Raw genomic sequence first — 56,457 nt, forward strand, 5'->3', positions numbered from 1 at the left:
GTGCGCTTGGAAAACGGAAAATATCCTACGCTAAGGCTATTTTATGTACAAATTGATATTGTCTAAATTCTTTTACCTATTTAACCACTTCTCTTTCACCTCATCATTGTAAACTCAAAACCTAACCACGCATGACATTTGAGTACACCCCATTGTCACAAGCTAATGGGTTGACATTTTTCTATTAGATCATTACTTATCTGTCATATACATTATGATCACCACTTAAACGTCATCAATGGGTGAAAATGTACATTCATGGTTATCTCCGCGCATCAACAAAGAACAGGACGCTCTCCGAGCTAAAAAATAGGATGAAAGCTTTCGTTGAAGAAAAAGGGTTTCGCATGGCCAGTTGGTACACTGAAAATGTATCTGGGGCCTCACTCCAACGACCAGAACTTTTACGTTTGCTTGATGATGCAGCATCTGGTGACATTATTCTCATTGAACAGGTTGATCGTCTTTCACGCCTAGATGAAAAGGGTTGGGAAAAATTAAAACGTCTTATCCAGGAAAAAGACCTTATTGTTGTTAGTTTGGATCTTCCAACAAGCCATATAGCTCTGACGTCAAATGTTGGCGATGAGTTTACCTTTGTTATGCTTAAAGCTATTAACGGGATGATGTTAGACATGCTGGCTGCTATCGCTAGAAAAGATTATCTGGATCGTCGCCGCCGACAACAGGAAGGTATAGCAAAAGCTAAGGCGGTAGGTAAATTCAGGGGGCGTCAGGCTGACCATCAATTGCATGAAAAAATCATTGAACTTCGAGTAAATAATAGGCAGAGCATCCGAGATACTGCGAGGTTATGTGGTGTTTCTGAACGAACGGTTATACGCATTGTTAAACAGAAAACATTTTCTTAATAGGCTTATATTTTGAAAATCAGAGCGAGCTATGTCCGTATTCTGGGAGAGCATTGATGCCACGACGACAAATACTGAGCAGTGATGAAAAAGAACGTTTACTGGTTGTACCTGATGATGACATCCTGCTCGCACGAATATGTTTTTTAAATGAGCAAGATCTGATTCTCATTAAAAAACATCGAAGACCCTAACCGTTTAGGCTTTGCAATTTTACTCTGTTATCTACGAGGGCTGGGTTTTACCCCAGATAAAAATGCGCTTCCCCACGATGGTATTCTATCCAGAGTGGCAGAGAGATTGAAACTCAATCCTGATTTATGGCAAAAGTACGCTGCTAGAGAGGAAACCCGTTGGGAGCACCTTGCCGAGCTCTATCGCTATTTACAATTAGTGCCATTCAGTAAGCCTTTGCAAAAAATGTGCATTAGTCATTTATATCCTCATGCTATGCGAACCGACAAAGGTTTGATCCTTGCTGAAGAGATGCTCATCTGGCTACATAATAATAATGTTATCTTCCCTTCCATTGATGTGGTTGAGAGGACCCTTGCTGAAGCCACGACAATTGCGGATAGAGCAGTGTTTACAGCACTGACAACGCAACTGGAACCACAACATAAAACAGCCTTAGATAATCTGTTGATCTCAGGGATGAACAACTAAGCCGTCTTGCTTGGCTGCTTCAACCTCCGGGGAAAATTAATGGTAAAATGTGTTGCAGCATATTGATAGATTAAATGCTATTGAGGGATTGGCTTTACCTGAAGGTATTTCGCTTTCCGTTCACCAAAACCGACTGCTCAAATTGGCTCGAGAAGGTAGAAAAATGAATAGCAGGGATCTGGCTAAATTCTCCGAGACACGTCGTTACGCCATGTTGGTTTGTGTTATCTCAGAAGCAAGGGCCACACTGACTGATGAAATTATCGAATTACATGAACGTATCTTGGGCAGTTTATTCAGTAGAGCAAAGCGTACACAGGCCGAACGACTTCAAAAAACAGGAAAACTCATTCAGAGTAAGTTAAAGCAATATCTTACCGTTGGGCAGGCTCTGCTAAATGCACGAGAATCAGGGGATGATCCTTGGACTGCAATAGAAGGCGTACTTCCTTGGCCAGAATTTGTCGCCAGTCTGGAAGAAACACAGTTTTAGCCCGAAAGGATAATTTTGAGCCTCTTAATCTGATCACCGAAAAATACAGTACGTTGCGTAAATATGCCCCCGTATGTTATCAGCATTGCAATTCAAGGCAACTCCTACAGCGCTGTCACTTAGTGAAGCGCTTGAGACCCTTAAAGAAATATACCGAAAACAACTCCGAAAGGTGCCGCCATCCGCGCCCATAAATTTTATCCCTGAAAACTGGAAAAATTGGTCATAACCCCTCGGGGATTGACCGAAAATACTATGAGTTTTGTGTCCTTAATGAGCTAAAAGGCGCATTAAGATCGGGTGATATCTGGGTAAAGGGTCGCGACGCTACCAGAATTTTGACGATTATCTTATTCCTTCCGCTGATTTTGAAAAATTACTCAAAGAGACTCAGTTACCACTCGCCATTCCAACAGATTGCCAAAAATACCTTAGCTCACGTATGGCGCTGTTATCATCACGTCTGGAAGAAGTGAATGCGATGGCGATTGCGGGAGATTTGCATGATGTTGATATATCAGAAAATGGTGTAAAAGTAACGCCACTTGATGACAGCGTTCCTTCAGACGTTTCTCCTTTTGCTGACCTCGTTTATGCCATGTTACCTCGCCCAAAAATCACTGAAATATTAGATGAAGTGGACGGTTGGAGTGGATTTACCCACCACTTTACTCACCTCAAAAATAATCACGTCAGACCCAAAACAAAAAAGTTGTTACTGACGACTATCCTTGCAGATGGTATCAATTTGGGGATAACGAAAATGGCTCAGTCCTGCCCAGGAACAACAAAATCATCACTCGAAGGTATTCAAGCTTGGTACATCAGAGATGAAACTTATTCAGCTGCACTTGCTGAGCTGGTGAATACCAAAAAAAGAGCCCGCTGGCAGCCGTGTGGGGAAATGGTACAACGTCATCATCTGACGGGCAAAATTTTCGGGTTGGAAGTCATGGTCGATATGCAGGACATGTAAATCTAAAATACGGCCCAGAGCCTGGTGTGCAGATTTATACTCATATCTCAGATCAATACAGCCCATTTTATACTCAAGTCATTAGCAGAGTAAGAGATTCTACCCATGTACTTGATGGCTTGTTGTATCACGAAAGTGAATTGGAAATTACAGAGCATTATACCGATACAGCTGGTTTCACTGAGCATGTCTTCGCACTTATGCATTTATTGGGATTTGCATTCTGCCCTCGGATCAGGGATCTTCCTGAAAAGAAACTATTTATCAAAGGGAAAGCAAAACAATACCCGGGGCTACAGTCGCTGATATCCTCGACGAGTCTGGATATCCGGGAAATTGAAAACATTGGCATGAGGTACTTCGGCTGGCAACCTCGATTAAACAGGGAACAGTCACTGCGTCGCTAATGTTAAAAAAATTGGCGAGTTATCCCAAACAAAATGGTCTGGCAAAAGCATTACGGGAAATCGGTCGTATCGAACGAACGCTGTTTATGCTGGATTGGTTTTGCGATCCTGAGCTACGTCGTCGAGTGCAAGCAGGTTTAAATAAGGGTGAAGCTCGCAATGCCCTAGCACGAGCCATTTTATGCACCGGTTAGGCGAAATCAGAGATCGAGGTCTGGAAAATCAAAGCTATCGTGCCTGTGGGTTAACATTGTTAACAGCGGCGATTACGTTGTGGAATACCGTATATATAGAAAGAGCTATCGAATCTTTAAAACGAAAAGGAATTCAGATTCATGAGGCATTAATTTCTCATTTATCCCCTCTAGGTTGGGAGCATATCAATCTAAGTGGTGATTATATCTGGCGGAATAATCTAAAGTTGGGCTCAGGTAAATACCGTCCGTTGCGTGCAGTTAATATAGGTCGGTACAAAAAATAAGCTTAGCGTAGGATATTTTCCGTTTTCCAAGCTGACCCCTATATTCTCTAACATGAAAAATTATCCCTAAAAAAATTATTTAACTATAAATTAGTAATTAAATAATTCATAAAAAAACTCAACTTAAATCTCAACTTAAATTGGTAAAATTTTGATATTTTTTTAAATTGACTATAATTAGATAATAAATAATTTTCAAATGAGTGTTTAAATAAAAGCACTATTAAGGAATTTTTTATATAACATTTAAATAAATTATAAACTACAGGTGCAAATTATGGGTAAAAGTTACATACATATCAAAACAAATGATAGTGAAGTAATTTCTGATATTTACTCTTGTAAGGTTGAAGACAAGCCATCAAATGCAAATAGTAGTAAAAGTATTCAGAATACAAATATCCAACATAATAACTCTCATGTAAGATTCAAAATGCCAAGTGCTAATTTAGATATAGAGTACAAATTGCCTATAGATGAAATTATACCTCCTAATGTTAAAAATTTGGAAAATAAAATCTTTCCTAGAACTCAAGCAACTAGAGAATTATTAAATTATATAAATGAAAACATCCGTATCAACCATGATCAATATTATAATACTAAAAAATCTTTAGACAATATAAAAGCTGCTGAACAGATTTCAAGAGAAAATACCACTTGGAATGGAAGAAATATTCTTGGTTCATCAAGTGAAATAACATATTCTTTTAACAATTGGGATATTGCTAACTCAGAAGGAATTGTTCAATCAATCAGCTTAACAGATTGGCAAAAAGAAGAAATTGTTCAATCTCTAGCCGCATGGGAAGATGTGGCTAACATAAAGTTTAAATTTGTCCCATCTGATAATATAAATACTAATCTGCAATTCGGAAATATAAATAACAACAAAGATCAAGCATTTGCGTTTTTACCAAATACAAGTTATTCTGAAGGTCAAAGTTGGTTTAATATTCAAAATCATTCTGAAATCTTATATCCCCAATTAGGTAATTACGGTAGACACACTTTTGTACATGAAATAGGTCATGCATTAGGGCTGTCTCATCCAAGTAATTATGATGCCTCACAGAATGTTAAAATAAGTTATTCAAAAGATGCAAGCTATTTACAAGACTCCAGACAATACACAGTAATGAGTTATTGGTCAGAAACATTTACAGGAGCTCAATTCAAAGGGCTATATGCGTCATCTCCATTAATTGACGATATTGGCGCTTTACAACGACTTTATGGAAAAAGTAACAGCAGAATTGAAGATTCTACATATGGCTTTAATTCAAATACAGGTAAAGATTATTACTCTTGTAACGATCCATTAGTACCAACAATTTGCAGTATTGTCGATTCTGGTGGGATCGACACTTTAGATTATTCCAAATATTTTTTTGATCAAAGAATTGACATAAATCCAGGAGCATTCTCAGATGTTGGTGGATTGATAAAGAATGTTTCAATCTCATACAGTACAGATATCGAAAATGTAATTGGAGGATATGGAAATGATCTTATTATTGGTAACACCCTTGATAATATTATAAAAGGTGGAGCTGGGGTTGACATAATTTATGGAGGTATAGGAGCAGACTATCTTTGGGGGGATGGAATTAATAAACAAACCTTAAATTTTAATTCTGCCTATGAAAAAATAAAGGCTAAAAATTATGATATATCAAGTTTGAACAAAGAAGAAATACAATTAATTGAAAGTCAAATCAATCAGCAGCAAAATATTTCAGCAAATATAGATAATCTTATAACCAATAACTCATCTAGTAATTTAACAAATCAAATAGCAACTAAATATGAAATAATTGAACAGGACTATTTTGTTTATTTATCAACTGAAGAGTCAACACCAATAAAACACGATATCATCGTAGGGTTCCAATCTAGTATCGACAAGATAGATATTTCATCAATAAAAATGGTTAATAGATCACAGAACGAAACTAAAAATTATTTGATAGAAAATTTTTCATACACCGTGGGTAAAATAGAAGTTAAGGAATATTCAGATCATCTTTATAGATTATATATAAAAGGGGATCATGTAATCAGCGATTTTCTAGTTGATATAATAGGTACTTTTGATCCTAACGTTGATTTAGTAATTTAAATTGTATTAGTTGTGTCACTCAAAACCTCGGCTGACATTTGATCTTATAGACCTAGTTTATTTTTTTAACACTTCATAAGGCGTTTTACCAGCATGAGCTGAATGGGGACCGATGACAGTTATAAAAGGCTTCCCGTTCTGGTAATTTTTCATGTAAATTGACATCATCTTTATAATCAATTAACTAATAAAAATCCTGCTTATCGGTGAGATGAGAGCGCTCTACTTTCCCATTTAATCTGGGTGTAGCTGGCTTGATATAAACATGCTCCATACCTAAATCATGCACATGCCAATTGAATTTTGATTGAAATTCGTGACCATTATCAGTTCTAATAGTTCTGATTCTAAAAGGAAATTTATAAACGATATAATTAATAAAATTAATTGCTTTCGCCTTATTATGTCGTTCATAAATTTTAAGTGCTCTTATGCGCGTTGCATCATCTATTGCTGTATATTGAAAACGTTTGATTCTTTGCCCATCTGGCGCATAAAAAAATAAAAATCTCACATCAACCTGAACATGGTGACCGGGTACTTGTTTTTGATAGCGTTAAAATAAAGGCTTAAAGCGGCTTCGCTGATTTTTGAGGGAGTTGATTTAGCTTATTTCTTAGAAGGACATAGTAGCAGCCTGAGCGTGATATTTTTATGTTGTGAAACCGGAGAAGATACCAAGCTATCCGTTGGGGACCAAAATGATAAGTTGTACGCAAGTAAATAACGAGCCCCTCAATATGTTTTGCAACTCTTGTCGTCGGATTTTTCAGGGCAAGGTTTATTGTTGATTGAGCCTTTCTCGCCTTTTCGTTCGTAAGCTCTTTTCCATGTGTAATAGGTTTCTCTACTTATCCCAAAATGGCGACAAGTTTTAGCAACGTTTTTGCTCTCACGAGTATGATTTAAGATCTTTGTTTTGTGCGCAATATCTCGTTTAGCTTTAATATTCATAATATCTGACCTCAGACTACAATTAGAAAAAAATAATTGTCAACCGAAGTCCAGACTTTAATACATAAAATGCCTTAACGTAGTTCCCTGCACTTTACCGCAAACTACCCGACTTACCTCGACGATAAAAACAAACGGCGAAGAACATTGCAACAACTCAACCGTGGAGAGGGTCGCCACGCAGTGGCCAGAATGTCTTTCATGGTGAACGGGGAGAACTGACACAGGCTTACCGTAAAGGCCAGGAAGATCAGTTAGGATCGTCAGGTCTGGTGCTAAATATTATTGTTTTGTGGAACACGATTTACATGGATGCCGCAATTCAGCAGCTCAGGCATGAAGGTTATCCGGTTCACGATGAAGATGTTGAAAAACTGTCCCTATTGCTGTGCGGCCATATCAATATGCAAGGGCGTTATTCCATTACGGTGCCGTAATCCGTCAGTGAGGGTGAACTGAGAGCTTTCAATGAAGAACTGTAAATTTTTAACTCATCCGATTTGTTCACTTATTAAAATTTAAAAGTTGAATTATGGCAAAAACAGATTAAATTTGAAGGTGGAAATGTTTTTAAGCAAGATATCAAACATGAGTTAATAGAGCTTCGTAAGTCACCCCTATCAGGTCTCTGGTAGAGGTGTTTTTTTGTCCCCTACCTTCTCTTCAATTCCTTCAAAAAACAGCTCAGTATTGTATACAAGCGATTTTCAACTCTGTTTGGAAATATCTAAACCTGATCCACTAGATATTATTCGAACATTTTGTACTGCTAATTTATATTAACCAAGTAGATATTTGTGGATATTCGTGTTCGCTTTGAAAATTGGATGGTTTGACGAGCTCAAGGTATTGCAGATGCCGTTATTTAAGTTGCGAAAGATCATCGAAAAAACCTATTTCGAAAATTTAGGCGGTTCCGGCGTAGAACGCTCTAGTTGATCATCGATTGCCCAAAATTATCTCCTATCTATCAGATGAAAATTTTAATCTTAAACAATTGTATAACGTTTTGGCTTTGATCTCAAAGTTAGATAGCCCTCCAAAAATAAATTCTTTCAGAAGAAAAAATAGTTTTAGATAAAATCAAAAATAACTTATTGCTTGGGTGATATCAGTTATGTGATAGTGATATTGTTTTTTGAAAATACATAATCACCATTAAGAAGGGATAGATATGAGGATTTCATTAGCAGCTATGATGTTATCAACTCTTATTTTTGGTTGTACCAATAAGTGGGAAAAAAATACCGTTAATGCTGAAGACTTTTCTTTTGCGAAAAATCTTTGTAAAACACAATCAGAAAAAGAATTCCCCGTAAAAAATGAAAGGGTACAAGAAACAAAATTTGGATACCCCGATTTTTCAATATCAAGTGAGTCTTTTGGGAGAAAAGATAAGAAAGATGAAAATCAAAAACCTATGTTTTTAACAGAAACAAAGATTAAGGATGTTAATGAATATCAGCGTAATGATTTTTTTTATCGTTGTATGAATAAATATGGCTGGGAATTAAAGTTTAAATTGTTTTTACTTTAATATTTCTGGGCGTGTTGTTAACGTCGTTGATGGTGATACCGTTTTCGTCCTCACGGAAGGCAAACGGGTCAAAGTGCGCCTCATTGGTATTGATGCGCCTGAATTAGGTCAACCCTTTGGAAGACGCTAAAAACAAAACCTGCTTCACCTGAGCGCGAAAAAGCAGGTAGAAGTGATGACAGACAAAAAGGATAGGTTTGGACGTTGGTTGGGTACCTTAATCATTGAAGAAAAAAACATCAATGCCGAACAGATTAAATCCGGCTTGGCGTGGGTATATCGGTACCATGGGAAGGCGACTAATTTTGGGTTTTTGGCTCTCGAGAAAAAGGCACGATAAGCAAATATTGGACTGTGGTCATCTAAAAATCCCATTGAGCCATGGATGTGGCTCAAGCAGAAATATGGTAAAAAATCAGATTAAGGGATTGTGGAAATGGGTTTGTTTAACATTTAACAATAGCAGTCTGATTGATATCAGTCGTCCACTTCTGTGATAGGTATTGCCTTTTCATTTTCCAGGGATATTTTTTCTCTGCATTACCTTTACCTGCAAATCCAATTTGTGCCAGTGAAGAGCGATTAATCTCATCAATAAGTTGCATCAATATATCGCTATTTTTATAGGGTTTTTCTGTTTCAAAAAGGGAAAGCTGCTTCACACCAGAATCGTAAAAATCACTCAACATAACACCACTTTTACTGTATTCAATATCTGCTACCCAAATGTTATCTAATATATTGGTAGCAGCTTTTATGATATCTCGACTATCTTGAGTTGGGTAAGTGAGTTTTTGTGAGCCATAGCGATAAAAACCGCCGGTTTTTTTTGAGAATCGACTGCTTTGAATAGACACATTGATTAATTTGCAAAACTGCTTTTCTTCTCTTAATTTTTCGGCGGCGCGCTCTGCGCGGGCGCAGACACTTTGCCTAACAAAATCGAAATTAGTAATTTTATTACCAAATGAACGAGAACAGATTATCTGTTTTTTTGGGTTTTGTTGCTCTTCTAATGTTAAGCATGAAATACCGTTTAACTCTCTGACCGTTCTTTCTAAAACAACAGAGTGAAATTTTCTAGCCTCATCTGGCGGCAAGCGACTCAAATCTAACGCGGTATTAATATTAAGCAACTGGAGTTTTTTTGATAATTTTCGACCAATTCCCCAGACTTCAGCGACAGGAACAAGAGACATCAATTTTTGTTGTCTGTCCTTTAAACTTAAATCAACAACCCCCCCGGTTTTTTGCCATTGTTTTGCTGCAAAATTAGCTAGTTTAGCTAACGTCTTTGTTGTGGATATCCCTACCCCAACGGGAAGATGACAACGTTTCATTATTTCCTTTTGAAGGTAAAACCCAAATTCGGTCAAATCGTATGTAGAACTTACTCCAGATAAATCACAAAACGCTTCGTCAATTGAATAAATTTCCAGTTTAGGCACCAAAAAAGCCAATACTTCCATAACTCGCATACTCATGTCAGCGTAATATGTATAATTTGATGAAAAAACCGCAACGTTATTCTCTTTTACAAAAGATTCTATTTCAAACCAGGGTGCGCCCATTCGAATATGTTTTCTGGCATTTCTGGAGCGTGCGATGACACAACCATCATTATTTGATAGCACAACAACCGGCTTACCTTTTAATTCCGGCCTAAATACTTGCTCACAGGAGGCATAAAACTATTCACATCGACTAACGCAAACATAAAATTTTTTACACTTATTGGCAATAAATAGCATATTCAGTGGGTGCAAGAAGCCATTCTAAACAACAGCTCTTCCACTGTATATTAAAGCAGTATAATATAACATGATTAGCAATCATTACCACTTTTTATTTCAAAAAAACATCTTTAAAGGCGTAAGTTGAAGGCTTTAAAACTAAATGATATAAACTAACGTTCTAAAAATTAAGGGAAAAATTTGATGGAAATCAGTAAAACCAATCCACTAAACTAGAAGGTGATGAAGAAAAAAACTAAAGACGATAAACTCCCGCATTCCCAATTTACTGGGTGTCTATTTTTTTTCGGTGAAAATGAGTTTTGCCAATCTATATTGGGAAAAGTATAAATCTTAAAAAAAGAGTCCTATCCCACTTTTATACAAGGAATATCAGATTAATAAATCAACTTAAATATATTCACTGGCAAACCACGGCAGGTGAAATAGGCGCCCTGTTACTCGAGGCTAGATTAATTAAACAATATCACCCCATCTTTAATAAGCGCTTAAGGAAACACCGGGAACTTTGTGCTTTTCAGGTTACAAACAAAAAAATTAATATTGTGTATGCGAAAGAAATTGACTTTTCGAAAGCAGAAAATCTATACGGTTTGTATAAAAATCGGTTTACAGCTTTAGAAAAGCTTAAATCCATTGCAGATGAAAATCATCTCTGTTATTGCAAACTAGGTCTCGAGAAGACGAGAGCATCTGGCTGCTTTCGCCTTCAGCTCGGCTTATGTCACGGAGTTTGTATTAACAAAGAAAGTCAAGAACATCATCACAGTAGGGTTTTACGCGCGTTTAAACAACATAAGTTAGCAGTTTGGCCTTACAAGGGCGCCATTGGTATTACGGAAAAAGGGGTTCAACAAACGCAAATTCATATCGTGAATAATTGGGTTTATTTGGGTTCGGTTGAAAATCTCAATGAAACATTAACATTTAATCATGCAATGGATAAATTTGACCGTGATATGTATAAGATTTTGTGTCGCTATTTATCAAAGAAGAATATCACTATCATTCCTTTGTGATAAATCTTTATTTTTTATCCAAACGTTGTCTTAATTTAAGATAAAGTACCTCTGCCATTTCATGCAACTCTTCGCACTCATCTGCACAGTCATCCAGATTAAGCTGATTGAGCTTATCCAAGAGGATTAAGGTTTGACTTTTGATAAAGCCCGCCATATTTAAGGTAGAGAGTTCTTGTTTTGTCATCGTTTGTTAAAGTGTTCAATAAAGGATTTGATATATGGTTATTCTATACGATGATAAGGGTTTTTTCTTTTCCTTCGTTGTCTATCAATAGCATGGAGTTTAGCAATACCGGTAAATATTTCAGGAACGATTTCGGTTTTTTGGCCATGAAGATGATTTCCTAATCCTCCCCAACGTTGAATAAGCAATAAATCACCAAATAAATCATAACAGAGTTCCGCTTCATACCAGCGAGCATCATTTTCCCAACGCCAGACTAACATAACCATCAGTAGGTTGTTGAAGCGATTTATTAAGCCTGACCAGACGCTTTAAATTATCCTCAACATCCGCCTGGGTAACCTCGCCTGCCACCTGTCCGTCTTTGTCATAACGACTAGCGCTTAAGTGGATAAGGGCGCGATAATTAGCGTGGTGTCCAATACTGCCTAAACAGGCTCTTAAGCGCTTTTTAGTGAGCGGTAACCCCTTCTCATTCACTTCCTGCCACATAGCTTGCCGGATGCCAATTTTCATCGGTTTAAGCTGTTGTTCAGGAAACAGGTCTGGCCAAAAGGCGCTGATTTGGGAAATCGCCTCCGCTAACGGCAATCGTTTTTTTGGTTGCCTGGGCGGTTTTGGGATTTTAACCTTAACAACAGGTTGAGGCTTTTCAACCCGCTTTTGGGTCACTGGCTTAACAGGCTTTTGGGGTTTTGGTTTTTTCACCTGTTTTTTGGGCGTAGGATTCACCCAGACCTTTTTTCGGTAAACCGGTGAGGATTTGGGTGTCGTTTCTTCAGAAGCCCGTCTAGGGCGATTGAGGGTTAATTTCTGCCGCTCGGTCATTTTAGTCTTTGAACAGGTTTCTTAATTCAGCATCAGTGAGACCCGTTGATAGTTTGACTATGTCTCGCTCTACGCCCTTTTCAAGAAGTTGACGTGCAATCTTTAGGGAGGCTTGTTTTTCACCTTCCAGCTTGCCTTTCTGGATACCTTCTTGCATACCTTCAAGTTTGCCTTTTTGTATTCCTTCTTGAATACCCTCTTGTCTTAACCCTTGAGCGATGTTCATCAGTGCCCCCTCATGCTTCTCTGACTGTTTAGCTATCTCTTTGATTAACTTTGCTGGCTGTTCGGCATTACCTTCCTGTATGAGGTAATTAAACAACGTTATCACCTGATTATCGGAGTAATAATTATACGATAATAATTTGACAATTTCACTCAAAAGCTCGGTCATATCCCGTCTGCGAATGTGCTTCTGGACTAACTCAAGCAAAGCCATTCGTTTGTGCTGCATGATTTCACCATCATTAAGTGTGGTGACATCCACTAACTTAAACGGTTTGGTATAAATCTTTTCGGCAATATCCCGCCCACTAAAGCAGTCGAACCAATCTGTACTATAGGGATAAGGACTCTTTTCACCTGTGTAAAACAGGATAGGAAATACCAAAGGTAATTTTTTGTGGCCCGCCTCTAAATGTTTTTGCATTGCGCCCATACAATAACGCATCAGTCGCCAAGCCATCAGCTTATCGGGTGTAGACTGGTGTTCAATCAGGAGATAGAAATAACCTTTTCCTTTTGTGGTTTTAACGGAGTACAAAATATCACTCTGGTAATTTTTCATCTCACTATCGATAAATGAGCCGGATTCCAATTTAAGGCTATTTAAATCACAAAGTGATTTAATCTCATCCGGTAGCCAGATAGTAAAGAAATCTTTTGCCGTCTCTTTTTCACTTAAAAACTGCTTAAATAGACTATCGTGGGGCGTTGGGGTGAATTTTTTACTCATCCGATTTGTTCACTTATTACAATTTAAAAGTTGAATTATGGCAAAAACAGATTAAATTTGAAGGTGGAAATGTGATGAAGATTTTATCAAACATTAGTTAATCTAGCTTTGTAAGTCACCCCTATCAGGTCTCCGGTAGGGGTGTTTTTTTGTCCCTACCTTTTCTTCAATTCCTTCAAAAAACGGCTCAGCGTTGCTTACAGTGCGATTTATAGGGTATTTTGACTCTTCTTTCTGTCTTCCTTTAGCACTTCAATGAAGACTTGCTCGAATTCGTCATTTTTGGGAAGGTCTTGTTTGTGTATATACTTGTTGACAAAAAAATCCGGCTCAAGACCTAAACGTCTTGAGGCTTCAAATCCGCGCTTAATCCAATCTAGAGGCAAAATGTGTTCGTGGGCTAATTCCTCAGCCCAATGCCAGTCAAACTGTTTGATTTCGTCTTCATTTAGAATACGAATTGACTTTGTGTTGTAGGTCATGAATTACTTAACCGCATCTTTTAGCTTTTGACCTGCTTTAAAACTCGGTACGTTGGTAGCCGCAATTTTAATTGCCTTGCCTGTTTGTGGATTGCGCCCTTCCCTTGCCGCTCGAGCCTTAACCTGAAAACTGCCAAAACCAACGAGCTGTACGCTGTTACCCGATTTTAAAGACTCGGTGATGGTATCTGTGAAGGCGTTAACCGCCTTCTCTGCATCTTTCTTGCCTAATCCTGATTTTTCACTCACTTTGTTGATGAGCTCTGTTTTATTCATGTTGCACCTGAATGAATAGATTACGTTAATCCTATTGATGCTAGCGGTAGTGGCACTGTTGTGCAATGACTAACTGTTAATTAATTTAAAAATCCATTTAAAAATATTGATCCCAAACGCTCGCCGCAGCTTAGTGACCGAGCAACGCGAGTGAACGGGCGAGGAAGCGGAATATCACTTAAGGTCACAAAGGAATCAGGTCACTTATTGGTTAAAGAATAACCAAATGAAAATATCTAAAGCCAATGAATATTTTGAAGTGGTTATACCACTTTTGTCAGAAAAGTTATCCACAGAGAATGGGGAAAAATTTCCGGTTAAATATAGTTATGTATAAGTTAAATAAGTTAAAGGGAGAAATTTATTATATAATAAATTGATTTTTATTAATTTTTTTAATTTTAAAGTTTTTAAATCCCAGTATTAAGTTTTTAAATCCCAGTATTAAGTTTTTAAATCCCAGTATTAAGTTTTTAAATCCCAGTATAAATTTTGGATTATTCACATAAAAAATGGAAGTTTTTACTATTTTATAGTTGCGTTTATTGACTAAGTTTTTAAATCCCACTATATTTGTTTTTAAATCCCAGTATTAAGTTTTTTTGTATGGGTTTTTAAATCCCAAAAGAACGAATCAGTATTGAGCGGTAACTCAAGTACTGACTCTTACCACAACCCTAATCAAGATAAGATTGAGGGTATGATAAATAATACTATCAAAAAGAGATTAAACAATTTGAAAACATTGCGCCCGCGTAAACATGAGATACTTTTTTTTATTGCTGATGAAGTTGAACTTTCTAGTTTTAGAGATGAAATGGTAAGCATGGAACATCCATTTTTTGCTTTAAAAGGTGGGGATATAAAACCTAGAATTTATAGAAATGGAAATGTTTCTATTTCTATAGAATCTACTTCATTAGGATTGGCAACGATTTTTGATAAAGATATTTGGATTTATGCTATTTCTAAATTACAAGAATCTATTAACAATAATCGGCCAATAAGTCGTACAATTGCTTTCACTCCATACGATTTTTTTATAACAACAAATAGGGAAATTGGAGGTAGAACTTATAAAGAATTAGTAAAATCCCTAAAAAGATTATCAGGGACACGAGTAACAACAAATATTATATTTTCCAAAGAAAAACAAGAGACTATAGGTTTTGGATTAATAGATAGCTGGCGAATAATAGAAGAACAAAAAGGTAAACTCGATATTGGCATGGTCGAAGTTACGTTACCTGATTGGCTTTATCAAGCAATCACTAAAACTAAAGTTTTGCAAATTAGCCCAGATTATTTTCGCATTCGCAAAGCTATAGATCGAAGAATCTATGAGATTGCCCGTAAACATTGTGGTAATCAGCATGAGTTTGTTATTTCACTTGAGAAGTTACATTTAAAAACAGGAAGTACGGCTCTATTGAAAATGTTTAGGCATAATTTAAAGCAATTAGCTCAAACAAATGACCTACCCGACTATGAAGTTCTCTATGATTCATCCTCAGACAAAGTAACGTTTAAAAATCGAAATCAAAATACCCCTAAAGCTGAAGTGTCGCGTATGAGAGAGAAAGGAAAGAAAGAGATTTTTAAGTTAAAAAATGCACTGGTAGCCAAATAATCTGACAGGTACTGATTATTTATAAGTTGATATTGTGGTTATATTGCAACATATTTTTATATAGTAAAATTGATTTAGAATTCCAAATGGAATTCTAAATAGAATTCTATTATAGTATCATTAAAGAATTCATAAAGGATATCTAGTTTTATAAAAAAATCGAATTCATGGTAATTATAAAAAAAACTTTTAGTATATACATGATTTTAAACGTTTTTTATACGTTATAAAGCTTTATAGCAAAGCTAAATTACTTCTATTTAGTTATTTGATGATATTAATTAAAATCAGTAACTCTTTTTTTTAGTTAACAGCCTAACTCTCGTTGTAAAGCTGCTAATGCTCTTTTAAGAGTTTCGCCTAATGGTTGATCGATATAATCAGCGATTCGATACAATTCGTTTTTAGTATCTAGATCGCCTTTAATGTTGATCTGAATATTGCGTCCCGTCTTGAAACGTCGTTTTGATCGTTCAATGGGATGAGGTAAAGGTGTTGATTTCCGATTCACAAAACCATGTTGGTTAGCTAGCTTCTCGATTTCTGCATTACTTTGCTTTGTTTTTTGTTTAGTGACAGCTTTAGGTTCAAAATTTCTTAAACTATCTAGAGGATCTACGCGGCTCATGATATAACCTTATTCTGTTGTTGTCGGTGACTGAGTATGTATGTTTATTTTAGCTATGACTTCTCGGGTGAAAGACTCTGCGTTATAAATGGCTTTTTCAACATTAGAGACCTCATCATGTGGAAGGTTTTCAAGCGTCTGTCGATATGAAAACATGGCTTTGAATGCTGCTCTTTCGTTCAACTCTGTCTCAAAAAAAGGAATCCCTCCAGCTTCAAAACTTTTTCGTATATGTCTGGTATCCCTGCTTTGAATTGCAGCAGATGTGCGTGTAAACAAGACAGCATAAGGTAATTTGTAATCATGCTTATGTTTTTGAATAGCACGCTCATGTGCTTTTATTAAGCCAAACGCTCTACTGGCCTGTTCTGCATCAAGTTGCGACCCCTGTGTTGGCACAATCACAAAGTCGGACTCCGCAATTGCATACGCAACAATGGTTGCTGCTGTACCTTCTAGATCAACAATCACGAATGGTGCCTTTGTTGCTACTTCTGCGATCGTTTCCCCAATCGTCTTATCTGTTACATCCGAGATAATAGTCATATTTTCAGGCGTATCTCCCCCTTCTGCCCATGATTTTATAGGGTGATTTGGGTCTGCATCAATAACGGTAACCTTGACTCGACGTGCAATTTGCATAGCTAATATTAGGGCGGATGTGGTCTTACCTACACCCCCTTTTGGGGAGACGAAAGAAATAACTGGCATGTACAGGTCCTCTATTAAATAGGTTAGTAAAACTAGATATCCTTTATGAATTCTTTAATGATACTATAATAGAATTCTATTTAGAATTCCATTTGGAATTCTAAATCAATTTTACTATATAAAAATATGTTGCAATATAACCACAATATCAACTTTTAACATTACGGAGTTATCGACGAAGTTAAAGCCTACATAGGGGTTCAAGGGCTGGATGATCCGGCCTGTCATGCCACGAGAGGCTGCCTACCACGAACAGTGGTCATATTTGTTGCTGTCGAAATTTTTCCTATTTTTATCTTGTTTACGCTCGCCACAGTCTTTGTCTGAGGCGTACCGCAGGAGCGTAGCGACGAACAGACAAAACAAGGAAGCGGAAGTTAGGTTGTTGTTGTTGAGATTGTCTGGTAGTTCCTAAGGAAGAGGAAGAATAGAGTGAAACTTTGTCTGTAATAAGGTTATTTTTCATATTTATTAATATATTGCGTTAATTTTTACTTAAATTTTTGTGTTCATTTTTGATAACAATACATGTTTATATAGGAATTTTTGTTATCAAATTTGATAACATAGCATTTTTTAATATCATTTTATTGAAACATATGATTGATTTTTGTGAAACGAATGTTAGAGTTAACCGAACAAACGTTATCATGGGTATTGAACATGAATGTTAAGGAATTGAATTTAGAAGAATGGCATTTAGTGCACAAAACAACAGGTGAGTGCATGAGTATAGACATCCTAAAAACTCAGGACGGTGCCTTTTTTAATAAAGTCTTCCTCAATGATTTAGGGTTCAGTTTGGATATCGAAAATTATTGTACGTTAAGGCTATTTTTTGACCCTTTCGACTTTAGCTGATCTCAGCCGACGAAACTTGCCTGAAGCCGGTATTCGGTTGCTTTTCCAGATATAATCGCCTGTCAGATTGATATGCTCCCAGCCTAACGGCGACAAATGCGACAGCAGTTGCTCTTTGATCTTCAGCCCCTTACGCTTGAGGGCATCTACCGCTCTTTCCATATATACGGTATTCCAAAGTGAGATGGCAGTTGTCAGCAGCGTCAGCCCGCTGGCGCGATAGCTCTGATTTTCTGGTTTTCTGTCCCTAATTTCTCCCAGCCGGTGCATAAATACTGCACGCGCCAACGCATTACGGGCTTCGCCTTTATTCAGCCCCGCCTGGACCCGTCGACGCAGAGCCGGATCGCGGAACCAGTCGAGTATAAACAGGGTTCGCTCAATGCGGCCAATTTCTCTCAGCGCTTTGGCCATCCCGTTTTGTTTTGGATAGCTGGCAAGCTTTTTCAGCATCAGGGATGCCGTCACCGTTCCCTGCTTTATTGACGTGGCCAGACGCAGCACTTCACGCCAGTGAATTTCGATATCTTTCAAATTCAGGCTGGTCGTTGATATCAGTGACTGAAGTGCCGGATACTGATCCGCTTTCCCACTAATAAACAGCTTCTTGTCGTGGAGATCCCTGATTCGCGGACAGAACGCAAATCCCAGCAGGTGCATCAGAGCAAAGACATGATCGGTAAAACCCGCGGTATCGGTGTAATGCTCTCTGATTTCCAGGTCGCTTTCGTGGTACAGCAAGCCATCGAGTACATGGGTTGAATCCCTGACCCGACTGATTATGCAGGTATAAAACGGGCTGTATTGATCCGAAATATGGGTATAAAATTGACGTCCTGGCTCCTGTCCGTATTTCGGGTTAACCTGCCCTGCGTAGCGGCCTGAGCTGCCTGTTTTGAAATTCTGTCCATCTGATGATGACGTTGTCCCGTCTCCCCAGAATGCCGCCAACGGCCTTTTCCCCTGCGCGTTTACCAGCTCTGCAAGGGCAGCTGAATAGGTTTCGTCGCGGATGTACCATGCCTGGATATCTTCCAGTGATGATTTGGTGCTTCCGGGGCAGGACTCCGCCATTTTGGTCAGACCAAGATTGATGCCATCTGCAAGGATGGCGGTGAGCAGTAGGCGGGTATCGGGACGGGAAATGTCATTTTTTATATGCGAAAAATGGCGGGTAAATGTCGTCCAGCTGTTTACCTCGTCCAGAATTTCCGTGATTTTAGGAAGAGGCAGCATGCTGTAAATCAGCTCTGCAAGTGGTGAAACCTGCACCGGCACGCTGTTATCCAGCGGCGAGACTTTTACGCCCCTGTCTGATATTTCCACATCAGGCAGCTCACCGTGTGCGGCCATGGCATTGACGTCTTCAAGTTTAGACTGAAGCAGGGTCATACGGCTGGTAATGTACTCATGATAATCAGCAGATACTGGCAGTGGCAGCGCCGGTGTAAGTTTGTCAAAGTCCTTTTCGGGAATGAGATAATCATCAAAGTTTTTGTAGCGGCGTGAGCCTTTAACCCAGATGTCCCCAGAGCGCAATGCTCCTTTAAGCTCGCTGAGCGCACAGAACTCATAGTACTGCCGGTCAATACCCACAGGTGTAATCACCACCTTCCTCCATATTTCAGGGACAAACTCAAGCGGTGCTGTCGCCGGAACTTTACGTGACTGCTTCAGATACATATCTTTGATCACAACCAGCGCATCGGCCAGAGGCTGCGCAGCCGGGGTTGCTACTAACTGTAAAGCGGACAATATGCGCGGGGCATATTTCCGTAAGTGCTGTATTTCTCAGTAATAATATGCAACGGGTCAAAATTATTTTTCCTGGCGAGATGGCGTGTTTCCTCCAGACTGGCGACAAATTCAGACCATGGTAGTATGTTTTCTATTGCGATCCATGGGTCGCCACCGGAATCACGGGCTTCAGACAGAGCATGGCCGACATCGATGTATTGCCTCAGTTTGGACTGGATCAGCTTTCCGGTCTGCTGAAGGCGCTCAGCCTGTGTTCTTTTGGCTTTACTGAACAGGCTGTTTAGCATTCGTTCATGCAGCTCAATCACTTCGTCTGTCAGTGTGGCTCTGGCTTCTTCCAGCACGCACACCAGGATCGCATGACGCCGGTCTGCTGAAAATCGGGTCAAATCCCGGCTACTCATCTTTCGGCCTTCACGCGCCAGTTTCAGCAACCGGTTCTGGTGAATGGTACGATCTATACCTTCCGGTAATCCCAGCGATTCAATGCTATTGAGCCGATCAAGATGTTGCAGCACGTTCTTACCATTGATTTTACCCGGCGGTTGCAGAAGCCATGTCAGCCTGGAAGGCTGATTATCTGATGACTCAAGTAAACGATCAAGGGCATCCCTGTGAGCCGGAGTTAATGGGGCATTCAGGGTATGAAATACGATTTTATCGCCGCTTACCATGGCCTCGGCACAGGTACGTTCCACTACATCAATCGAGGGGATTATCACGTTGTTCTGCCGGAGATAGACCAGTAACTCTTCGGTCAGGAGAATACCTTTATCGGTGCGCGTCGCCATCGACAGCAGGTATTTAACACAGTCCTGTTGTATTTTGCCGGTGAAAGCTTTTACGCCAAGATATCGGTAGAGTTCGGTTAAATGTTCACGCCGGGTTGTATCCCTGCCGGAAAGGTAAGCTGGCCAGAGATCCTTGGTGAGTTTTAACCTGCTGGCGATATGCTTCAGCAGCGCATCAGATGGTGGGATTTTTTATCCGGGGCAAAGCCGAGATTTTTCAGATAGCAAAGAAGAACGGCAAAACCAAAACGGCTGGCAGGTTTACGGTGAGCACCGATAAGCACCAGATCATGTTCACTAAAATACGCCATCCGAGTCAGCGTTAACTCATCGTCCGGTAATGCCAGTAATGATTCTCTTTCAGACAGCGAAAGAATCTGCCTCCGTGCCATATAGTTTTCCTTGTAAATTAATTAGTATGTTATTTTTAACAAAATTAGTTATCGCGTAAGGGTACACCCTGATGCCATAGACAAAACGTGACGGCACTCCACTAATGAAATAACCTAAATGCGATAAAATAAATGGAATAATCTAAATGCGATAATGTGGTAAAAAAATGTTTATCAGAGCTTATTTGAGGGCATCGACGGAAGATCAGTTCGCCGATCGGGCAAAAGAGATGTTGGAGCAGTTCGTCCAGGAACGGGGACATAAAATCGCCAGCTACTACCGGGAGAATATCAGCGGCACAAAACTTGACCGCCCGGAGCTGGGACGTTTACTGATGGACAGTCACCACAATGATATCTTGCTGGTCGAACAGATAGACCGTCTGACCCGTCTGAGCAACAGCGACTGGATGACGCTGAAAAAGCAGATAGAACAACACGAGCTGCGGATTGTTAGTCTTGATGTGCCCACATCATGGCAGTCGCTGTCAGATAAAGATCCTTCGCAGGCGGATCCGATCACCCACGCAGTAATAACCGCTATCAATAACATGCTAATCGACCTGATGGCTGCAATGTCACATAAGGACTGGCTGAGTCGCTTCCAGCGACAAAAACAGGGAATTGAACGGGCACATACGTTGGGTAGATACCGGGGAAAGCAGGCAGATCGGGAACGGCATCAGAAAGTGATGTACTACCGGCAGGTAAAAAAACTCAGCATCCGCGAAACGGCAGACGCGACAGGCTACAGTACTTCCCAGGTTTGTCGCATTCAGGCATTCTATAAAGGCGTTGAGTCTGATTAAAAAGTAGCCTTAACGTACAATAATTTTCGATATCCAAATTGACCCCAAAAAGACACGTTTTCTCATCGGAAAAATACAATTTTTGAATATAACATTTTGTTAACAATTAACCGTTATTCAAGTTCACGCGATTTTGGGGCCAAAAGGGTTATTTTTTTACTATTCTCAAACCGTCCCTAAAATGGATAAAATCTTTAAAGAGTGGCTTTGTGTTTTTATAAGGTATGCCTAAGATTATTTATAATGACGCAAATAAATCGGATGAATAAAATGAAAAGTATAATCTTCTTACTGACCCTGACTCTTACATCATTTGTAGGCGCTGATAATTCATGCCCACAAGGTTTTGTTTACGACCAAGATAAACAACTATGTATCGACCCTAAAGATCCGAACGTTACAGCGAGAATTCCTATACAATGTGTCACCGATCATGCAAAACTGATCCACTAACGATCATCTAAAACTGATCCACTTGGTATTATTCGCACATTTTTGTACGGGTAATTTATGTTAACCAAGGAGATATTTGTGGATATTCATGTTCGCTTTGCTCAAGGACAAAGCCTTCGAAAAATTGCCAGTGAATTGGGCATTTCGCGTAACACCGTAAAACATCATTTACAACAACAGACAATGCCAACTTACGCTAAAAGAAGTCAACCACCGACTAAATTAGCACCGTTTAAAACTTACTTGCTTCAGCGAATTGAACTGGCTAAACCTGATTGGATCCCTGCAACAGTCTTATTTGATGAGATAGTTGAAAGCGGCTATCAAGGTGGTATTGCTCAATTACGCCGATTTGTTTGTCAATTTAAACCAAACATTATTCCTGAAGCTGTCGTCCGTTTTGAAACACAGCCAGGTCAACAAATGCAAATAGACTTCACCAGCATACGGCGAGGTAAAAAATCTCTGAAAGCGTTTGTTGCAACGCTAGGCTATTCGCGTGCGAGTTATGTAAAGTTCTTTGATAATGAACGAGCAGAATCGTGGCAACAAGGTTTACGAGAAGCTTTCGACTACTTTGGTGGTGTACCACAGGAAGTATTGTGTGATAACGCAAAATCCCTCATCATCGAACGGGATGCTTATGCAGAAGGTGAACATAAATTACATGTTGAAATGCTTCAAATGTCGAAAGATTACGGCTTTAAATTGAAGGCTTGCAAACCCTACAGGGCAAAAAACGAAAGGGAAAGTAGAGCGCTTTAACCACTATTTAAAAAACAGCTTTATCGTGCCATTAAATACCAACCTTCGTGCTCATAATCTTGAACTGGATATTGAGATAGCTAATGCAAAAGTAGGTCCATGGTTACAACGCGTTGCCCATCAGCGGATTCATGGAACAACGTTAGAGAAGCCAGCAGACAGACTAGCTAAGGAGGTTAAGTATCTTCTACCCTTACCAGCAAGGGTTTGCCAATCTATCCCGCAGACTAATACGCTTAATATCCGTATCGTACCGCCCCTTGAATCTGTCAGTTTGCAGCACTCAATCAGCGTATACGAAGCATTGCTGGGAGGTGAACATGTTATTGCATGAACAAATTGAACACCTGTGTGAGTCATTGAAATTAAATTCTATTCCGACTCATTGGTCATCACTTGCCGAACAATGCATTGCCCAAGACAAAAGCTACGGAGAGTTTTACTGTCCCTATTAAAATGTGAGCAACAACAACGAGATGAACGAACTCGTAATCTTTTGAGTCGGATGGCAGGATTCCCAGCACATAAAGAACTTAATACGTTCGATTTTAAGTTTGCAACGGGGATCCCCAAACAACACATACAGGAATTAAGCGCATTAACTTTTATTGAACGTAATGAAAATATCGTGTTGCTTGGCCCAAGCGGTGTAGGCAAAACCCATTTAGCTATTGGGTTAGGATTAAAAGCAGTACAGGCCAAGAAGAAAACCCGTTTTACCACGGCAGCTGAACTGATGTTGCAACTCTCAACTGCCAAACGACAAAATAAGCTCAAACAATATCTATCACGTTCGGTGACGGCACCAAAATTGTTGATTATCGATGAGATTGGATACCTGCCGTTTGGGCGAGAAGAAGCAAACCTGTTTTTCAATGTGATTGCCAAGCGTTATGAGCATGGCAGTGTCATATTGACGAGTAACCTATCATTTGGGCAATGGCCAAGTGCTTTTGCTGATGACGCAACATTAACTGCCGCTATGCTTGATCGTTTACTTCATCATTCGCATGTACTGCAATTAAGCGGTGAAAGCTACCGATTGAAAGATAAGCGGCGCTCAGGAGCAATAACTGAGTAAAACAGTGGATCAATTTTGATTGATCGGATTTAGCTAAAAAGTGGATCAGTTTTCGGTGATCGTTGACACAATGCAAAGAGTTGATGTATAAAGATATCTGTTATTATCCTTGAAGCCCTCTAGAAACCTCCTCCTTTAGTGCAAGGAGGAGTCAGAGTACAAATATATCAATGCCGCCACTGAACACAAAAAGGGGCAAGGGCAAATGGCGGAAATCGCCATCGGGGTTATAATCCCAATCATATTCGTAAAGGCCAGATAAGATTAGCGCATTGTAATAAATAATCATTATGGAGAACTAATTATGAAATTATTATTTAAGGCTTTAACTATTTTAATATTTTGTTGGGGTAGTTCTTTCTCATTTGCAACGGAAGAACCATTTGAAAGCACGATTAAAATACTTTGTGGGATTGATGAAAAAGGTAAAGATATTTGTTTAGATCAAAATGGGAATTTTGTCCCGGTTCCAGAATCAAAACCTAAGTTTGAGGACTCCATTTAGGAATCGTAATCTATTGTTAGCTATAACAATCTGTTAATCTGATACTTAAATTTTGTAAAGATAAAGTGTCAGATTAACCTTCTGTTTTTGTTTTATATCCGAATGGGTACTCGAGTTAATACTTTAACAAAAGCGATAGCGTAAACAGTGCAATAATGCAATGGTACAAAAATAAAGCCTATAACAATTAACGCAACCCCTATTGATAACAATAAAGCCACCGTACTATCTGGTGAAGTAACATTCATGAATCCTTTAGCTAAACCCACTAAAAACGCTTTTTCCTGGAGTCTGGCATAAAGCCACGAGGCGCCAATTAATATTGACCCTATCCAAAAAGAAAGCCAACAAATAGCCGAGGTAAACGGCATTGTAATATAACGCATCAAATAAATACTCCCTTAATACAACTTGAAGCCGCTGTCCTGATTTATCAGCGGTTCACACTTTCTAGATAAGGCAAGATATTAAATCTTTTTGCATTATTATTAAACAATAAAACTACGTTTGTTAATTATTATCTGGCCAGTCATCAGCGTAATCGAAAGAAACAAAATAGTCATAATAGTCGTATTTTATTTTATGTTTGAAATATGGCTGAAGAATATCAACCCATTCTGGTTTGATACGAAATTCGCCATTATTTACTGTGCCTTTGATTGGTAGCCCTAATAGTTCAATAACAGCTCCATCTTCTCCTAAATCAGTTGAGTATTCTTTCCCTATAATATTATCGCCAATTTTTTCAAACCATGATAAACGTAACTTTAATCCCATAATATCACCTTATAGATATTTCTTGATGTTTCGCCCAGGTACAGGGGGTTTTGTTTGTATTCCGGTTTTGTAATCAAAACTACCAATATGCTGCCCATCACTGGCTCTGTAACCTTCTAGCTCACCGTGTTGATAGTCCCATTCATATATTCTTCGGCCCTTTGAGTCCATCCAACGTCGCCTTTCTCCTGAACCGCCTTGCCTTGGAGTTTTAGGTTTTTCATCATTAAGCCCAGAAAAACCTGTAATTTCATCTGTACTAGGCGGTTTATGGTAATCGTGTCCTGCGGACTTGACACCCTCTCTTATTTTACTAAACATCACATAAAGGGGTTGATAACCGTTTTCAAGGGGAGGCACGGTGACCGGTGTTTCGACATCAGGCGGAATGAGATTAGGATAAACCCTGACAATGGGGGTTTTGACAGGTTGGTTGTTACCGGTGTTAAGTATTACCACCTGTTGTTTTCAGGGTGCAGTAATGGTCCCAGTCCTTGAGTACCTGGGGCGTTAATGGGGCTGATTAATATTGTTCTTCCCTGGTTGCCCTGTTCATCAGGTAAGGTAATACCATACAGTCCGGTGGCGGGGTTAATAACGCTTTCTACTACCCAGACCCGCGCCTCCTTGCCACCCTTGCCTATTTCTGTTTCCCAATGACCCGGCTTATAGGTTTCCAGGCTGCCGTTAAGGGAGTTCCACTCATAAATCGTATCCCCTGTGGTATTTGTCCAGCGGGGTTTTTGACTCACGCCATCATCAAGTGGGGTTTTAGCAGGGCTTGCCTGTAAACCTAAATAATCGGTCAGTAATTGTGTGGCCGGCGGCGGATAATACGGGTTATTGGGGGACTTTATGCCTTGATTCGTGGTTAAAAGTTGGTTTAATTCATTTTTAAGTTTAGCTTCAGCAGCCCTTATGCGTGCTTGCGCCTGCTGTCTGGAGGATGCGAACGTTTGCAGTCTTGTTGTCTGTTGGCTTATTTTTTTATTAGTATCCAATAAACGTCGTCCGAGATTTTCATAAGCATCTTTGGTAATAACAATCCCCGGCACGTTGTTAAATGAAGCTTTACTGTTTTCTCTTTTCATTACCTCAGTGGAGTAGGCGCTTATTCCTTTTCCAAGCAAAATATCAACGAGAGATTTATCTTTAATGGCAATTATTCGCTGTGTCTTTGAAAGCTGTTGGGATGATTGTTGATAGGTTAATGGGTATTTTGCGGGATTAGATAACGTCCTACCTTCTGGTGTTGCTTTAAGTTTGTTTAGCGCCGCAAGTTCAGTTTGATATTGTCTGTTAAGGGTCGCGAGCGACTGATTGGCAATTGCTAATCCTTTTTGCGCCTGCTCGATAGTGTTTTGACTGCGCGCGCCATACATAACATACACCGGCTCCATGTTTGCTGCTTCTGGATAAACTAAAATAGCATCCTGAAAAGGGATGGCGCCTGATGCAGAAATTTGGGTGGCGTCTGAAAACGGTGAGCGAACAGAAACGGGCGTGCGAGGTAAGGAAGATACTAAAGGTGGCTGCCCCTCCAATGAAGATGTTATTGAGGGCGCGGTCACAACCTGAATGCTTGCGGATTGGGCATTCGTCTTTGGCAGAGAATGAACATATAATCCGCTGGCAGCATCTTTTACCGCTGAGATGACTTTAACCGGGGTAGCATTCTGCGGTCTCACTGCCATCACCTCAACCTTATCATTGGACATAACAAGACGACCCCTTACCGGTAAGGCGATTTCACCGGTGGTGGTGGCCTGGTGAAGTTGTTGTTTATCGTTAAGGCCAATTGTTTTTGCAGGGATAGAAAGAGAGAGGAACTGGTCAAGGGTTTTGCCTTGTGCTAAATCACTGCCTTCTCCCGCTTTAGGTGGATAAAGAATAGAGGCCACCACAAATCCTCTTGATACCGCCATCGCGGCTGTGTCCGCTGCCGCACTTAATGGCGCAAGGTTAGCTGCTGCACTTGATAACAGACGAGAAGCCGATGCGTTAAGCGTATTTATCGCATTAGTAAATTGGTTGAGTAACGAAACGCCTGAAGGGTTGGCTAATACCAAACTGCCGGCACCAGCAGAAGACAAAACCGGTGCTATTTGAGCTGAGTTACCGATGATGGCTAATGAATTAGGCTTTTTAAGTAAAGTGCGGGCATGATTTTCTTCTTCATTTAACTTCCCCTTCATGAAAGCTTCTTGTTTTATAGCATAATCAAACGCGGGATTACCAAATGTTGGATATAAATTTTCCAGACTGGAAAAACCGCTTAACGGATTTAAGGGGGTTACCGGCGATGCCCTTACCACGATAACGTCATCCGCCCCCCGTTTTACTCTTTTTTTCTGATTATCGACTGTACTGAGTATTCTTTCTTTTTGCCGCTGCTGATGCAATAAATAATCAGGCTGAAACCCGGTATTCCCTCTGCTTTCTTCATCGGATTTTTCTGGGGCTACTTCATAAGATGAGGGGGTGTTAGCAGGATTATTCTCATCCTTTTCTGTTTTGTTTTTGTCTTCATTTAAATAGGATGGATAACTAATCGGCGTGTGGGTTATTTTCATTATTATTTAATCTGTTACTGCTTTGAGAAACATAATAAAAATCTTATAACACAAGTTTTACAGGAAGAACCAGTAATTTAAAGTAACATCTCTATTTAGCGCATAAAACGCGACCACTGAACACAAAAACGGAGCAAAGGGAAGGTAGCGAAAGTCGTCATCCTGCTGCCACCGTTTTGGATACCCTAATCTTCTTGCTAGCAAAACAAACCCCGCCAAAAAGACAGCACCTATAATGACCCAGAGCACAATAGGTAAAACAGCAAACAACTGCTGTTTAAAAATAGCCTTGGGGTAGGATATTTTCCCTTTTGCAGGCAGACCCAAGAAGAGCGTTGTTTAGCTACATGAAAGAGCATAGAATGCCTTAACGTAGTTCCCTGTACTTTACCGCAAACTATCCGCTCTTCATCTTAAGAAGAGGTGTATTTAGTTGGAATTGAGTTAGTGTGTATCCTTGTAAGGAACAGTAATTAATCCTTCACTTGTTTCATTTATACAATAAGCATTTTTGTTCGGATGGTTCCAACACACTCTTGTTTTTCCATTAATTTTATCTGTAAAAAAATCTATTTTTGAAGCGGGTATATATTTATCATTGTCATTATCAATAGCTAAGGAAGGAGAGCTGAATCCAGGCAATGCTAATATAATAAGTACTTTGAATAATGATTTCATAATTGATCCTTCGGAAATAAATAATAATCATTATCAGTATTTCATGCTTATCATTAACAACTCAACAATATAAATGTAAATACAATAAAATATCATAAATAGAGTTTTTTTTAATTTTTTATATGAGTTCATAACAATGAAACCACCGTACTATCTGGTGAAGTGACATTCAAGAATCCTTTAGATAAACCCACTAAAAAAGCTTTCTCCTGGAGTCTGGCATAAAGCCACGATGCGCCAATTAATATTGATCCTATCCAAAAAGAAAGCCAACAAATAGCCGAGGTAAACGGCATTGTATTATAACGCATAAAATAAATATTCCCTCAATTCAACTTGAAAACGTTGATCTGATTTATCAACGGATTTTCCTTTCGAGACAAGGCAAGATATTAAATCTTTCTGCATTATTATTAAACAATAAAACTACGTTTGTTTATTATTATCTGGCCATTCATCAGCGTAATCGAAAGAAATAAAATAATTATATTTTTTTATTTCAATAAGTTCAGTAAAATAGGGTTGTAGAAACCTAACCCATTGATTTTGAACATCAAACACTCCATTATTAATATTATCTTTTATTGTTAGACCTAGTAATTCAATAATAGAACCATTCTCCCCTAAATCTTCGGAGTATTTTTCACCAACGAACTCTTTTGTTGATTTATCAAACCATGATAAATTTAATTTTAATCCCATGATATCACCTTATAGATATTTCTTAATGTTTCGTCCTGGCACCGAGGGTTTTGTTTGCATTCCAGTTTTGTAATCAAAACTACCAATATGTTGCCCATCACTAGCTCTGTAACCTTCTAGCTCACCATGCTGTGAATCCCATTCATATATTCTTCGGCCTTTAGAGTCTATCCAACGATTTCTTTTACCACTCCCACCTTGTTTAGGTGTTTGTGGTTGTTGTCTTTTAAGATCAGAAAACCCTGTAATTTCATCTGTACTAGGCGGTTTATGGTAATCGTGTCCTGCGGCTTTGACACCCTCTCTTATTTTACTAAACATCACATAAAGGGGTTGATAACCGTTTTCAAGGGGAGGCACGGTGACCGGTGTTTCGACATCAGGCGGAATGAGATTAGGATAAACCCTGACAATGGGGGTTTTGACAGGTTGGTTGTTACCGGTGTTAAGTATTACCACCTGTTGTTTTTCAGGGTGCAGTAATGGTCCCAGTCCTTGAGTACCTGGGGCGTTAATGGGGCTGATTAATATTGTTCTTCCCTGGTTGCCCTGTTCATCAGGTAAGGTAATACCATACAGTCCGGTGGCAGGGTTAATAACGCTTTCTACTACCCAGGCTCGCGCCCCTTGCCGCCTTTACCTGTTTCTGTCTCCCAGTGATTGGGTTATTTTATACCGTATTTTTTTTCAGTAACAAACTTTGGCTCTTTCCAATTAGGGCCTTTTTCGGCGAGATACTTTTCACCTTCTACTAATTTTTTTTCGCGTATTAATCGTAAATATGTCCTTAATAAGATGCCATTTGAAATAACATCAAACTTATAATTAGTATACATCCTATCAATAGTTGGATATGGTGTGCGTAGGGCAAAATATAATAGCACATCTTCAACGCTTTCATTTTTGTAAATACTTTCAATATCTAACATCACTTATACTCCTCAGCTTCACGAGACGCCTCGATAGCGTCTGGGGTATACAATGGTTGCATTTTCTCATTAATTCTATAGTCTTCTAGCGTTGCTGTATGGGTGTTATTCCAAACCTCAAATTTATTTTGGGGGATCTCTCCATCCTTAATTCCAAGATTCCTGTAGCGCTCCAATTCTCTAATTTCATGAGTATAGAATCGTTTATCGATATCAGTCGCCTGCATTTTCCCTTGTGAAATTTTTTCTAATCTATCTATCATTACTCTATTTTCAGGGGCATCACCAAAGCGACTAGTGTGCAGCTTAACCTTATTTATGCCAGCCTGGTCAATAATTGCAGTACGCCAGTCCAAATTAAGAATAGGCCCTCCCGCTCTATCTGTGTGGAAGTATCGACCACTATATTTTCCTTTGGCGTTAGTTTCTCCATAATGATTATTAAACATCACATAAAGGGGTTGATAACCGTTTTCAAGGGGAGGCACGGTGACCGGTGTTTCGACATCAGGCGGAATGAGATTAGGATAAACCCTGACAATGGGGGTTTTGACAGGTTGGTTGTTACCGGTGTTAAGTATTACCACCTGTTGTTTTCAGGGTGCAGTAATGGTCCCAGTCCTTGAGTACCTGGGGCGTTAATGGGGCTGATTAATATTGTTCTTCCCTGGTTGCCCTGTTCATCAGGTAAGGTAATACCATACAGTCCGGTGGCGGGGTTAATAACGCTTTCTACTACCCAGACCCGCGCCTCCTTGCCACCCTTGCCTATTTCTGTTTCCCAATGACCCGGCTTATAGGTTTCCAGGCTGCCGTTAAGGGAGTTCCACTCATAAATCGTATCCCTGTGGTATTTGTCCAGCGGGGTTTTGACTCACGCCATCATCAAGTGGGGTTTTAGCAGGGCTTGCCTGTAAACCTAAATAATCGGTCAGTAATTGTGTGGCCGGCGGCGGATAATACGGGTTATTGGGGACTTTATGCCTTGATTCGCGGTTAAAAGTTGGTTTAACTCATTTTAAGTTTAGCTTCAGCAGCCGTTATACGTGCTTGCGCCTGCTGTCTGGAGGTTGTGAACGTTTGCAGTCTTGTTGTCTGTTGGCTTATTTTTTTATTAGTATCCAATAAACGTCGTCCGAGATTTTCATAAGCATCTTTGGTAATAACAATCGCCGGCACGTTGTTAAATGAAGCTTTACTGTTTTCTCTTTTCATTACCTCAGTGGAGTAGGCGCTTATTCCTTTTCCAAGCAAAATATCAACGAGAGATTTATCTTTAATGGCAATTATTCGCTGTGTCTTTGAAAGCTGTTGGGATGATTGTTGATAGGTTAATGGGTATTTTGCGGGATTAGATAACGTCCTACCTTCTGGTGTTGCTTTAAGTCGGTTTAGTGCTGCAAGTTCAGTTTGATATTGTCTGTTAATCGTATCTAGCGACTGATTGGCAATTGCTAACCCTTTTTGCGCCTGCTCGATGGTGTTTTGACTGCGCGCGCCATACATAACATACACCGGCTCCATGTTTGCTGCTTCTGGATAAACTAAAATAGCATCCTGAAAGGGATGGCGCCTGATGCAGAAATTTGGGTGGCGTCTGAAAACGGTGAGCGAACAGAAACGGGCGTCCGAGGTAAGGAAGATACTAAAGGTGGCTGCCCCTCCAGTGAAGATGTTATAGAGGGCGCGGTCACAACCTGAATGCTTGCGGATTGGGCATTCGTCTTTGGCAGAGAATGAACATATAATCCGCTGGCAGCATCTTTTACCGCTGAGATGACTTTAACCGGGGTAGCATTCTGCGGTCTCACTGCCATCACCTCAACCTTATCATTGGACATCACAAGACGACCCCTTACCGGTAAGGCGATTTCACCGGTGGTGGTGGCCTGGTGAAGTTGTTGTTTATCGTTAAGGCCAATTGTTTTGCAGGGATAGAAAGAGAGGAACTGGTCAAGGGTTTTGCCTTGTGCTAAATCACTGCCTTCTCCCGCTTTAGGTGGATAAAGAATAGAGGCTACCACAAACCCTCTTGATACCGCCATCGCGGCAGTGTCCGCTGCCGCACTTAATGGCGCAAGGTTAGCTGCTGCACTTGATAACAGACGAGAAGCCGATGCGTTAAGCGTATTTATCGCATTAGTAAATTGGTTGAGTAACGAAACGCCTGAAGGGTTGGTCAATACCAAACTGCCGGCACCAGCAGAAGACAAAACCGGTGCTATTTGAGCTGAGTTACCGATGATGGCTAATGAATTAGGCTTTTTAAGTAAAGTGCGGGCATGATTTTCTTCTTCATTTAACTTCCCCTTCATGAAAGCTTCTTGTTTTATAGCATAATCAAACGCGGGATTACCAAATGTTGGATATAAATTTTCCAGACTGGAAAAACCGCTTAACGGATTTAAGAGGGTTACCGGCGATGCCCTTACCACGATAACGTCATCCGCCCCCCGTTTTACTCTTTTTTTCTGATTATCGACTGTACTGAGTATTCTTTCTTTTTGCCGCTGCTGATGCAATAAATAATCAGGCTGAAACCCGGTATTCCCTCTGCTTTCTTCATCGGATTTTTCTGGGGCTACTTCATAAGATGAGGGGGTGTTAGCAGGATTATTCTCATCCTTTTCTGTTTTGTTTTTGTCTTCATTTAAATAGGATGGATAACTAATCGGCGTGTGGGTTATTTTCATTATTATTTAATCTGTTACTGCTTTGAGAAACATAATAAAAATCTTATAACACAAGTTTTACAGGAAGAACCAGTAATTTAAAGTAACATCGCTATTTAGCGCATAAAACGCGACCACTGAACACAAAAACGGAGCAAAGGGAAGGTAGCGAAAGTCGTCATCCTGCTGCCACCGTTTTGGATACCTTAATCTTCTAACCAGTAAAACAAACCCTGCCAAAAAGACGGCGCCTATAATGACCCAAAGGACAATAGTCAAGGAAAGCCACACCCCCAATCCCGCCATCAGGTAGATATCACCCAAGCCAAACTTTGCGTGGCCATCTTGACGAAAAGTAAGGGTTCGCAGTCCCCACAGCATACCAAAAACACTTAACGCCGACAGTAGGGCGAGTAATACAGTCTCTTGGTATAACAGAAAACGAAAGCTGATGCCGATTAACCCAAACGCCAGCGTGAAACAGCGAGGTAGACAACGACTCGCCGCATCCAGATAGAAAAATAAGGCCAAAAACGCGTAAAATATTAACGAAAACAGGGTATGCGTTATAGTGGGACAACCGAGTGCAGACATAAAAGACAGTAGCGTAAAAACACCCCCTATCACCGGAAGGAAATTACCGAGGGTTGAAAGGGGTTGCTCCTGATATTTGTCGAGAAAGTGTTTTGCGGTGACAACGGCGGCGCCCTGCAGGAAAATACTTAAAAGAAGGAGTGACATCACTGAAAATACCTTAGTAAATCAAAATTGATTAAACGAATTCACGCGGAGTTGACGCCTTGAAAAGGTTGACATTAGCAACTTATTTAAGTTTGTTCCTTTCAGGAAATGTTATTGCTTGTAATGACGGATTTACCTATGAGGAAGAAAAAAATATTTGTATTAGTAATACCCTTCCAAATATAACATATAAACCAACCGACCAATGGGTCTTCGAGAAAATAGGATTGGTGATTTGCAACTGAATTAATAGAAAAATACATAATTTTCAGTGCTGAACATACCTTTGGTAAATCAATTTGGCATAGCGTAGACGTTTGTGTTGGCTTCGTGGGTGAAAGCCGGCATTGTATGAGCCAAGACAGTTCCAGTTAACCCCACATCGTTGAAGATGTTGTGCCAGTATCCACGCGCCAATTTTCACGTTAAGACAAGGTTTGCTGAGCAAATCCTGATAGTCTGTGATGATGCCCAGCTTTTTAAGCTTTGGGATATGCACCGAATTCACCTGCATTAGCCCGTAATCCACGCTCAATACACGTCCCTGCTTGTCGCGATTGTGATTGACAGCTTTCGCAGACAGACTGCTTTCCTGCTGGGCAATCACCTTGAGCAGTTTTGGGTCAATTTGATATAACGCGCCTGCTTCATTAAAACAAAATGCCTGTGCCGTCCTGCTTAAACATATTGCAAGCCAAAAGGTCATCATTTTCACGATATCTACTCCCTGAATGCAGAAAAAGTAACCCCACCCCTTCTGCATTAAAAGGCGTTAAAAATGTCAACGATCACCGAAAACTGATCCACTTTTTAGCTAAATCCGATCAATCAAAATTGATCCACTGTTTTACTCAGTTATTGCTCCTGAGCGCCGCTTATCTTTCAATCGGTAGCTTTCACCGCTTAATTGCAGTACATGCGAATGATGAAGTAAACGATCAAGCATAGCGGCAGTTAATGTTGCGTCATCAGCAAAAGCACTTGGCCATTGCCCAAATGATAGGTTACTCGTCAATATGACACTGCCATGCTCATAACGCTTGGCAATCACATTGAAAAACAGGTTTGCTTCTTCTCGCCCAAACGGCAGGTATCCAATCTCATCGATAATCAACAATTTTGGTGCCGTCACCGAACGTGATAGATATTGTTTGAGCTTATTTTGTCGTTTGGCAGTTGAGAGTTGCAACATCAGTTCAGCTGCCGTGGTAAAACGGGTTTTCTTCTTGGCCTGTACTGCTTTTAATCCTAACCCAATAGCTAAATGGGTTTTGCCTACACCGCTTGGGCCAAGCAACACGATATTTTCATTACGTTCAATAAAAGTTAATGCGCTTAATTCCTGTATGTGTTGTTTGGGGATCCCCGTTGCAAACTTAAAATCGAACGTATTAAGTTCTTTATGTGCTGGGAATCCTGCCATCCGACTCAAAAGATTACGAGTTCGTTCATCTCGTTGTTGTTGCTCACATTTTAATAGGGACAGTAAAAACTCTCCGTAGCTTTTGTCTTGGGCAATGCATTGTTCGGCAAGTGATGACCAATGAGTCGGAATAGAATTTAATTTCAATGACTCACACAGGTGTTCAATTTGTTCATGCAATAACATGTTCACCTCCCAGCAATGCTTCGTATACGCTGATTGAGTGCTGCAAACTGACAGATTCAAGGGGCGGTACGATACGGATATTAAGCGTATTAGTCTGCGGGATAGATTGGCAAACCCTTGCTGGTAAGGGTAGAAGATACTTAACCTCCTTAGCTAGTCTGTCTGCTGGCTTCTCTAACGTTGTTCCATGAATCCGCTGATGGGCAACGCGTTGTAACCATGGACCTACTTTTGCATTAGCTATCTCAATATCCAGTTCAAGATTATGAGCACGAAGGTTGGTATTTAATGGCACGATAAAGCTGTTTTTTAAATAGTGGTTAAAGCGCTCTACTTTCCCTTTCGTTTTTGCCCTGTAGGGTTTGCAAGCCTTCAATTTAAAGCCGTAATCTTTCGACATTTGAAGCATTTCAACATGTAATTTATGTTCACCTTCTGCATAAGCATCCCGTTCGATGATGAGGGATTTTGCGTTATCACACAATACTTCCTGTGGTACACCACCAAAGTAGTCGAAAGCTTCTCGTAAACCTTGTTGCCACGATTCTGCTCGTTCATTATCAAAGAACTTTACATAACTCGCACGCGAATAGCCTAGCGTTGCAACAAACGCTTTCAGAGATTTTTTACCTCGCCGTATGCTGGTGAAGTCTATTTGCATTTGTTGACCTGGCTGTGTTTCAAAACGGACGACAGCTTCAGGAATAATGTTTGGTTTAAATTGACAAACAAATCGGCGTAATTGAGCAATACCACCTTGATAGCCGCTTTCAACTATCTCATCAAATAAGACTGTTGCAGGGATCCAATCAGGTTTAGCCAGTTCAATTCGCTGAAGCAAGTAAGTTTTAAACGGTGCTAATTTAGTCGGTGGTTGACTTCTTTTAGCGTAAGTTGGCATTGTCTGTTGTTGTAAATGATGTTTTACGGTGTTACGCGAAATGCCCAATTCACTGGCAATTTTTCGAAGGCTTTGTCCTTGAGCAAAGCGAACATGAATATCCACAAATATCTCCTTGGTTAACATAAATTACCCGTACAAAAATGTGCGAATAATACCAAGTGGATCAGTTTTAGATGATCGTTAGTGGATCAGTTTTGCATGATCGGTGACAAAAAGTTTAAAAGAGGAAGATTGCGTTAATTATTCGATTTAAAAATGAGGGTATTGACGCCGTTTGAGCCATTATCGGGTTTGCACTGGGTGGCGGCTTTCTCTGCGGTCACCACGCCAACATTGTTGCTGCCAGAGATAGAGACCTCGTTTAACAGTGTGCTGCTACTGAGTTTTGTTGCCATCACGCTACACGCTTCTTGTGGCACATTCTTGTAGGTGATGGAGAATCCTTTATTGTTCTGTGAACCTTGCACCTTTTCAGGCGCAACAATCACCTCACCGCCCCAGCCGTTCGTCATTTTGGCATCCCCTTTTGATTTCTCCCCGTTTATCGTCATCCCAGAAGGGACGCCACCAAACTGAATCAATGTTCCTGTCATTTTAACCCCACTGGTAAAGGCATACTCCCCTTTGGTTTTTAACATCCCGCGCGTTTGGGTCGCTAATGACTGCACATTGGCAATTTCGTCATTCAACGTGCTTTTGTTAAACATCTTGGATACCGCGCCAACTGCAAGGACAATAATCACCGCGAGTACCGCCAGTCCACCTAAAATCTCCAACGTCACAAAGCCGCGATGAATATTTCTTTTATTGTTCATAATTACCTCAAAATAGTAAAATAGAATTGATATTGTTAATGCATCTGGTTAACCAGCGTGCTCAGGTCATTGCTGGCAAAAACCATCAGCGCCATAAACCCAAACACCATTAAAAAACAGAAGGCGGTGAGCAAAAGGGCGATTTTCTTCACTTGCGCTATCGTCTGAACAAGCCACCTTTTCGCATAATGCTCAAGGTTATCCTCAGCACCCACGCCTTCGGTCAGTAGCAGCATCTGGTTAACACAGTCACGAGAGGGGAAGTTATAGTCGGTGTTTTTTAATGCTAGTCCAAGGTGGTCACCTTGGCGCATTCGATTAATGGTTTCCTGAATGCGTCTTTCCAGCCAGGGACTTGCGGTTTCAGCGAGCATACTGACCGCTTGTATCACCGGAATATTCACCTTTAACAGCGCGGCGATGTTCAGCAAAAAGTAAACCCCATGAATTGCGCGGTAAATTGACCAGGGGGGAATGTTCTCGGCCACCTTCCGGTTAACCCAATTCCCCATTGACCAGACAACAAGCCATAGCACCGCAAGTCCCCCCCATAAGCAGCAGCCACTTAAAATCCACGACAAACTCAGAAAGCAGTGCTAAATAATTTAACGCACCTGTCCACTTTTCTCTGGGTACGAGACCGGCCAGCTTCGGGATGAACTTTTCACAGACCATGTTCATCATCAGCCCAATTAGCCCCAGCAAAAAAAGCGGATAGGTTAACGCGCCAAGCAAGGCGGTAACCATCCTTTTTTTCCCCGCGACTATCTCACCCGCACGCCGCAACGCCGCAGACAGGTTGCCCGATAACATGCCCGAGTTAATCAAGGTCGCCTCCGAAACAGGTAGCCAATCCAGTAACACCAGTTCAAATGCCCCCTGCCCCTCATCCAGCGCCGATAGGCAATCGGTCAACAGCACTGCAAAGGGATGATGCTTGCGACCAAAATCGGTGACCACGCTTCGCATATCAAGAAAGGCTTGCTGCAACGATTTGTTGTTATCCAGCAAAAACGCCAGCTGGTCATAAAAAGCGATACGGTCTTTGGCTGTGAAGGTTTTTTGGTAAATCCTGCGAAGCATCGTTTTGAGGTGAGGTTGGATGCCTGTAAAAGGTAAAGAAGAAAACATGCTGACCCCATAAAAAAGACTTGTTAATAAGTTTTTTAATGTTAAAATAAAACCTATAAATAGGTTTCTTAGTGAGGTTTTTATGCCAACAACCATTCTTAGTACAACAACGGCTAGCATTACTGAATTGAAAACAAACCCAATGGCAACAGTTAATTCAGGAGATGGGTATCCGGTTGCAATTTTGAATCGTAATCAACCTGCGTTTTACTGCATTCCTGCCGAGTTATATGAACAAATGTTAGAGTTTATTGATGACCAGGAATTAGCAAACCTGGTCAAAGAGCGTGCAGAGCAAACATTGCATGATGTCAATCTGGATCGTTATTTATGATCCATAAAGTTAAGTTCAGAACTGATGCACTTAAAGAATGGAACAGTCTTGATCGTTCCATTCAACAGCAATTCGCCAGGAAGTTGAAGAAATGCGCTGAGAATCCGCATATTCCAGCAGCCAGGCTGAAAGGAATGCAAAATTGCTATAAAATTAAACTCAGATCATCTGGCTTCAGACTTGTTTACCAAATCATCAAGGATGAGTTAATCATTGCAGTTGTTGCCGTTGGAAAACGTGAGCATAGTGAAGTTTATAAACTTGCTAGCAAACGACTGCGTTGACATCCTCCTCTTTATTCGGGCAGCAACGTATAACTATCTTCATCAATCGGACAGATAAAATGCGCCGCCAGTGGGTCAACTTCTCCCGCATGAATGTAGTGCAACAGGTGCTGATTGCGGGTGATACCGCCTAATGTTCGATGCCAGTAGGTTTTTGCAGCCAGCTTTCCCTTTGTCCGATACAGCTCAAAAAATTGCGCATCCGGGGATAATACTTCCGCTACCACAATGCGCCCGACAATCCCGGATTGACAATACTCGCATCCTTCATATTTTCGCATAAACACCTTTTCAGGCTGGCATTGGTGTTCAATCAGCAAGCGATCGTCCTCCTCAAGCTGCCCGGCTACCTGCTGATAGGGCACTTTGCAGTGCGGACATAAGCGTTGTACCAGGCGTTGACTAATGAGTCCAACAAACAGTTGCGGGTCTGCAATCAGTCGGGCGGATACCCCTTCTATTTCCAGTCTTTCCAGGATACTTAACGCATCATTGGCGTGTAGGGTCGTCATCAATAGATGCCCTGTCATCGCTGCTTTTAATGCGGTGATGGCCGATTCCAAATCGCGGATTTCGCCGTTTAAGATGGCGTCTGGGTCGCAGCGCAGTGCGTAAGCCATCGAGAGCAGCCAAGCGCGCTTGATTTCTTCGGTATTTTTCTTGTCCGCAATAATCGGCGTCTGGATTGCGCCGTAGATACGCCCTTCGGGTGGGTCTTCAATGGTTAACAACCGTCTTGTCGGCAACTTGTTGACACAACGCCACATTGAAAGATACGTTGATGCCGCGGTGCGTAACGTCGTCGATTTTCCTGAGCCGGTTGGCCCCGATAAAATCATTACGCCTTCAGGGCGCCGCAAAATCCGTTTCAAAACCTTGACTTGCTCTGGCAGAAAGCCTAAGGTTTCAAAGTCCGGTACGTTGTCGCCGTCATCTTTAATCAAACGCATCACCACATACAGCCCACAGACCGAGGGCATATGCGCATAGCGGGCGCCAAATATCCCCAGTGGCTTTAAAAAGCGCTCGGCAATCCGGCCATCCTGATGAAGATTGGGGTAAAACTGCTTCTCGGTGACGTCACACATCGACAGAATAATAGTGGACGCCAGCGCCATCCCCTCTTCCTTGTTGATACAATCCAGCCGTTGTAATTCACCGTGGACTCTGGCCTCAACAAAACAGAATTCACTGCCATCTCGGCCAATGGTAAAATGCAGGTCAGAGGCGGATAGCGCGATTGCCTTTCGAAAGTAATTTAATACCCGTTGCTGATTAACGCTGTGACTAGTTACGTCACTTGGTAGCGTAATAGCAACTTGATTCATCTCGTCGAGGGAAACAATCGCCAGACGAATTAAACCCGGATACTGTTTTTCCAGTTGACCGACATAGCGTTGAACGTCAAAATTCCCGCCAAAGTTTTCTGCCACAAAAACATCAATCAGCCCGTCTTCTCCAGATTTCACCCGCACAAAACGGGCAATCTCTGCATCGGGCGGTGGAAGGGTACTTAACATAAGGGGTTACTCCTTTAATAAAATCCCAGCAGGCGTTTTTCGTTTCCATCCCCGACGATGACCGCGTGTGGGGTAATGGATTCAATCCAAAAAGACGTATCGAGAACCCGCTCACCGTGATGAAGTTCAGTGGTTTTTCCATTAGCAAAAATCAGTCTGGCGGTCAGTTGCTTGCCACTGCCGTATATTTCTTCTACTTTTGGCAACAGTGTGTTGGGGGAGGCCTTCACGCCTTCAATTGCGCGTGATTTCGATATTTGCACATTCACCCCACTGTCTTGAAGCTCCCGTTGTATTTTTGCCCGCGCGGCTTTCGCTTCTAGCAAAATGGTTTCTGCCTGCAGCTGCTCCAGATGCTTCACGGTGTATTCTTCGATATCGAACATCGGTAATTTTTGGGGTGAGGTGAGCGTAGAGGGTGTTTGCGCAAAGAGTGCACCACTTAACCCCCATATCGCAAAAAACTGCACATATTTAATCATTGGCATACAATGCTCCTTCAATTCGGTAAAGCAGACGCCCCTGACTGAGGCGGATGGTCAGAGACTGCAATCGCAATCCCACATCGTCGAGTGCGTCAAATAACAAAATGGGGGTGATAGGGGTTTCCAACGTAAAGGGAAAACGTTGCCACGATGAAGTCAGCGCTTCATTTGACGCTTCCGGCTCCTGAAGATTGAGATTAAGACGCATGCGTTGGGCAAAGGTCGTTAAGCGCTGGATTTGACTATCCCTATCCGGCAACGCCCGTGTATCTTTCACCATCTGAAATTTGACCGGTTGCGAAAAGCCCCCAATGTCCCCTTCCTGCGGTAAGTTAAAATACGGCTGGGATTTCGGAAAATGCTGTTTGACGCGCTCGGCAAAATCACCGACCGTAGTCCCTGGCACACGGGTGTAAGCAAAACGAATTGTTCCGTCCTGGCTACATTGGGCCTCAGTAAATCGCCAACCGGCCAGCGATAATGGCAGCGCTTGCCACTGCGCTCCACAGCGTTGGATGAACGCTTTTACCCGGGGCATTTCTTGCCAAGGGGTGGTTGAAGTTGATTGCGCTTGCTGTTGGGCAAGCAATGTCTTTCTGATTTCTGCCTGGTGCAAGGCTGCTTTTTGCGCCTGATAGCTGCGGAAGCCCCAATGTCCGGTGGCGAGTAAAATCAAAAGCGCCGTAATACCCAAAAAAACACCTCGGCGAGAGGTGGTTTTAAACCGCGCGCTAGCTGGGAACCCCCCTTTGCAAATGAATGCGTCCAAATCAAAAGGGGTGCTATTGGGGATTTGCCAGTCTTCTGGTGCAAAAATCTGCCAGCCTGTCTCTGGCTCACTATTAAGTTGCAGAAAGTTTTTCTGCATCTTTTCGATAGTATGCCTGTCGCCCACCACATCATTGGTCAAAACACCCTCAAGAAAACTGACAAAAAGGTAGTTTTTTTCCTCAATAGCTATGATGACAAAGCCGCTCGTTTTCAGTTTTTGCACAATCAACAATGACAGTGCAAATCCTTCTTTTACTGATTTTGGTAAGTGCAGTGGACGCCAGTTCATCATACCCAGCAACACTTTCAGGTTTTTTTCACGGTCACGGTAGCGATAACTGACAACATGCGTCGCACCCCGCCGGCGGGCTTGTGCTTTTGGCTTTTTAAAGGCGCGCAATGGGGCAGGGACCCAGTCAATACCTGCAACAAAAACGGTGTTCCCTCGCAAAATTGGCGTGATAGCGAATTGCGTTTTTTTCTGCATGGTCGACCTCACAGTAAAACCGGGGTGATTAACACCACTAACAACTTATCACGCTCATCGGCTGTTTTGCCGCCGCCTAAGCCAAAGAACCACGGTTGGCCAACACCTTGTTGGCTGCCTTTGCGGCCGGTTTGCTGAAAGCCGGACAAGATAAGCGTCTGCCCGGTTTTCATCTTCACGCGCTGATTAAAAGTTTTTAGCTGGGTATTTAAAAGTTCAACGGAACTCTCACCAGAGGTGAAGGTGCGCCTTGTCGGTGGCTCAGAAAGGTTGATTGCAAATTGCAGGAGCAAATGCTGATTGTCGCTCATGATATTCGGCAGCATGTTAATATTGAAGCCGGTGGTGATTGTGGCCGGTTGTATTGATGTCGCATTGCCCACATTGGCGGTCGATTGCGTTGTGACCTGTGCCACATAGTCTTCCTGCTCAGCCACCTGCATCGCCACGGGAGACAGGTTGGTGGTCGTTGAAGACTGTTGGGTCACGACACTCACTTTCGCCTGCTCTGACAACGCTTTGATAAAGGCTTTGGAGCCGGCAAGCTGACCATCAACCAGCGAAATACCGCCGGTCATGATATTTCCGGCTACTGAACCAAACGATTGGGTTAGGGTTAACCCAAGTTTGCCGGTATTAAAAACCGCTGCCCAATCAAGTCCTAGCTGGTCTTTTTGATGCTTTTCAACACTTAATACTTCCACATTCAAAATGACCTGCCTGTCGAGCGTTTGATTGCGCTCGGCAACAAACTGCTCAACGGTATCCAAAACGCGCGGGACATCGGTGACGGTCAGGTTGCCCGCAGAAAGAAACATCCGCCCTAGTCCGGGCGTGAGCATCGATTTCACTGCCCCTTGTAAATCCGCATAGAGCGACGATTTAATCAAGGTAGAGGTGGATTGTGAGGTATTTGTATCGCCGGCAATCGAATTGCCGCCCTGTCCACCACTATTACCGGATTTTGAGGTGGTGCCACTGACGACTTTCGACTGATATTCAGTCTGCGAGTCCATGAAGTTCAGAGTAAATGACCGCGTTTCCAACGCGTAGATAACAATCTTTCCTGAGTCATAGCGCCACGATACGCCCAGACGACTGACTATCGTATCCAAAAGACCGGCCAACGTCCCCTGCCAGTGAATCTCCTTCAAGGTGGCACCGCCGGTCATCGGTGGCGACGCTGCGGGTGAGCCTATTGCAGAAAGCGGGAGCATGCCATTAGCATCCGGCAGCGGAATATCCCCTTTGATTTGCTGGGTCTGGCCACCCCCAACGCCCCCGATTAATGTTAACGCATCGGGGGTGATAGAAACCGGAATACGACAAACGCGGGTGATGCGCTCAGAAACCTCATGCAAACTGATTGCGCCCTGACGATGAAGGGTGATATTGCAAGGCGGTGTCGTTCTTTTGGTCACCGCACGCACGTTAATAGGAGTAGTATCCACCCATTGCCGAGGTGTTTCGCGCATCACCGACTGTGGACTGGTCAGTTGCTTAATGTGCTGTTTTGCCTGCGCGCTGATATCATCACTGCGCTGGAGATTTTGATTAATGCGGTCAACACTGGCGCAGCCAGATAATGCCAGCGCCAAGAAAAATGGCGCAGCGGGAAAAATCGCTCGCATGGTATATCCTTTTGTTTTAACTTTTAAAGGCGTGAAAGATGAAATTGAAAGTATTGTTTGCTTACTGTCAGGAGTTAGGACGCATTGTGTCCATCTTAACCTCCAAAGGGTACTCCCACCGACATAAGGTGGGAGGGGAATTTGGAGGTTAAGATGGAAAGAGGAAGATTTAGCCACTATATTGATGAAGTGCTCAAAACACCTAATGTGAGATATTTCAAAATATTTTTGCTTAATCCTGAAATTTCGGAAAACCCCAAATTTAACGAGATCAATCTTAAGATATCCTCACTGAGACAATTAGCTATCTATTTTGAATTAAAAACTAAAAAATCCGATGAATCAGGTTCAGACACCAAGGAAGGTGCTAACTTAAACTGCTGAGCAAGTTTAGTGATAAATATAAGTACATCAGCAGCGTTCGGTAATGATACTTGCTTGTGATTCGCCTTAATGTCCTCGTCAGAAACTGGCGAGAAATTTAAATCATCTGAAAAAATTGTTACAAGTAATATTTTTTCGTCGCTGTAATGAATAATAACCTCAGTAATAGCCGTGCACCCACGGTAACATTTAACAAAAATTTTAGTGATTTTTGGCATTCGCTGTTTAACGCTTAGCAAGAAATTATCCCATTCCTGGCTTTGCTCAATTTCTTCGGTGAAGGTAATATCAAATAGGTCATCCGAAAAATATCCCATTCTTTTCTCCTAATCAAACGTCAATAGGGAAGATGAATCTGCATTGGTAGGGGTCAGCTTGGAAAACGGAAAATATCCTACGCTAAGCTTATTTTTTGTACCGACCTATATTAACTGCACGCAACGGACGGTATTTACCTGAGCCCAACTTTAGATTATTCCGCCAGATATAATCACCACTTAGATTGATATGCTCCCAACCTAGAGGGGATAAATGAGAAATTAATGCCTCATGAATCTGAATTCCTTTTCGTTTTAAAGATTCGATAGCTCTTTCTATATATACGGTATTCCACAACGTAATCGCCGCTGTTAACAATGTTAACCCACAGGCACGATAGCTTTGATTTTCCAGACCTCGATCTCTGATTTCGCCTAACCGGTGCATAAAAATGGCTCGTGCTAGGGCATTGCGAGCTTCACCCTTATTTAAACCTGCTTGCACTCGACGACGTAGCTCAGGATCGCAAAACCAATCCAGCATAAACAGCGTTCGTTCGATACGACCGATTTCCCGTAATGCTTTTGCCAGACCATTTTGTTTGGGATAACTCGCCAATTTTTTTAACATTAGCGACGCAGTGACTGTTCCCTGTTTAATCGAGGTTGCCAGCCGAAGTACCTCATGCCAATGTTTTTCAATTTCCCGGATATCCAGACTCGTCGAGGATATCAGCGACTGTAGCCCGGGTATTGTTTTGCTTTCCCTTTGATAAATAGTTTCTTTTCAGGAAGATCCCTGATCCGAGGGCAGAATGCAAATCCCAATAAATGCATAAGTGCGAAGACATGCTCAGTGAAACCAGCTGTATCGGTATAATGCTCTGTAATTTCCAATTCACTTTCGTGATACAACAAGCCATCAAGTACATGGGTAGAATCTCTTACTCTGCTAATGACTTGAGTATAAAATGGGCTGTATTGATCTGAGATATGAGTATAAATCTGCACACCAGGCTCTGGGCCGTATTTTAGATTTACATGTCCTGCATATCGACCATGACTTCCAACCCGAAAATTTTGCCCGTCAGATGATGACGTTGTACCATTTCCCCACACGGCTGCCAGCGGGCTCTTTTTTTGGGTATTCACCAGCTCAGCAAGTGCAGCTGAATAAGTTTCATCTCTGATGTACCAAGCTTGAATACCTTCGAGTGATGATTTTGTTGTTCCTGGGCAGGACTGAGCCATTTTCGTTATCCCCAAATTGATACCATCTGCAAGGATAGTCGTCAGTAACAACTTTTTTGTTTTGGGTCTGACGTGATTATTTTTGAGGTGAGTAAAGTGGTGGGTAAATCCACTCCAACCGTCCACTTCATCTAATATTTCAGTGATTTTTGGGCGAGGTAACATGGCATAAACGAGGTCAGCAAAGGAGAAACGTCTGAAGGAACGCTGTCATCAAGTGGCGTTACTTTTACACCATTTTCTGATATATCAACATCATGCAAATCTCCCGCAATCGCCATCGCATTCACTTCTTCCAGACGTGATGATAACAGCGCCATACGTGAGCTAAGGTATTTTTGGCAATCTGTTGGAATGGCGAGTGGTAACTGAGTCTCTTTGAGTAATTTTTCAAAATCAGCGGAAGGAATAAGATAATCGTCAAAATTCTGGTAGCGTCGCGACCCCTTTACCCAGATATCACCCGATCTTAATGCGCCTTTTAGCTCATTAAGGACACAAAACTCATAGTATTTTCGGTCAATCCCCGAGGGGTTATGACCAATTTTTCCAGTTTTCAGGGATAAAATTTATGGGCGCGGATGGCGGCACCTTTCGGAGTTGTTTTCGGTATATTTCTTTATAGGGTCTCAAGCGCTTCACTAAGTGACAGCGCTGTAGGAGTTGCCTTGAATTGCAATGCTGATAACATACGGGGGGCATATTTACGCAACGTACTGTATTTTTCGGTGATCAGATTAAGAGGCTCAAAATTATCCTTTCGGGCTAAAAACTGTGTTTCTTCCAGACTGGCGACAAATTCTGGCCAAGGAAGTACGCCTTCTATTGCAGTCCAAGGATCATCCCCTGATTCTCGTGCATTTAGCAGAGCCTGCCCAACGGTAAGATATTGCTTTAACTTACTCTGAATGAGTTTTCCTGTTTTTTGAAGTCGTTCGGCCTGTGTACGCTTTGCTCTACTGAATAAACTGCCCAAGATACGTTCATGTAATTCGATAATTTCATCAGTCAGTGTGGCCCTTGCTTCTGAGATAACACAAACCAACATGGCGTAACGACGTGTCTCGGAGAATTTAGCCAGATCCCTGCTATTCATTTTTCTACCTTCTCGAGCCAATTTGAGCAGTCGGTTTTGGTGAACGGAAAGCGAAATACCTTCAGGTAAAGCCAATCCCTCAATAGCATTTAATCTATCAATATGCTGCAACACATTTTTACCATTAATTTTCCCCGGAGGTTGAAGCAGCCAAGCAAGACGGCTTAGTTGTTCATCCCCTGAGATCAACAGATTATCTAAGGCTGTTTTATGTTGTGGTTCCAGTTGCGTTGTCAGTGCTGTAAACACTGCTCTATCCGCAATTGTCGTGGCTTCAGCAAGGGTCCTCTCAACCACATCAATGGAAGGGAAGATAACATTATTATTATGTAGCCAGATGAGCATCTCTTCAGCAAGGATCAAACCTTTGTCGGTTCGCATAGCATGAGGATATAAATGACTAATGCACATTTTTTGCAAAGGCTTACTGAATGGCACTAATTGTAAATAGCGATAGAGCTCGGCAAGGTGCTCCCAACGGGTTTCCTCTCTAGCAGCGTACTTTTGCCATAAATCAGGATTGAGTTTCAATCTCTCTGCCACTCTGGATAGAATACCATCGTGGGGAAGCGCATTTTTATCTGGGGTAAAACCCAGCCCTCGTAGATAACAGAGTAAAATTGCAAAGCCTAAACGGTTAGGGGGTCTTCGATGTTTTTTAATGAGAATCAGATCTTGCTCATTTAAAAAACATATTCGTGCTGAAGCAGGATGTCATCATCAGGTACAACCAGTAAACGTTCTTTTCATCACTGCTCAGTATTTGTCGTCGTGGCATCAATGCTCTCCCAGAATACGGACATAGCTCGCTCTGATTTTCAAAATATAAGCCTATTAAGAAAATGTTTTCTGTTTAACAATGCGTATAACCGTTCGTTCAGAAACACCACATAACCTCGCAGTATCTCGGATGCTCTGCCTATTATTTACTCGAAGTTCAATGATTTTTTCATGCAATTGATGGTCAGCCTGACGCCCCCTGAATTTACCTACCGCCTTAGCTTTTGCTATACCTTCCTGTTGTCGGCGGCGACGATCCAGATAATCTTTTCTAGCGATAGCAGCCAGCATGTCTAACATCATCCCGTTAATAGCTTTAAGCATAACAAAGGTAAACTCATCGCCAACATTTGACGTCAGAGCTATATGGCTTGTTGGAAGATCCAAACTAACAACAATAAGGTCTTTTTCCTGGATAAGACGTTTTAATTTTTCCCAACCCTTTTCATCTAGGCGTGAAAGACGATCAACCTGTTCAATGAGAATAATGTCACCAGATGCTGCATCATCAAGCAAACGTAAAAGTTCTGGTCGTTGGAGTGAGGCCCCAGATACATTTTCAGTGTACCAACTGGCCATGCGAAACCCTTTTTCTTCAACGAAAGCTTTCATCCTATTTTTAGCTCGGAGAGCGTCCTGTTCTTTTGTTGATGCGCGGAGATAACCATGAATGTACATTTTTCACCCATTGATGACGTTTAAGTGGTGATCATAATGTATATGACAGATAAGTAATGATCTAATAGAAAAATGTCAACCCATTAGCTTGTGACAATGGGGTGTACTCAAATGTCATGCGTGGTTAGGTTTTGAGTTTACAATGATGAGGTGAAAGAGAAGTGGTTAAATAGGTAAAAGAATTTAGACAATATCAATTTGTACATAAAATAGCCTTAGCGTAGGATATTTTCCGTTTTCCAAGCGCACCCCTTCCTCTGCTCCCCACCCACATAATACGTACATCTATTTCGTACAAAAATCACTGCCGTGAATTTTTACTTATAAACTAATATTAATATCGACTTTAATTTTTATTTGGGGTTCTACGCCGGAACCTCATAAAACAAAAAAAAGGATTCTCAGATGAATTTTTTAAAGAAAACATTAGGTGGATTAGATAATAGTTACTATTTCCGTCATTTCTTCTTTGGTGCATTGATATCAGTCATAATTTTTTGGCTAGTTAACTATAACTCTAGTGGAATTCCTGCTTCTATAATCATTATGACTATAATCAATACATTACTTTATCCATACTCAAGATTTGTATATGAACAGATCATTTCATTTATAATAGGCGATCACATTTTTTATTTTGAAATAAAATGGATGCTGACAGCAAAATTTATGACAATGATTATCTGTTGGGCATTCTCAATATTTATCGCACCTTTTGGTTTATTTTACTTATATTATTACCATTCAAAGCAAGAAAAAGAACAAGCCTAATCAACACCCAACTCCTATTAAGTTTTTAAAATTAAAACCGACTATAAATCGTTATAGTTTTATAATCGGTTATTTTTCATTTACTCTTAAAATAATAACTTAACTTATACTCCAGTTCCTCTAGGTATTTTTGATGATTTTCATCTGACATATATACCAAGGCTTTTTCTTGATTTTTTTTCGTTGCATAAAATAAAAGATTTTCCATATACTCAATCTTTAAAACAGATTGTGCAATTAAAGCAAGTTTATCATCTAGCGTAATTTGAGGTTCTTCATTATTTTTATTCTCTTTTCTTTTTTGCATAACAAGGCAACCAATTTTTAACATTTCCATCGCAATAACAGTACGATTTGAAGTAGAATTAGGTTCACCATCGGCGCGTTTATCTTCAACGAATTCGTCTATTTTTTTCAAAATAGAATCAGGTATAGGTAAAGATAAGCGATATTTATTTTTAGAATTTCCCATGCAAAACCTTAATGATTAAATTACACAATGACTATTATTTTACATTAAAATACATTTTTATAAAGAATCTTTATAGATTCTAATCAGAGTCTATATAGAATCTATTTTTTAATATAGATTATTTATACAATAAAATCAGCATTTTAATAAAAAACAAAAGAATCCCTTAAGAATCTCAATGGAATCTCATAAGATTCTTTTAAGGTAAAATATATATAAAACATAGAGATGCTATAAAGATGCTTAATGGAATCTTATAAGAATCTAAATTTAGTAAATAAAAATATATAATTAACTAAAAAATTACACTATTTCATACATTTAAAACAAAATAAACATTTTGCGTGTGGTGTGTAAGTTAGTGGTGGAAAAAGCGGATTTGGTGAGGTAACATTGGGAGTCTTTATTGGAATATCTTTTAAAAATCCTTTTGCCTCATAGGGGCGACAATATGCCGAATTGTCTTGTTTTTAATTAAAAGAGATGGGTGATGAAAATTAAAAAATTAATGTTATTATTTTTTCTTGTTATCTCAAAATTAGCTTTTGCCGATTGTTTTGATAAAGCGGGAAGTTATTATCATCTCGACCCCGATTATTTAAGAGCCATTGCATGGCAGGAATCTAATTTCAATCCAAACGCAAAAAACAAAAATAAAGATAGCTCCCTTGATTTAGGAATCATGCAAATTAACACCAAAACATTTAAATCAATTAAAAAAGAATATCCGGCTTTAACAGAAAATAAATTAGTAAATAATCCATGTCTGAATATTCATATTGGTGCCATGATTTTAAATCGAAATTTTGTCAGGTTTGGTAAAAACTGGCAATCCGTAGGAATGTATAATGCCGGCATGCGAAATAATAACACATCGATTAAAAATCGTTATCGATATGCAAATTTGATTTATCAAAAATATAAAAAATTAAAATTAGAAAAAATAAGAGGGATTAAAATCTAAATCCACTCGGTGGAATAAATGAAATTTGAATCTTACAATTCACTAATGAATTTAACAGAATTAAAAAGGAAATAACTATGTTGAAATCTTTATTAAGATTAGATGAAATGATAACCCCTAAGATTATAATTGTTTTTTATTGGCTTGGGATTATCGCTGTTTTATTTTCTGGCATTGCGGCTATTATTGCCGGGAGTTATTCGGAGTTTTTCTCCAGTCTCATTGGTGGCTTAGCCATAATCGTTATCGGCATTATTAGCGTTCGGGTTTCTTGTGAATTAATTATTTTATTATTTAACATTTATGCCAAACTTAAAGAAATCGCTGAAAACACAAAATCATGATTCAATTAAACATTAATCACTCCAAAAAGGTCAATTTTTTCGTTGGGGTGATTAATTTTCCAATCTTCGCTGCAAATGCAGATAAAGCGCCTCTGCCATTTCATGTAATTCTTCGCACTCATCTGCACAGTCATCCAGATTAAGCTGATTGAGCTTATCCAAGAGTATTAGGGTTTGACTTTTGATAAAGCCCGCCATATTCAAGGTAGAGAGTTCTTGTTTTGTCATCGTTTGTTAAAGCGTTCAATAATAGATTTGATATAAGGTTATTTTATACGATGATAAGGGTTTTTTCTTTTCCTTCGCTGTCTATCAATAGCATGAAGTTTAGCAATACCGGTAAATATTTCAGAAACGATTTCGGTTTTTTGTCCATGAAGATGATTACCTAATCCTCCCCAACGCTGAATAAGCAATAAATCACCAAATAAATCATAACAGAGTTCCGCTTCATACCAGCGAGCATCATTTTCCCAACGCCAGACTAACATAACCATCAGTAGGTTGTTGAAGCGATTTATTAAGTCTGTCCAAACGCTTTAGGTTATCCTCAACATCTGCCTGGGTAACCTCTCCTGCCACCTGTCCGTCTTTGTCATAACGATTAGCGCCTAACTGGATAAGGGCGCGATAATCGACGTGGTGGCCAATGCTATTTAGACAGGCTTTTAACCGTTTTTTAGTGAGCGGTAACCCCTTCTCATTCACTTCCTGCCACATAGCTTGCCGGATGCCAATTTTCATCGGTCTCAGCTGTTGTTCAGGAAACAGGGCTGGCCAAAAGAGGCTGATTTGGGAAATTGCTTCATCTAGCGGCAACCGTTTTTTTGGTTGCCTGGGCGGTTTTGGGATTTTAACCTTAACAACAGGTTGAGGCTTTTCAACCCGCTTTTGGGTCACTGGCTTAACAGGCTTTTGTGGTTTTGGTTTTTTCACCTGTTTTTTGGGCGTAGGATTCACCCAGACCTTTTTTCGGTAAACCGGTGAGGATTTGGGTGTCGTTTCTTCTGAAGCCCGTCTAGGGCGATTGAGAGTTAATTTCTGCCGCGCGGTCATTTTAGTCTTTGAACAGGTTTTTTAACTCAGAATCCGTAAGGCTTGTGAATTTCATCACCGATTGTCTGTCCATGCCGCTTTCCAGCATTTGACGTGCAATCTTTAGGGAGGCCTGTTTTTCGCCTTCCTGAAGGCCTTCCAGCTTGCCTTTCTGGATGCCTTTTTGAATACCCATTTGTTCAATTTGTTGAGCAATTGTCATAAGTGCTCCTTCGTGTTTTTCTGATTGTTTTGCTATTTCAGTGATAAATTCCATTGGTCTTTTTGCATTCCCTTCCTGTATGAGGTAATTAAACAACGTTATCACCTGATTATCGGAGTAATAATTATACGATAATAATTTGACAATTTCATTCAAAAGCTCTGTCATATCCCGTCGGCGAATGTGCTTCTGGATAAAGGTCAACAAAGCCATTCGTTTGTGCTGCATAATTTCACCGTCATCAAGTGTGGTGACATCAACTAACTTAAACGGCTTGGTATAAATCTTTTCGGCAATATCCCGCCCACTAAAACAGTCAAACCAATCTGTACTATAGGGATAAGGACTCTTTTCACCTGTGTAAAACAGGATAGGAAAAACGAGTGGTAACTTTTTGTGGCCAGCGTCTAAATGTTTTTGCATTGCAGCCATGCTATAGCGCATCAGTCGCCAAGCCATCAGCTTATCGGGTGATGATTGAGCTTCAATCAGGAGATAGAAATAGCCTTTTCCTTTTTCTGTTTTAACGGAGTACAAAATATCACTTTGATAGTTTTTCATCTCACTATCGATAAATGAGCCTGATTCCACTTTGAGACTATCTAAGTCACAAAGTGATTTAATCTCATCAGGTAGCCAGACAGTAAAGAAATCTTTTGCCGTCTCTTTTTCACTTAAAAACTGCTTGAATAGACTGTCGTGGGGCGTTGGGGTGAATTTTTTACTCATGATATTAATCTAATGAATGTTGGACGTTATTCCCTTAAAAAAGACCAGCGGATAGCTGGCCAACACCAGGGAAAATATTGCCGTTGATTAACGGACAACGCCATAATAATAACATGGCATACTTACGTCGTTATCGAATATTTCCAGAATACTAAACATTTATCCACTTTACAGAAGATTTCAAATTTTGTTCACTAATTGCAATTTTAGAGTTGAATTATGGCAAAAACAGATTAAATTTGAAGGTGGAAATGTTTTCAAGCAAGATATCAAACATGAGTTAATAGAGCTTCGTAAGTCACCCCCCTATCAGGTCTCCGGTAGGGGTGTTTTTTTAATTAATGGTATTGGAATTAGTGTTTATAAAAATTTTTCCGGTTGTCATGCTTTCGCAAATCTCTTCAAAATCATTAACATCAACAACATATATTGAGTCTGAATTTTTAGGAACAAAATAAAAATTTTTTGGTTTTATGGAAATTTCTTCTGATTTTTTGTACTCAAAATCCCCAACCTCTAAAAACGTTGAAATTCCGTTATCAATGCAATAATCGGCTGCTTCATCGTAGGTATTGAAGAATTTTGAAGAACTTTGATTATTAGTATCAAAACTAAAAAAGACTTAACTCCCAATGCGTTATCTGTTTTGTTCATTTAACTGCATCTTTTAACTTTTGACCTGCTTTAAAACTCGGTATATTCGAAGCAGCAATTTTAATTGCCTTGCCTGTTTGCGGATGGAGACCTTCTCTTGCCGCTCGAGTCTTAACCTGAAAACTCCCAAAGCCAACGAGCTGTACGCTGTTACCCGATTTTAAAGACTCGGTGATGACTTCAATGAAAGCATTAAGCGCTTTCTCTGAATCTTTTTTGGTCAAATCGGCTTTTGCAGCAATTTGGTTGATGAGTTCTGTTTTATTCATGTTGCACCTAAATGAATAGATTACGTTAATCCTAGTTATGCTAGCGGTAGTGACACTGTTGTGCAATGGTTGACTGTTAATTAACTTAAAAATCTATTTAAAAAATTAATCCCAAACGCTCGCCGCAGCCAAGTGACCGAGCAACGCGAGTGAACGGGCGAGGAAGCGGAATTTCACCTTAACGTGCAAAGAAATCATGCCACCATTTGGTTAAATAATCATCAAATGAAAATATCTAAGGCCAATGAATATCTTGTAGTGGTTATACCACTTTCGTCAGAAAAGTTATCCACAGAGAATGGGGAAAAATTTCCGGTTAAATATAGTTATGTATAAGTTAAATAAGTTAAAGGGAGAAAATCTAAAGCAAGAATTTGTTTTTTTTAATAATTTAACCTTAGTTGGTTTTTAAATTACGATAGTTGGTTTTTAAATTACGATAGTTGGTTTTTAAATTACGATAGTTGGTTTTTAAATTACGCTTCATGAAATAACTTATTAACAGGTGAATTTTTTATTTTTTATCCTATAACTATAGGATTAGTTTTTAAATTACGATATTTTTGTATCTAAATTACGATATGTTTCATAAAATATGGTTTTTAAATTACGAAAACGAGGTGCTGAATTGCGCAAACAATTCAGCAACTCTCACCAATAACCCTAAACATACTAGGATTAAGGCTATGACTGATCTTACAACGAAAACGAGAAAAAACAATTTGAAAACCTTACGCCCCCATAAACATACAAAACTTGAGTTTTTTATCGCTGACGATATTGATATTTTTAGTTTTCGTGACGAAATAGCGAGTATGGAGCATCCTTTCTTTGCATTAAAAGGCGGTGATACAAAAGTTAGAAAATACAAAAATGGCAATGTAACAGTTACTGTTAGATCTTCTGCTGAAATTGGTTTGGCAACAGTGTTTGATAAAGATATCTGGATATATGCAATATCGAAGTTACAAGAAGCTATTAATAATAATCAGGATATTAGTCGAACAGTAGCTTTTACCCCTTATGATTTTTTTGTTACAACAAACAGGAGTACAAGTGGAGTTGCTTATAAAGAGTTGAGAAAAGCACTAAATCGTTTAAAAGGAACCGTAATTGAAACTAATATTAGTTATTTCGATGACAAACAAGAAACTTGTTTATTTGGATTAATAGATAGTGCCAGGATTATTGAAGAACAAAAAGGTAAGCTCGATATTGGCATGGTGGAAGTTACCCTACCCGATTGGTTGTATCAAGCATTGTACAGAAAAAAAATAATTAAAATAAGTCCTGACTATTTTCGGATCCGAAAAGCGATAGATCGAAGATTATATGAAATAGCGCGTAAGCATTGCGGAAATCAACATGAATTCAATATTTCACTTGGAAAATTACATTCAAAAACAGGGAGCACTGCCCTGTTGAAAATGTTTAGACATAATCTAAAACAATTAGCCAAAACAAATGATCTCCCCGACTATGAAGTTCTCTTTGATCCAGTTACCGATAAAGTGACTTTTAAAAATCGTAATCAAAATTGTCCTAAAGTCGAAGCGTCGCGCAAGAGAGAGAAAGGAAAGAAAGAGATTTTTAAAATGAAAAAATCATTATTGGATAGATAGTTATTTTTTGATTATATCATGATATAAGCTTTTAATTATATGACAATATCATTTTATTGGCTTATGATGATATGGGTTTTTTGTGATATAGTAATATTGTTTTTTTATCTTATGATGATATAATTATTTTTTATTGTAATGTTAAAAGTAAGGTAGCCATGAAAGTTATCTCGCTATTAAACCCTAAAGGCGGCACAGGAAAGACTACAGCAACTATTAATATTGCTACTTGTTTATCGAGACAAAAGATAAATGTTGCTGTAGTGGATACAGATCCTCAGAGGAGTTTAACTAATTGGAATAAATTACAAAAAGCTACTTTTGATTTATATACATCAGAAAATGAGAAAGATGTTTATCAAGTTAGAAAAGAATTAAATGAATATGATTACATTATTATTGATGGAGCGGGTTCTTTGTCGGTTATTACTTCAGCGGCTGTAATGGTAAGCGATTTGGTTATAATACCAGTTTCACCTTCCCCATTAGATTTTAGCGCGGCAGGAAGTGTTATAGATGTTTTGGAAGCTCAAGAGTTTAGTCGTAAGGTTCCAGCGTGTTTTCTTATAACTAGGATTGTTAATAATGCAAATATGTTAGATGTATTAAAATTAAGTATTAATAGCACTAAATATACTAAATTAAGAACAGGTTTTACTAGCAGGCAATCTTATATTAAAACATTAATTAATGGTGAAACTATCTTTGATAGCAAGGATATGAAAGCAATCGGAGAAACAGAAATTATTACTCAAGAAATAATTAATATGATAATATGATAATATGCTTTTATAAGTATATCATCATATTGTTTTTTAGTGAGATTATCATGACATTAAAAAAGCAAAGCCAAGAAAAATCCGTAATGGAGTTTGGGGAACATACTGATTTAAATAAAATATTGAATAATAAAAAACATAGAGATAAGAGAATTCAATTTATTATTGACGAGGATTTGCATACTAATTTTAAAATTCAATGTCTTAAAAATAGGGTTGATATGTCGACTGTATTAAAAGATCTCATTAAAAGTTGGTTAAAGAAGAACAGCAGATAATTTAAAACCGCTCCACGTCAGTGCGACAACACTAACGCAGAGCTAACCCAAAACCTAACCAAGTAGGAGTTGAGCTATGAACAATAGTACCTTCCGAGTGCTCGTCTGTGAAGCACCGAAACATACAATCGTATTGTTTTCCCGTTTGTCCCGCAATTTAACCCTTCGTCAGCGTGCCAGAATTCTTAATAGCGTTGGGGGTAGGGTATGAACTCCGAGATGATTAAATTCCTTTTGAGCAGCCCTGTTCCCTGTGGTTTCATAGATAACAAAAGGGAGGTTAGTGCTAATGTCAAAATGAAAGACTTGTTATATTTGCTGCGCCTTAGAACAGAAATGAGACACCTATTAGATGATATTCATATTCAAAAATCGCCATTTTTCATAATCTGCGATTTATCTTCTGATTGCCACAACACGTGTAAAATCTGGCAA

Annotated in this window: 59 protein-coding genes and 8 pseudogenes (1 of these 67 only partly in view); 22 read left to right on the forward strand and 45 right to left on the reverse strand. The window is 40.1% G+C overall.

Going from position 1 to position 56,457, the window contains the following annotated elements; all coding sequences use genetic code 11:
* Positions 1–248 precede the first annotated feature (248 nt).
* From LDL57_RS15570 to LDL57_RS15580, 3 genes and pseudogenes are all read left to right on the forward strand, one after another.
* On the forward strand, positions 249–872 hold the full coding sequence (locus tag LDL57_RS15570) for a recombinase family protein (RefSeq protein WP_225507679.1): 624 nt from the start codon (positions 249–251) through the stop codon (positions 870–872).
* Positions 873–928: 56 nt separating this feature from the next.
* A pseudogene (locus LDL57_RS15575) lies at positions 929–3,895 on the forward strand (Tn3 family transposase).
* A gap of 277 nt (positions 3,896–4,172) precedes the next feature.
* Complete coding sequence (locus LDL57_RS15580; protein WP_225507681.1) at positions 4,173–6,017, forward strand: M10 family metallopeptidase C-terminal domain-containing protein; 1,845 nt, start codon at positions 4,173–4,175, stop codon at positions 6,015–6,017.
* A 57-nt stretch (positions 6,018–6,074) separates the two neighbouring features.
* Here LDL57_RS15580 and LDL57_RS15585 read toward each other — a convergent pair.
* Positions 6,075–6,971 (reverse strand): annotated as a pseudogene (locus LDL57_RS15585) (integrase core domain-containing protein).
* Positions 6,972–7,085: 114 nt separating this feature from the next.
* Between LDL57_RS15585 and LDL57_RS15590 the strand changes: the two are divergent.
* The 3 genes and pseudogenes from LDL57_RS15590 to LDL57_RS15600 form a co-directional block, all read left to right on the forward strand.
* A pseudogene (locus LDL57_RS15590) lies at positions 7,086–7,408 on the forward strand (Tn3 family transposase); the annotation flags it as partial.
* A gap of 737 nt (positions 7,409–8,145) precedes the next feature.
* On the forward strand, positions 8,146–8,508 hold the full coding sequence (locus LDL57_RS15595; RefSeq protein ID WP_180559729.1) for a hypothetical protein: 363 nt from the start codon (positions 8,146–8,148) through the stop codon (positions 8,506–8,508).
* A gap of 148 nt (positions 8,509–8,656) precedes the next feature.
* On the forward strand, positions 8,657–8,848 hold the full coding sequence (locus LDL57_RS15600; protein ID WP_225507742.1) for a thermonuclease family protein: 192 nt from the start codon (positions 8,657–8,659) through the stop codon (positions 8,846–8,848).
* A gap of 106 nt (positions 8,849–8,954) precedes the next feature.
* Here the strand turns inward: LDL57_RS15600 and umuC are convergent, their stop codons facing one another.
* Positions 8,955–10,142, reverse strand: coding sequence for a translesion error-prone DNA polymerase V subunit UmuC (gene umuC, locus LDL57_RS15605; protein WP_310740194.1), 1,188 nt, complete (start codon positions 10,140–10,142; stop codon positions 8,955–8,957).
* 422 nt (positions 10,143–10,564) lie between these two features.
* Between umuC and LDL57_RS15610 the strand changes: the two genes are divergently transcribed.
* Complete coding sequence (locus LDL57_RS15610; RefSeq protein ID WP_510516331.1) at positions 10,565–11,281, forward strand: endonuclease; 717 nt, start codon at positions 10,565–10,567, stop codon at positions 11,279–11,281.
* 7 nt (positions 11,282–11,288) lie between these two features.
* Here LDL57_RS15610 and LDL57_RS15615 read toward each other — a convergent pair whose 3' ends face one another.
* The 6 genes from LDL57_RS15615 to hbs (LDL57_RS15640) form a co-directional block, all read right to left on the reverse strand.
* Complete coding sequence (locus LDL57_RS15615) at positions 11,289–11,468, reverse strand: Rop family plasmid primer RNA-binding protein (RefSeq protein ID WP_180559732.1); 180 nt, start codon at positions 11,466–11,468, stop codon at positions 11,289–11,291.
* A gap of 38 nt (positions 11,469–11,506) precedes the next feature.
* Complete coding sequence (locus tag LDL57_RS15620; RefSeq protein WP_225507685.1) at positions 11,507–11,731, reverse strand: hypothetical protein; 225 nt, start codon at positions 11,729–11,731, stop codon at positions 11,507–11,509.
* On the reverse strand, positions 11,706–12,296 hold the full coding sequence (locus LDL57_RS15625) for a ProQ/FINO family protein (protein ID WP_225507687.1): 591 nt from the start codon (positions 12,294–12,296) through the stop codon (positions 11,706–11,708). The genes LDL57_RS15620 and LDL57_RS15625 overlap by 26 nt, the downstream gene beginning before the upstream one ends.
* Before the next feature lies 1 nt (position 12,297).
* Positions 12,298–13,251: an Rpn family recombination-promoting nuclease/putative transposase gene (locus LDL57_RS15630; protein ID WP_225507689.1), complete on the reverse strand. Its 954-nt coding sequence runs from the start codon at positions 13,249–13,251 to the stop codon at positions 12,298–12,300.
* A gap of 209 nt (positions 13,252–13,460) precedes the next feature.
* Positions 13,461–13,733, reverse strand: coding sequence for a hypothetical protein (locus tag LDL57_RS15635; protein ID WP_225507691.1), 273 nt, complete (start codon positions 13,731–13,733; stop codon positions 13,461–13,463).
* 3 nt (positions 13,734–13,736) lie between these two features.
* Positions 13,737–14,009 (reverse strand): non-specific DNA-binding protein Hbs, encoded by a 273-nt coding sequence (gene hbs, locus LDL57_RS15640; RefSeq protein ID WP_225507693.1) that lies wholly within the window; start codon positions 14,007–14,009, stop codon positions 13,737–13,739.
* Positions 14,010–14,709: 700 nt separating this feature from the next.
* Between hbs (LDL57_RS15640) and LDL57_RS15645 the strand changes: the two genes are divergently transcribed.
* The gene (locus LDL57_RS15645) at positions 14,710–15,639 is read left to right on the forward strand and encodes a replication initiator protein A (protein WP_225507695.1); all 930 of its coding nucleotides are present in this window, start codon (positions 14,710–14,712) and stop codon (positions 15,637–15,639) included.
* A gap of 307 nt (positions 15,640–15,946) precedes the next feature.
* Here the strand turns inward: LDL57_RS15645 and LDL57_RS15650 are convergent, their stop codons facing one another.
* The 3 genes and pseudogenes from LDL57_RS15650 to LDL57_RS15665 form a co-directional block, all read right to left on the reverse strand.
* On the reverse strand, positions 15,947–16,267 hold the full coding sequence (locus LDL57_RS15650; RefSeq protein WP_225507697.1) for a hypothetical protein: 321 nt from the start codon (positions 16,265–16,267) through the stop codon (positions 15,947–15,949).
* 9 nt (positions 16,268–16,276) lie between these two features.
* Positions 16,277–16,978 carry an AAA family ATPase gene (locus LDL57_RS15655; protein ID WP_225507699.1) on the reverse strand — a complete coding sequence of 234 codons (702 nt, stop codon included), beginning with the start codon at positions 16,976–16,978 and terminating at the stop codon, positions 16,277–16,279.
* An 831-nt stretch (positions 16,979–17,809) separates the two neighbouring features.
* A pseudogene (locus LDL57_RS15665) lies at positions 17,810–20,780 on the reverse strand (Tn3 family transposase).
* 167 nt (positions 20,781–20,947) lie between these two features.
* On the opposite strand from LDL57_RS15665, the gene LDL57_RS15670 reads away from it, so the two are divergent.
* The 4 genes and pseudogenes from LDL57_RS15670 (at position 20,948) to LDL57_RS15685 (ending at position 24,393) form a co-directional block, all read left to right on the forward strand.
* Positions 20,948–21,589 carry a recombinase family protein gene (locus LDL57_RS15670; protein ID WP_225507701.1) on the forward strand — a complete coding sequence of 214 codons (642 nt, stop codon included), beginning with the start codon at positions 20,948–20,950 and terminating at the stop codon, positions 21,587–21,589.
* A 510-nt stretch (positions 21,590–22,099) separates the two neighbouring features.
* Positions 22,100–23,141, forward strand: a pseudogene (gene istA, locus LDL57_RS15675) (IS21 family transposase).
* Positions 23,128–23,888 (forward strand): annotated as a pseudogene (istB, locus tag LDL57_RS15680) (IS21-like element helper ATPase IstB). The pseudogenes istA (LDL57_RS15675) and istB (LDL57_RS15680) overlap by 14 nt, the downstream one beginning before the upstream one ends.
* Positions 23,889–24,192: 304 nt before the next feature.
* Entirely contained in the window at positions 24,193–24,393 is a 201-nt protein-coding gene (locus LDL57_RS15685; protein ID WP_225507703.1) for a hypothetical protein, read from the forward strand.
* A 92-nt stretch (positions 24,394–24,485) separates the two neighbouring features.
* Here LDL57_RS15685 and LDL57_RS15690 read toward each other — a convergent pair whose 3' ends face one another.
* The 12 genes and pseudogenes from LDL57_RS15690 to LDL57_RS15740 form a co-directional block, all read right to left on the reverse strand.
* Entirely contained in the window at positions 24,486–24,779 is a 294-nt protein-coding gene (locus LDL57_RS15690; protein ID WP_225507705.1) for a hypothetical protein, read from the reverse strand.
* Positions 24,780–24,903: 124 nt separating this feature from the next.
* The gene (locus LDL57_RS15695) at positions 24,904–25,170 is read right to left on the reverse strand and encodes a colicin E3-like toxin immunity protein (protein ID WP_225507707.1); all 267 of its coding nucleotides are present in this window, start codon (positions 25,168–25,170) and stop codon (positions 24,904–24,906) included.
* Positions 25,171–25,179: 9 nt separating this feature from the next.
* Positions 25,180–25,629, reverse strand: coding sequence for a colicin E3/pyocin S6 family cytotoxin (locus tag LDL57_RS15700; RefSeq protein WP_225507709.1), 450 nt, complete (start codon positions 25,627–25,629; stop codon positions 25,180–25,182).
* Entirely contained in the window at positions 25,623–27,743 is a 2,121-nt protein-coding gene (locus LDL57_RS15705) for an S-type pyocin domain-containing protein (RefSeq protein WP_225507710.1), read from the reverse strand. Before LDL57_RS15705 ends, LDL57_RS15700 begins: the two co-directional genes overlap by 7 nt.
* 57 nt (positions 27,744–27,800) lie before the next feature.
* Complete coding sequence (locus LDL57_RS15710) at positions 27,801–27,962, reverse strand: hypothetical protein (RefSeq protein WP_225507712.1); 162 nt, start codon at positions 27,960–27,962, stop codon at positions 27,801–27,803.
* A 225-nt stretch (positions 27,963–28,187) separates the two neighbouring features.
* Entirely contained in the window at positions 28,188–28,421 is a 234-nt protein-coding gene (locus LDL57_RS15715) for a hypothetical protein (protein WP_225507714.1), read from the reverse strand.
* Positions 28,422–28,549: 128 nt separating this feature from the next.
* On the reverse strand, positions 28,550–28,732 hold the full coding sequence (locus LDL57_RS15720) for a hypothetical protein (protein ID WP_225507716.1): 183 nt from the start codon (positions 28,730–28,732) through the stop codon (positions 28,550–28,552).
* A gap of 115 nt (positions 28,733–28,847) precedes the next feature.
* Complete coding sequence (locus LDL57_RS15725; protein ID WP_225507718.1) at positions 28,848–29,123, reverse strand: colicin E3-like toxin immunity protein; 276 nt, start codon at positions 29,121–29,123, stop codon at positions 28,848–28,850.
* Between the two features lie 9 nt (positions 29,124–29,132).
* The gene (locus LDL57_RS17830; RefSeq protein WP_255653928.1) at positions 29,133–29,444 is read right to left on the reverse strand and encodes a colicin E3/pyocin S6 family cytotoxin; all 312 of its coding nucleotides are present in this window, start codon (positions 29,442–29,444) and stop codon (positions 29,133–29,135) included.
* A 9-nt stretch (positions 29,445–29,453) separates the two neighbouring features.
* A pseudogene (locus LDL57_RS17835) lies at positions 29,454–29,723 on the reverse strand (S-type pyocin domain-containing protein); the annotation flags it as partial.
* Positions 29,724–29,788: 65 nt separating this feature from the next.
* Positions 29,789–30,052 (reverse strand): immunity protein, encoded by a 264-nt coding sequence (locus LDL57_RS15735; protein WP_225507720.1) that lies wholly within the window; start codon positions 30,050–30,052, stop codon positions 29,789–29,791.
* Entirely contained in the window at positions 30,052–30,639 is a 588-nt protein-coding gene (locus tag LDL57_RS15740; RefSeq protein WP_225507722.1) for an S-type pyocin domain-containing protein, read from the reverse strand. The genes LDL57_RS15735 and LDL57_RS15740 overlap by 1 nt, the downstream gene beginning before the upstream one ends.
* A 54-nt stretch (positions 30,640–30,693) precedes the next feature.
* Between LDL57_RS15740 and LDL57_RS15745 the strand changes: the two genes are divergently transcribed.
* Positions 30,694–30,840 (forward strand): hypothetical protein, encoded by a 147-nt coding sequence (locus tag LDL57_RS15745; protein ID WP_225507724.1) that lies wholly within the window; start codon positions 30,694–30,696, stop codon positions 30,838–30,840.
* Between the two features lie 220 nt (positions 30,841–31,060).
* On the opposite strand, the gene LDL57_RS15750 is transcribed toward LDL57_RS15745, so the two are convergent.
* The 9 genes from LDL57_RS15750 to LDL57_RS15790 form a co-directional block, all read right to left on the reverse strand.
* A complete protein-coding gene (locus tag LDL57_RS15750; RefSeq protein ID WP_225507726.1) occupies positions 31,061–31,576 on the reverse strand; it encodes a hypothetical protein in 516 nt (171 codons plus the stop codon).
* A gap of 20 nt (positions 31,577–31,596) precedes the next feature.
* Positions 31,597–32,745: a hypothetical protein gene (locus LDL57_RS15755; protein ID WP_225507727.1), complete on the reverse strand. Its 1,149-nt coding sequence runs from the start codon at positions 32,743–32,745 to the stop codon at positions 31,597–31,599.
* Positions 32,746–32,802: 57 nt separating this feature from the next.
* On the reverse strand, positions 32,803–33,318 hold the full coding sequence (locus LDL57_RS15760; RefSeq protein WP_225507729.1) for a prepilin peptidase: 516 nt from the start codon (positions 33,316–33,318) through the stop codon (positions 32,803–32,805).
* Between the two features lie 415 nt (positions 33,319–33,733).
* Positions 33,734–34,171 carry a lytic transglycosylase domain-containing protein gene (locus LDL57_RS15765; RefSeq protein WP_225507748.1) on the reverse strand — a complete coding sequence of 146 codons (438 nt, stop codon included), beginning with the start codon at positions 34,169–34,171 and terminating at the stop codon, positions 33,734–33,736.
* Between the two features lie 141 nt (positions 34,172–34,312).
* A complete protein-coding gene (gene istB / locus LDL57_RS15770; RefSeq protein WP_180559740.1) occupies positions 34,313–35,074 on the reverse strand; it encodes an IS21-like element helper ATPase IstB in 762 nt (253 codons plus the stop codon).
* Positions 35,061–36,101: an IS21 family transposase gene (istA, locus tag LDL57_RS15775; RefSeq protein ID WP_180559741.1), complete on the reverse strand. Its 1,041-nt coding sequence runs from the start codon at positions 36,099–36,101 to the stop codon at positions 35,061–35,063. The genes istB (LDL57_RS15770) and istA (LDL57_RS15775) overlap by 14 nt, the downstream gene beginning before the upstream one ends.
* Positions 36,102–36,214: 113 nt before the next feature.
* A complete protein-coding gene (locus LDL57_RS15780; RefSeq protein WP_225507731.1) occupies positions 36,215–36,793 on the reverse strand; it encodes a type 4 pilus major pilin in 579 nt (192 codons plus the stop codon).
* Between the two features lie 35 nt (positions 36,794–36,828).
* On the reverse strand, positions 36,829–37,281 hold the full coding sequence (locus LDL57_RS15785) for a type II secretion system F family protein (RefSeq protein ID WP_225507733.1): 453 nt from the start codon (positions 37,279–37,281) through the stop codon (positions 36,829–36,831).
* Between the two features lie 7 nt (positions 37,282–37,288).
* On the reverse strand, positions 37,289–37,924 hold the full coding sequence (locus LDL57_RS15790; RefSeq protein WP_225507735.1) for a type II secretion system F family protein: 636 nt from the start codon (positions 37,922–37,924) through the stop codon (positions 37,289–37,291).
* Between the two features lie 82 nt (positions 37,925–38,006).
* Here LDL57_RS15790 and LDL57_RS15795 point away from each other — a divergent pair, with 82 nt between their 5' ends.
* Both LDL57_RS15795 and LDL57_RS15800 read left to right on the forward strand, forming a co-directional pair.
* On the forward strand, positions 38,007–38,258 hold the full coding sequence (locus LDL57_RS15795; protein WP_026824096.1) for a type II toxin-antitoxin system Phd/YefM family antitoxin: 252 nt from the start codon (positions 38,007–38,009) through the stop codon (positions 38,256–38,258).
* Positions 38,255–38,542: a type II toxin-antitoxin system RelE family toxin gene (locus tag LDL57_RS15800; RefSeq protein WP_180559005.1), complete on the forward strand. Its 288-nt coding sequence runs from the start codon at positions 38,255–38,257 to the stop codon at positions 38,540–38,542. Before LDL57_RS15795 ends, LDL57_RS15800 begins: the two co-directional genes overlap by 4 nt.
* Before the next feature lie 11 nt (positions 38,543–38,553).
* Here LDL57_RS15800 and LDL57_RS15805 read toward each other — a convergent pair whose 3' ends face one another.
* The 7 genes and pseudogenes from LDL57_RS15805 to LDL57_RS15835 all read right to left on the reverse strand — a co-directional run bounded on the left by LDL57_RS15805 (position 38,554) and on the right by LDL57_RS15835 (position 47,882).
* A complete protein-coding gene (locus tag LDL57_RS15805) occupies positions 38,554–40,062 on the reverse strand; it encodes a GspE/PulE family protein (RefSeq protein ID WP_180559006.1) in 1,509 nt (502 codons plus the stop codon).
* A gap of 14 nt (positions 40,063–40,076) precedes the next feature.
* Complete coding sequence (gene pilP / locus LDL57_RS15810; RefSeq protein ID WP_180559007.1) at positions 40,077–40,550, reverse strand: type IV pilus biogenesis protein PilP; 474 nt, start codon at positions 40,548–40,550, stop codon at positions 40,077–40,079.
* Positions 40,537–41,805, reverse strand: coding sequence for a type 4b pilus protein PilO2 (gene pilO2 / locus LDL57_RS15815; protein ID WP_225507737.1), 1,269 nt, complete (start codon positions 41,803–41,805; stop codon positions 40,537–40,539). Before pilO2 ends, pilP begins: the two co-directional genes overlap by 14 nt.
* An 8-nt stretch (positions 41,806–41,813) precedes the next feature.
* On the reverse strand, positions 41,814–43,436 hold the full coding sequence (gene pilN, locus LDL57_RS15820; protein WP_225507738.1) for a PilN family type IVB pilus formation outer membrane protein: 1,623 nt from the start codon (positions 43,434–43,436) through the stop codon (positions 41,814–41,816).
* A gap of 308 nt (positions 43,437–43,744) precedes the next feature.
* Entirely contained in the window at positions 43,745–44,137 is a 393-nt protein-coding gene (locus LDL57_RS15825) for a hypothetical protein (protein ID WP_225507740.1), read from the reverse strand.
* Positions 44,138–44,225: 88 nt separating this feature from the next.
* A pseudogene (locus LDL57_RS15830) lies at positions 44,226–47,202 on the reverse strand (Tn3 family transposase).
* Positions 47,203–47,258: 56 nt separating this feature from the next.
* Positions 47,259–47,882 carry a recombinase family protein gene (locus LDL57_RS15835; protein ID WP_006663401.1) on the reverse strand — a complete coding sequence of 208 codons (624 nt, stop codon included), beginning with the start codon at positions 47,880–47,882 and terminating at the stop codon, positions 47,259–47,261.
* Between the two features lie 405 nt (positions 47,883–48,287).
* On the opposite strand from LDL57_RS15835, the gene LDL57_RS15840 reads away from it, so the two are divergent.
* Positions 48,288–48,653: a hypothetical protein gene (locus LDL57_RS15840; RefSeq protein ID WP_225507576.1), complete on the forward strand. Its 366-nt coding sequence runs from the start codon at positions 48,288–48,290 to the stop codon at positions 48,651–48,653.
* Positions 48,654–48,729: 76 nt separating this feature from the next.
* Here LDL57_RS15840 and LDL57_RS15845 read toward each other — a convergent pair whose 3' ends face one another.
* Entirely contained in the window at positions 48,730–49,125 is a 396-nt protein-coding gene (locus LDL57_RS15845; RefSeq protein WP_225507578.1) for a relaxosome protein TraM, read from the reverse strand.
* Between the two features lie 490 nt (positions 49,126–49,615).
* Here LDL57_RS15845 and LDL57_RS15850 point away from each other — a divergent pair, with 490 nt between their 5' ends.
* Positions 49,616–50,089 carry a lytic transglycosylase domain-containing protein gene (locus LDL57_RS15850; RefSeq protein WP_225507580.1) on the forward strand — a complete coding sequence of 158 codons (474 nt, stop codon included), beginning with the start codon at positions 49,616–49,618 and terminating at the stop codon, positions 50,087–50,089.
* A gap of 77 nt (positions 50,090–50,166) precedes the next feature.
* Positions 50,167–50,433: a DUF4282 domain-containing protein gene (locus tag LDL57_RS15855; RefSeq protein ID WP_225507582.1), complete on the forward strand. Its 267-nt coding sequence runs from the start codon at positions 50,167–50,169 to the stop codon at positions 50,431–50,433.
* A gap of 51 nt (positions 50,434–50,484) precedes the next feature.
* Here the strand turns inward: LDL57_RS15855 and LDL57_RS15860 are convergent, their stop codons facing one another.
* The 5 genes from LDL57_RS15860 to hbs (LDL57_RS15880) all read right to left on the reverse strand — a co-directional run bounded on the left by LDL57_RS15860 (position 50,485) and on the right by hbs (LDL57_RS15880) (position 53,343).
* A complete protein-coding gene (locus LDL57_RS15860; RefSeq protein WP_225507584.1) occupies positions 50,485–50,661 on the reverse strand; it encodes a Rop family plasmid primer RNA-binding protein in 177 nt (58 codons plus the stop codon).
* Between the two features lie 38 nt (positions 50,662–50,699).
* A complete protein-coding gene (locus LDL57_RS15865) occupies positions 50,700–50,924 on the reverse strand; it encodes a hypothetical protein (protein ID WP_225507586.1) in 225 nt (74 codons plus the stop codon).
* Entirely contained in the window at positions 50,899–51,489 is a 591-nt protein-coding gene (locus LDL57_RS15870) for a ProQ/FINO family protein (protein ID WP_225507588.1), read from the reverse strand. The genes LDL57_RS15865 and LDL57_RS15870 overlap by 26 nt, the downstream gene beginning before the upstream one ends.
* Position 51,490: 1 nt before the next feature.
* Positions 51,491–52,420: an Rpn family recombination-promoting nuclease/putative transposase gene (locus LDL57_RS15875; RefSeq protein WP_225507590.1), complete on the reverse strand. Its 930-nt coding sequence runs from the start codon at positions 52,418–52,420 to the stop codon at positions 51,491–51,493.
* 650 nt (positions 52,421–53,070) lie between these two features.
* The gene (gene hbs / locus LDL57_RS15880; RefSeq protein WP_225507591.1) at positions 53,071–53,343 is read right to left on the reverse strand and encodes a non-specific DNA-binding protein Hbs; all 273 of its coding nucleotides are present in this window, start codon (positions 53,341–53,343) and stop codon (positions 53,071–53,073) included.
* Between the two features lie 686 nt (positions 53,344–54,029).
* On the opposite strand from hbs (LDL57_RS15880), the gene LDL57_RS15885 reads away from it, so the two are divergent.
* The 4 genes from LDL57_RS15885 to LDL57_RS15900 form a co-directional block, all read left to right on the forward strand.
* Positions 54,030–54,965, forward strand: coding sequence for a replication initiator protein A (locus LDL57_RS15885; RefSeq protein WP_225507592.1), 936 nt, complete (start codon positions 54,030–54,032; stop codon positions 54,963–54,965).
* Positions 54,966–55,123: 158 nt separating this feature from the next.
* Positions 55,124–55,744 carry an AAA family ATPase gene (locus tag LDL57_RS15890; protein WP_225507594.1) on the forward strand — a complete coding sequence of 207 codons (621 nt, stop codon included), beginning with the start codon at positions 55,124–55,126 and terminating at the stop codon, positions 55,742–55,744.
* A gap of 50 nt (positions 55,745–55,794) precedes the next feature.
* Complete coding sequence (locus LDL57_RS15895) at positions 55,795–56,022, forward strand: plasmid partition protein ParG (RefSeq protein ID WP_225507596.1); 228 nt, start codon at positions 55,795–55,797, stop codon at positions 56,020–56,022.
* Positions 56,023–56,229: 207 nt separating this feature from the next.
* Positions 56,230–56,457 carry the 5' end (the start) of a helix-turn-helix transcriptional regulator gene (locus LDL57_RS15900; RefSeq protein WP_225507598.1) on the forward strand. 399 nt of this gene lie beyond the right edge of the window, so 228 of the gene's 627 nt are visible here — the first part of the coding sequence; it begins with the start codon at positions 56,230–56,232; the stop codon falls past the right edge of the window.

Source organism: Arsenophonus apicola (assembly GCF_020268605.1).
Classification (GTDB): Bacteria; Pseudomonadota; Gammaproteobacteria; order Enterobacterales; family Enterobacteriaceae; genus Arsenophonus; species Arsenophonus apicola.

Excerpts from the sequence above, each read along its gene's own strand:
- LDL57_RS15570 (WP_225507679.1), top strand. The coding sequence starts at position 249 with ATGTACATTCATGGTTATCTCCGCGCATCAACAAAGAACAGGACGCTC.
- LDL57_RS15580 (WP_225507681.1), top strand. The coding sequence starts at position 4,173 with ATGGGTAAAAGTTACATACATATCAAAACAAATGATAGTGAAGTAATT.
- LDL57_RS15595 (WP_180559729.1), top strand. The coding sequence starts at position 8,146 with ATGAGGATTTCATTAGCAGCTATGATGTTATCAACTCTTATTTTTGGT.
- LDL57_RS15615 (WP_180559732.1), bottom strand. The coding sequence starts at position 11,468 with ATGACAAAACAAGAACTCTCTACCTTAAATATGGCGGGCTTTATCAAA.
- LDL57_RS15620 (WP_225507685.1), bottom strand. The coding sequence starts at position 11,731 with ATGTTAGTCTGGCGTTGGGAAAATGATGCTCGCTGGTATGAAGCGGAA.
- LDL57_RS15625 (WP_225507687.1), bottom strand. The coding sequence starts at position 12,296 with ATGACCGAGCGGCAGAAATTAACCCTCAATCGCCCTAGACGGGCTTCT.
- LDL57_RS15630 (WP_225507689.1), bottom strand. The coding sequence starts at position 13,251 with ATGAGTAAAAAATTCACCCCAACGCCCCACGATAGTCTATTTAAGCAG.
- LDL57_RS15635 (WP_225507691.1), bottom strand. The coding sequence starts at position 13,733 with ATGACCTACAACACAAAGTCAATTCGTATTCTAAATGAAGACGAAATC.
- hbs (WP_225507693.1), bottom strand. The coding sequence starts at position 14,009 with ATGAATAAAACAGAGCTCATCAACAAAGTGAGTGAAAAATCAGGATTA.
- LDL57_RS15645 (WP_225507695.1), top strand. The coding sequence starts at position 14,710 with ATGATAAATAATACTATCAAAAAGAGATTAAACAATTTGAAAACATTG.
- LDL57_RS15650 (WP_225507697.1), bottom strand. The coding sequence starts at position 16,267 with ATGAGCCGCGTAGATCCTCTAGATAGTTTAAGAAATTTTGAACCTAAA.
- LDL57_RS15655 (WP_225507699.1), bottom strand. The coding sequence starts at position 16,978 with ATGCCAGTTATTTCTTTCGTCTCCCCAAAAGGGGGTGTAGGTAAGACC.
- LDL57_RS15670 (WP_225507701.1), top strand. The coding sequence starts at position 20,948 with ATGTTTATCAGAGCTTATTTGAGGGCATCGACGGAAGATCAGTTCGCC.
- LDL57_RS15685 (WP_225507703.1), top strand. The coding sequence starts at position 24,193 with ATGAAATTATTATTTAAGGCTTTAACTATTTTAATATTTTGTTGGGGT.
- LDL57_RS15690 (WP_225507705.1), bottom strand. The coding sequence starts at position 24,779 with ATGCGTTATATTACAATGCCGTTTACCTCGGCTATTTGTTGGCTTTCT.
- LDL57_RS15695 (WP_225507707.1), bottom strand. The coding sequence starts at position 25,170 with ATGGGATTAAAGTTACGTTTATCATGGTTTGAAAAAATTGGCGATAAT.
- LDL57_RS15705 (WP_225507710.1), bottom strand. The coding sequence starts at position 27,743 with ATGAAAATAACCCACACGCCGATTAGTTATCCATCCTATTTAAATGAA.
- LDL57_RS15715 (WP_225507714.1), bottom strand. The coding sequence starts at position 28,421 with ATGAAATCATTATTCAAAGTACTTATTATATTAGCATTGCCTGGATTC.
- LDL57_RS15720 (WP_225507716.1), bottom strand. The coding sequence starts at position 28,732 with ATGCGTTATAATACAATGCCGTTTACCTCGGCTATTTGTTGGCTTTCT.
- LDL57_RS15725 (WP_225507718.1), bottom strand. The coding sequence starts at position 29,123 with ATGGGATTAAAATTAAATTTATCATGGTTTGATAAATCAACAAAAGAG.
- LDL57_RS17830 (WP_255653928.1), bottom strand. The coding sequence starts at position 29,444 with ATGTTTAGTAAAATAAGAGAGGGTGTCAAAGCCGCAGGACACGATTAC.
- LDL57_RS15735 (WP_225507720.1), bottom strand. The coding sequence starts at position 30,052 with ATGTTAGATATTGAAAGTATTTACAAAAATGAAAGCGTTGAAGATGTG.
- LDL57_RS15745 (WP_225507724.1), top strand. The coding sequence starts at position 30,694 with ATGGGGCTGATTAATATTGTTCTTCCCTGGTTGCCCTGTTCATCAGGT.
- LDL57_RS15750 (WP_225507726.1), bottom strand. The coding sequence starts at position 31,576 with ATGGAGCCGGTGTATGTTATGTATGGCGCGCGCAGTCAAAACACCATC.
- LDL57_RS15755 (WP_225507727.1), bottom strand. The coding sequence starts at position 32,745 with ATGAAAATAACCCACACGCCGATTAGTTATCCATCCTATTTAAATGAA.
- LDL57_RS15760 (WP_225507729.1), bottom strand. The coding sequence starts at position 33,318 with ATGTCTGCACTCGGTTGTCCCACTATAACGCATACCCTGTTTTCGTTA.
- LDL57_RS15765 (WP_225507748.1), bottom strand. The coding sequence starts at position 34,171 with ATGACCTTTTGGCTTGCAATATGTTTAAGCAGGACGGCACAGGCATTT.
- istB (WP_180559740.1), bottom strand. The coding sequence starts at position 35,074 with ATGTTATTGCATGAACAAATTGAACACCTGTGTGAGTCATTGAAATTA.
- istA (WP_180559741.1), bottom strand. The coding sequence starts at position 36,101 with ATGTTAACCAAGGAGATATTTGTGGATATTCATGTTCGCTTTGCTCAA.
- LDL57_RS15780 (WP_225507731.1), bottom strand. The coding sequence starts at position 36,793 with ATGAACAATAAAAGAAATATTCATCGCGGCTTTGTGACGTTGGAGATT.
- LDL57_RS15790 (WP_225507735.1), bottom strand. The coding sequence starts at position 37,924 with ATGTTTTCTTCTTTACCTTTTACAGGCATCCAACCTCACCTCAAAACG.
- LDL57_RS15795 (WP_026824096.1), top strand. The coding sequence starts at position 38,007 with ATGCCAACAACCATTCTTAGTACAACAACGGCTAGCATTACTGAATTG.
- LDL57_RS15800 (WP_180559005.1), top strand. The coding sequence starts at position 38,255 with ATGATCCATAAAGTTAAGTTCAGAACTGATGCACTTAAAGAATGGAAC.
- LDL57_RS15805 (WP_180559006.1), bottom strand. The coding sequence starts at position 40,062 with ATGTTAAGTACCCTTCCACCGCCCGATGCAGAGATTGCCCGTTTTGTG.
- pilP (WP_180559007.1), bottom strand. The coding sequence starts at position 40,550 with ATGCCAATGATTAAATATGTGCAGTTTTTTGCGATATGGGGGTTAAGT.
- pilO2 (WP_225507737.1), bottom strand. The coding sequence starts at position 41,805 with ATGCAGAAAAAAACGCAATTCGCTATCACGCCAATTTTGCGAGGGAAC.
- pilN (WP_225507738.1), bottom strand. The coding sequence starts at position 43,436 with ATGCGAGCGATTTTTCCCGCTGCGCCATTTTTCTTGGCGCTGGCATTA.
- LDL57_RS15825 (WP_225507740.1), bottom strand. The coding sequence starts at position 44,137 with ATGGGATATTTTTCGGATGACCTATTTGATATTACCTTCACCGAAGAA.
- LDL57_RS15835 (WP_006663401.1), bottom strand. The coding sequence starts at position 47,882 with ATGTACATTCATGGTTATCTCCGCGCATCAACAAAAGAACAGGACGCT.
- LDL57_RS15840 (WP_225507576.1), top strand. The coding sequence starts at position 48,288 with ATGAATTTTTTAAAGAAAACATTAGGTGGATTAGATAATAGTTACTAT.
- LDL57_RS15845 (WP_225507578.1), bottom strand. The coding sequence starts at position 49,125 with ATGGGAAATTCTAAAAATAAATATCGCTTATCTTTACCTATACCTGAT.
- LDL57_RS15850 (WP_225507580.1), top strand. The coding sequence starts at position 49,616 with ATGAAAATTAAAAAATTAATGTTATTATTTTTTCTTGTTATCTCAAAA.
- LDL57_RS15855 (WP_225507582.1), top strand. The coding sequence starts at position 50,167 with ATGTTGAAATCTTTATTAAGATTAGATGAAATGATAACCCCTAAGATT.
- LDL57_RS15860 (WP_225507584.1), bottom strand. The coding sequence starts at position 50,661 with ATGACAAAACAAGAACTCTCTACCTTGAATATGGCGGGCTTTATCAAA.
- LDL57_RS15865 (WP_225507586.1), bottom strand. The coding sequence starts at position 50,924 with ATGTTAGTCTGGCGTTGGGAAAATGATGCTCGCTGGTATGAAGCGGAA.
- LDL57_RS15870 (WP_225507588.1), bottom strand. The coding sequence starts at position 51,489 with ATGACCGCGCGGCAGAAATTAACTCTCAATCGCCCTAGACGGGCTTCA.
- LDL57_RS15875 (WP_225507590.1), bottom strand. The coding sequence starts at position 52,420 with ATGAGTAAAAAATTCACCCCAACGCCCCACGACAGTCTATTCAAGCAG.
- hbs (WP_225507591.1), bottom strand. The coding sequence starts at position 53,343 with ATGAATAAAACAGAACTCATCAACCAAATTGCTGCAAAAGCCGATTTG.
- LDL57_RS15885 (WP_225507592.1), top strand. The coding sequence starts at position 54,030 with ATGACTGATCTTACAACGAAAACGAGAAAAAACAATTTGAAAACCTTA.
- LDL57_RS15890 (WP_225507594.1), top strand. The coding sequence starts at position 55,124 with ATGAAAGTTATCTCGCTATTAAACCCTAAAGGCGGCACAGGAAAGACT.
- LDL57_RS15895 (WP_225507596.1), top strand. The coding sequence starts at position 55,795 with ATGACATTAAAAAAGCAAAGCCAAGAAAAATCCGTAATGGAGTTTGGG.